Here is a 57,671-nt window from a genome sequence, read left to right as displayed (position 1 = left end):
TAGTAGCCCCGACAATAACGGTTGAGACTGCAGGCCTGCGGATCAGCCAGGCGATCGACAGCACTCCGGGGCTGTACCCATGGGCCTCCGCCAATCGTGCGACCTCCTGCCCCAAACGGATCTTGTCGCCGCCGAGATATCTTTTGAAATTGGGATCCTTATCCGCCCGCGAGCCTTCCGGCGCCGCTTCCGGTGAATTATATTTGCCTGTCAGAATGCCCCCCGCCAGCGGGAAATAAGGAATGATGCCCACGCCCTGATCGAGGCACATCGGGACAAGCTCATTCTCAGGAATGCGATCCGCCAGGGAATAACTGACCTGATTGGATACAAAACGGTTGAGTCCCGACTTCTCCGAGATGCCAATCGCCTTCATCAGCTCCCAGGCGGCATAATTGGAAGCCCCGATATAACGGACCTTCCCTGCACGCACCATATCGTCCAAAGCCCGCAGCGTTTCTTCAAGCGGCGTATTGGGATCAAATGTGTGGATTTGGTAAAGATCAATATAATCGGTCTTTAGCCGTTTCAGGCTTGCTTCCAGCTCCATCATCAAATGATGACGGGATGAGCCTCTTTCATTGGGGCCTTCACCCTTTACAAGCCCGGCTTTGGTTGCCAGTACGACCTGGTGCCGATGCCCCTCCAGCGCCTCACCGATTATTTTCTCGGATTCGGATTTGGTGTAGATATTCGCGGTATCGATAAAATTGATTCCATTGTCCAGGGCGTGATGAATAATTCCCATGGATGCCTCTTTGTCCGCTCTTGTACCAAATGAATTCGTGCCCAGCCCCAGAACGGAGACCTTCACTCCGCTTGCCCCAAGATAACGATATTCCATACCATCCACACTCCTGTCCAGATATGTAAAAAGCTCCAGAGCTTTATCATACCCTATTTGGTCAGAACGAGTGAAGACGTCCATAGAGAAATGAAAACCTTCAATTGGATCGGATCTATTATTATACGCGGCTGATCAAATAATACCTAAATAGCAAGCTACTGCTTTTAAAAAGGCTTGCTGATCATAAAGAACAAAATTACAACGGGGGCAAGCGTCGCCAATGTCCCAAATACCGCCCAATACGCGGACATTCTCCGGTATGCTGGCGAAACCCCGCCGCCGCTGACCGCTTCGGCGCTTAGCCTGATCATTCCCCTCTGAAGCGGCAGCAGCACCGCTGCCCACAGAATGCCCGTGATAACGAACAAAATCAACGAGGCTGTCAGCCAGCTCATCCCCCACATTGCGTAACCTGACTTCACTGCCATCATGATGCCGGATACCACGATCAGCACAAGTCCCGGCAGCGTAAATGCATAATCGGCCAGCATCACATTCTTTGCCGTCTGGTGAATCATGGCCGCATCGCCCTTCACATCGGCCCGAACCTTCCAAAATGCCGCTGTTATAATATTGCCCAGAAACAGCACGCAGCCGATAAGATGAATGAATAAGAGAAGCTTCATGGCTTGTCAGTCCTCCTTTTTGCGTCCGGGCTGCAGAATCCCGGATATAAACCCGGCATATTCTTTCGTGCCAAAAGCGGAATCCGCGGCCCCAAAGAAGCTCCGCACCCGCAGTCCAAAAGTAATCAGCTCAAACAACTCGGCCGTTTGATCCGGATCAAGGCCAGCAGGAATAACTCCGGCGTTCTGGCCTGTTACTATCCAGCTTTTGGAGGTTGCCACCGCCTGGTTATAAAATTTGCCGACGATTTGGGCAACCTCCGGCCGGTCGCTTTTGCCGATTAAATACATCAGAATGAGATTGGCCGCGTCATTGCGGTTCTCCAATTGTGCAAATCCGCTTGAAATGGTATTCATCGGTCCATCGAATTCCTTCGTCCCTGCAGCTTTCATGAAATTCTCGTTCTTCTGTTCGAGCTTTGCTTCGAGTACTTGGGCAAACAATTCGTCTTTTCCCGATACATAATGAAATATGGCCCCTTTGGACAGCCCGGAGCGCTGCATAATATCGTTCAGGGTCGTTTTGCTGCAGCCTTGTTCCAGAATCAGCTCCTCCGTTGTCTCCAGCAGCAGCCGCCTGGTCTGTTCACGCCGGTCTTCCTGTTTCATCCTTAAATCCGTCCTTTCTATTGTCAGGTTGTCACAGCCTGCAGCGGAAGCCACCCGGCCAGTATGACGGCAGCCAGGAAAATAATTTGCAGTCCCGTTCGCGGAACCAGCGAAAATACCGGCTTGCCGCCAAGCGTGAGCTTGCGATTGGCTGCGTATACGTTTGCCGGAAACATAGCCAGCAGCATGAGCGCAAGAGCGGCCGCAGCAATGGCTGCCGTCGCGGGTATGACCATCCCTACGGCTCCGGCAATTTCCAGCCATCCGGTCAGCGTAACTATGAATGCAGGGCGGGGCAGCCTTGGAGGAACCATGGCAATCAGTTCCCTGCGAAGCTTCCCCCAGTGCCCCGAGGCAGTCAGCAGAAACATCACTGCCACCGCAAAGCGGAGCGCAATCCCCCAATCATTCACATATTCCCATCCTGACCACCCGATTATCCGAAAAACAAGAAAAGAACCCATAAGACCAATAAGCGGCGCCATGCTTCCATTCACCATCCTTAATCGAATCATATTATACCGTTATTATATATACCGACCATCGGTTTGTAAATAAGAAATCACATATTTTTCTTCCGTTTTATCGTTTATGGTATCCAAGTACAGCTCCTTCAAAGCTGGAAGGAGAAAGCCCTCAGGATCCAATGATCCTGAGGGCTTTCTCTCTTGTGAACCGGCACCGCCTCGCGATGGCCGCTTAATTCTGTGCGTGGAGTTCGATCCGCTCGCCTGGTGCCAGCACCTGGCCTCTCAAGCCTTGTTCCTCCAGAGCCTTGACGAACGCGCTCCCGTCCTGGCGGATAGGCGGGAAAGTATCGTAATGAACAGGTATGGTCAGCTTGGCGCCGTACCACTTTGCTGCCTGTAGAGCATCCTCCGGGTCCATTGTGAAATGGCCGCCGATTGGAACAAAAGCGACATCGATCTTATAACGCTCGCCGATCATCTTCATATCGCCAAATAATGATGTATCGCCAGCATGAAGAATCGTCAGTCCTTCGGCACGGATGATATAACCCGCCGGCATCCCTGCGTACATGATCCGCTGCTCGTCCTCCAGCACGATACCCGAGCTGTGGAAGGCCTGTATCATTTTGGCCTGCGCGAAGCCAAGATCGAACGTCCCGCCCATGTTCATGCCAACGGTTTTGACGCCTTTCCAGGACATGTAGGTCGCAAGCTCTACAATGGCAACGACCGGAGCGTCGTTATTGCGGGCAATCGGCTCCGCATCCAGAATATGATCCCCATGCGCATGCGTGAGCAGAATCGCGTCGGTCTTGATCTCCTCCGGCTTGATAGCTGTGAGCGGGTTGCCGCTCAGGAAAGGATCAATCAGCAGAGACTTGCCTTCCGTTACAAGCTGTACACAAGAGTGTCCATGAAATATAATTTCCATTGTTTTATATCCCTCCATCCTGCTTATGGTTCAACGTAATCATACCTATAAAAAGCCCCCGAGATCAAGTTGATCCCGGGGGCTTCACGATTTCTACATGAATGATGAATCAGGCCTGCTCCGGCAGCGAGATTTGACCCAGTGCTTCTCCGGCCTCGTGGGCCAGGATTTTACGCGAGGCAATATCCCCCAGCGCTACGATGCCGAGCAGCCGTCCATTGTCCACTACGGGAAGTCGGCGGACCTGCTCTTTTGCCATAATCCTGGCCGCTTCCTCTATCGTCGTGCTTGGCAATATTGTTGTGATGTCCTTGCTGACGATCTCGCCGACCGTCACCGACTCGTCCTGATGATCCGCATAGCCGCGGATAACCAGATCGCGGTCCGTAATGACGCCTGCCAGTTCCTTGCCCTCGCCAATGACCGGAAGAAAGCCGATATTGCGTTCTTTCATAAGCAGGGCGGCATCATGCAGACTGGCATGGACCGGCACCGTGACGCAGTCTCTGGTCATAATTTCCTTCACGCCTTCAGAGTGGCTCAGCAGACTTTGCAGCTCCGACAATTTGCGCCGGGACACCCTCAGGACGGTCTCCGGAATCGGCGATTCATAATCCAGGCCATGCGGGAAAGTGGCTCTGCCAATATAGGCGTCTCCCAGCTGCAGCACCGCATAAGGAGATTCCAGCTTGCCCTCAATGGCTCTGGCATTGAAGCGGAGAAAATAATCCTCGCCATCGGATTTTTCTTCTATTTTCAAATCATACGTAGCCCGTGTATATTCCCACTGCCAACGAACGAAACCAAGCTTCGTCGTTACTTCGTCCAGATAAGCAAGATCATTGACAATTCCTTTAATGCCCGCATTTTCAATAATCATACGAAAAACCTCCTAAAGCATTTTTTGCTGCTTACGCGCCAATACTTCCTTCTACTCCTACATTACTTTAGAATCATCCCTCTGTATGCGGCCAATTAGGGCTAAACTGTGCCCTTTTCATGGCTATTGTTTGAATTTTTCGATAAGAGGAGAAGGAAACGCCAATAAGCTGCCTTATATGCTGAAGACAAGGCTGTCCAGCCTCAGAATTTTATCGCTTTCCAGCAGGCATCAACGGTTTGCTGGAGCTGAAGCTCGTTGAGCGGATACTTCTGAATGTGGAACCCGCGGACGATGGAAGAAATAATGCCATGCACAATCTGAATCGACATATACGGCTCCATATCCTGGAGAATGCCAAGCCTTTGCCCTTCATGGATGACGGATAGCAGCTCCCTGATTCCCCCGTCCTCATTCAGATTTCGCACTTCAGGAGGTATCGATGAGGAGAAAGAATAACTGTCGACGAAAATGAATTCACGTGAAAAATCCCGCGCATACTTCAGGTAATTCTGCACCAGACATTTGAATCGCGCATACAAGCCTGAGTCGGGATCGTAATCAATCAGCAGTCTGCTGCTCATATTCAATCTTGAATTCTTATACAGCTCGTTGATTAATTGCTCTTTATTTTCAAAATAATTATATACTGTCCCGGCGCCGACCGAAGCCCTCTTGAATATTTTGGCGAACGTTACAGAGTCCAGCCCTTCCTCGACAATCAAATCAAGCGTAGCCTCCATAATATCTTCCAGCTTGCTCATCAAACTTCCCCTTCCAGGCAAATGGCTTTGGAAAAAAGATTCCAACGATAACCCGTAACGACCCGAGATCTATACATTATTGTATTGGAATTTAAATTCCGATTTATTTCTGAGTTCATTATACCCATACTGATTCCAGAAGTCAAAAAGAGACAAACAAATCGAATTTATAGCTTATTTAAGAAAATCCTTGACATTCACACTTAGAAGTTATACATTTCTTGTGGAATTTAAATTCCAAAATGAATGGAGTGATCATCATGCAAAAACAAGTTGTGCTGATTACAGGGGCTTCTTCTGGGATCGGCGAAGCGGCCGCTATCCGGCTTCATAACAAAGGGTTCACAGTGTATGCGGGTGCAAGAAGGGTTGAGAAGATGCGTCATCTGGAGCAGGCGGGAATTCATTTGCTGGCGCTTGACGTATCGGATGACGGATCCATGCAGGATGCGGTAGCGCATATTATTGCGCAGGAGGGCCGCATCGATATATTGATCAATAATGCCGGATACGGCTCATATGGCGCTTTGGAGGATGTGCCCCTCTCGGAGGGAAAATACCAGTTTGAGGTGAATGTTTTCGGCTTGGCCAGATTGACGCAGCTGGTGCTGCCCTATATGCGGAATAATCAATCGGGGAAAATTGTGAATATTTCCTCTATCGGCGGCAGAACGCATGAACCGCTGGGCAGCTGGTACCATGCTACCAAATATGCGGTTGAAGGGATGAGCGATTGCCTTCGTCTCGAGCTTAAGGATATGGGAATCGATGTCATTATTATTGAGCCCGGAGGCGTCAAATCGGAATGGAGCGGGATCGCGAGCGATTCACTGCTGAAGGTATCCGGACATACCGCGTACCGGAAGCTTGCGGTCATGAACGCCAAGCTGATGGCTTCGTCAGGCGGCAGCACCTCCGACCCGGATGTCGTGGCCCGGACCATTGAGAAATCGCTCCTGGCGAAAAAGCCCAAAACACGTTATTTGACAGGTTCCTTCGCGAGATTTTTTATTTTTATGCGATTCATATTGACGGATCGCGGCTATGACCGTTTTCATATGTTCTTTACGACCAGAATGGCAAAATAGAGCTGCGGCACGCAGCGGTAATTATCTTTTATATAGCGTTTACCGTACAGATAAACTAAACGTCACCGGAAAATCGGCCGAATCATGCCCGGTACCACTTATGATGGTGGGTTTACCCGGCCCGTTCAGCCCCAAGCCGCATTAAAGTGCAACCGTTGGATTACGTGATTCGGGGCGCATATGCGCGGAGAAACGCACGTACCCCTTCGTCGATCGTCCGTTTGACCGCCGCAGCTTCCGTCTTGCGGGATGGCCCCATATTGTTGAACACCAGGAGAAAAGTCAGAGCGGCAAAGTGTCTGGCGGCAAGCTGAGGGTCAGGAATTTCCAGCTGTCCCCTGCGTCCGAATTCTGCAAGCCGCTCCGCGATGGCTATCTCCGGAGCGCTGTCCAACCAGTCGTAGGTCGACTCCGGCAAATGTGCAGCCTCCATCGTTACCAGCCGAATGAGCGCTGCGTAGTCCGAGGACCCGAATGTGGAAGCGACAATTTGTTCACAAAACGCAATGAGCGCCTGTTCAAGGAACGTCCGTATGGTCGACCGCTACCAACGCGGCAATGTCTTTCTCGCAGGCGACGCGGCACACGTGCACTCCCCGGCAGGCGGCCAGGGCATGAACACAGGGATGCAGGACGCCTACAATCTGGGATGGAAGCTTGCTGCTGTACTGCGGGGAGCTGATGCCGCTTTGCTTGAGACTTATGACGAAGAGCGCCGGCCCATCGCCCGAACCGTGCTCGAGGATAGTACGAAGAAGCTCGGTGCCATCATGAAAACCGTCACAGAAAGCGGCAAACTGTCAACATCGCTCGCCACGATCAGTGACGATCTCACGAGCGGTCTCCTCGTCGCCTACCCAGCCAGTTCCCTCACTCGGCCAATGGCTAAAGCAAGTACACAAGGTCCCCGGCCCGGAGAACGTGCGCCTGACGCCTCAAGCCTGTACGGCGAGGATTTTGCAGGAAGCATCTTCGATCTTCTCCGGGGTCCGCACTGGACGCTGCTCGCATTCACGGATAACAGCGAATCCCCTCTGCCGGGCATCGAAGGTGAAGAACTGCACGTCCACCGGATTGTCGTAACGGATATGAAAGCCGCAAATGTATTCGTTGACCGGAGGGGAGATGCTTACCGAGCGTATGCCCCGGAAGGGAACGAGCTTGTGCTGATCCGTCCCGATGGTTATATTGCTGTGAGATGCAAGAGTGAAGATGCAGCGTTGATCACCAACTACCTCGCCCTGGTCATTCCCGTGGCTTAGAAATCCAGCCGGCACTGTTATGAATAACAGTACGGGCATACAAAACCAGAGTTGTAAAATCGCCGGAAGGCATTTTATAGCTCTGTTGATGTTGGTGTGGTGCGGTCGGGAAGACTCGAAACGTCAGCACCCCGGTGCAAAAGTTCTATAAACTCGCGTGCCGCAAACCCGGTATACCTGTCCCGGTGATGAATGACGCCAATTTTTCTGTGTAAGGCGGGGGCATTCAATTTCAAAATTTTGATTTTATCATTATGGGCCAGATTCAGAAGCGTCCTGGAAAGAATCGAGATTCCCGCCTGCTCCTCTACCAGATTGATAATGGACACGGCTGAATCCGTCTCGATAACCGGCGTAATATGGATCCCCTCGGCGCGGCAAGCCAGATCCATCTGCTCCCGGCAGCGGTAATTTTGCGGAAACAAGATAAAGGGCAAATCCCTGATTTCGTCCATGTCAGCCTCATCCCGTGCAGCCAGCGGATGGCCGCTGGAAACAACCAGACATAACTCTTCGTCGTACAAAGGAATCTCGGTAATCCGTTCATCTTCGACAGGAAGGATCGTAATCGCCAGATCAAGCTCGCTTCGAAGAATACGCTCCGCCACATCATCCGAGCTGACAACCTTGACCAGAATATGGGGATGGCTCCGATGATAATCCAGCAGCAGCGATGAGACAAGCTGGCTCAGCTCGCCCGGAAGCGCGCCTACAGCAAGGCTGCCCCGTTTGATCTTCTGCAGCTCGCTGATCTCTTCGCGTGCGCTGCTTAGACTGTTGAAGACTTGTCCGCAGTGCTTCAGCAGCAGCTGTCCCGCTTCCGTAATGGCAATCTTCTTGCCGATCCGGTCGAACAAAGGAACTCCCAGTTCATCCTCCAGCGCTTTGATTTGATGGCTGAGCGTAGGCTGGGTCACATTTAATTTCTCCGCAGCCCGCGTAAAATGCTTTTCACGGCATATCGCCGCAAAATACTCCAGCTGTCTGATTTCCATATCTTCGCTCCTCAATCCGGATTGCCATGCAAAAAACAACTATCCCCACTATACAGGAAAACAACCCCCGATACCGGGGATTGTCTGATTTTTGTCCTGCTGATTCTTTTCAGGGCTATTCCTTCCAGGGCGAATGAAGCACGCAATCGCAGAAGTTTGTCCGCTTGTAACCGGGAAGCAGGAGCTCGCATACATCGGCTTTGATATTGCCGAATGTGGTTTCCGGCTTATGCCTGAAGCCCTCCAGAAATGCATGCAGGATCTTGTTCTTGAAATCGCCGCGAGGGAATGCGGATACCACCTGCTCGCGCACCTCTTCAGAGATGCCCTCATAGTTTTCTCCCATGACATCGTATCCTACACCGGAATAAATCAGGGCAACCTCTGGCTCCTTGTACTGGGCAACCCCGATTGTCGTGTGCAGGGCAATGGCATCCCATACCAGACGAACGGATTCATCCGGAACGCCATGCTGCTGCAAAAAGCTGCGTGCGGCGTTCGCTCCATCCACTTCAAATCGTTTATCCGGGCTGCTGTAGGTTTTCGTCAGTCCCAAATCATGAAATAACGCGCTGATATAAAGCAGTTCTGCATCGTACTTCCATTGTGCTTGCTCGCCTTGTAGAGCACCGAACAGATAGACGCGATGCGAGTGATTCCACAGCAGAGAATCACCATGTTCTCTCAGAAGCTCAGCCGCCTCCAAAGCCAGCTTGCTGTCGGGTATGATTATATCCGCTATCCTTGTCGTCATTTGGTTGTCCCCCTCATTATCATGTTGCTGCTTCTAAAGCATACTGGAAGCGATAATGATTCATCAATATTATTGTTTCTATGATTATGATAGATAATACACATGATAGCATACAAAAAAAGAAGCTCACCTTTAGCCGGCAGCTCCATCTCCCTGCAATATAATACATCTAAATAACCGGATCAGACCTGAATTTCCGTAAGCTCATGCGTCTGGTTCTTGATTCGGGCATTCTCTGCAGCGAGGCCCAACGTATCCATTACCTTGATGCTGTCTTTAATATTCCGCAGCGTATACGTAGGAGAGCTTGTGTCCGTGGAAAGAATGGTAATGTCGCCTAATTTCATCATTCGCTCAAACAAATTCCGCTTCAAGGAAACATCGCGAATCCGGTACAGCTGAATTTCCTCGCGTTTCTTGGTGAGCATTCCTCTCTCCACGATAATTCTGCGGTCTGTGATCGTATACTTCGTAAAGCTCGGAATCCCGAAATTAAATGGCTTCCCTTCCCAAAGGACGTTCTCGCTAGGCATCTCAACAACTCCCTGAATAGGATGATTATGCTTCTTATTGTACAATGGATGCCGGTATAGCTCAACGAGTATCTCTGCCAGTATCCTTCCAGAAGCCGGGAGTTGTTGTAAACGCAGGGCGGGAGTTACTAATTAATCAAACGCACCATCTGCAGCACCGGCCGGTTATCGCCGGGCAGCACCGCTTCGGCTGCCTGCAGCTGGGAGGATCCATCCCCGTCGACGAAAATGCCGTCCACCAGTTGCCCGTCGCCGACGGTTTCCAGAATCGCGTCCCGGAAATCCGATAATGTTCCTTCGATCCCGCTGACCACGAGATAGATCATGCCTTTGCTGTCATACACCATAGCCGACCTCAGCCGCTTATCATCGGGGAAGGGCGCATTCTCTTGATCGGCCTGCCGCCGCCAGATGTCATCGTGACCAATGCTCATGCTGATTCCGCCTTGTGCCCAGAAGCGGTTGGGGTCGGTTACCTTCAGCTCCGACGCTTTGGCCACGATCTGCACGCTCAGCTCGTCCTTCGCCCCGTCCCAGGCAAGCGTGCCGCGGGGGTATTTGACATTTTCATAACCTGATCCATACTCTTCCTCTGCGCCTGCTACCGGGAATCCATCGACCATCGCAATACTCAGCAAATCGCCTTCGAAGAAAAATCCGCCGTTAATGCCATAATAGTCGGACAGGGTAACATTCTGGTCTATACGTTCCAGGGTTACGTTCGAGGGACGGCTTTTCAGGATATCAAGCTCGATGCCGTTGGACGCTTTTGTTGTCAAATACTCATAATTTGCGGCCGGATGGGATACGGTCGAGCGTGAACCGTCGGATTGCAGCCGATGCAGGAGCAGCATGAAAATAACCGCAAACAGCAGGATCAACCCGCCGATTACGGCTGCCGCGATCCAGATGCGCTGCCTTGAAGATCGTGGATGTGTTGAATTCATTTTGAGCCAATGCCTCGTTTCCCTCTACATTGACTCTAGTATAACGTATTTTCCACTCCTTAAGAATCCTGCTTTTTGACAGGTTGATGCCATATTGTGCGTTTTATGGTCTTTCGTATCATTTCGCAGGATTGCTTACTCGATGCCCGTAATTTTGTTCATATACGCTCTTCTCGCGAGCAGAAAATAAATGAACTGCATGAGGAAGACGATCCCGATGACGACCATTCCATACTGCCAGACGCTGACTGCCATTACATTCCCCAATATTACATAGGCAAAGGAAGCATGAATGACACCTACCGTGAACGGTACGAAGAAAATGATGCCGATTTGCAAGGAGGTCATTTTCCGCAATTCCTTGATGGTCATCCCGATCCGCCTTAGCGATTTGTACTGCGCCTGATCCTCCTGCAGCTCAGTGAACAGCTTGAAATAAATCATGCTTCCCGAAGCGATAAAGAACAGGAAGCTGATAAAAATACCGATAAACAGAGTCAGAGCGCTAAGCTGTTTGCCATCCAGATATTGCGATACTCTTTCATGAAAGCCCCCGCGCAGCTCCTGCGGGATTTGGTCATGGATTTTTTGCACTGTCGAATTAGAGGACTCCCATTTGTTCAATTCATACCCATAGTATACGGACTTGTCATGGTCCGGGAGCTCGGCGGCAAACCGGTCAAATTGGGCGTCATTAAGGACAAACAGCTCCACACCGATCAGATTCACGATTGTTTTGTTTCGTTGACCTTCCAGCTCCAGGGAAAGGGACAGATTACCGGCAGAGGCCGAAATCACATCACCCTCCTGGACGTATTCATTGAAGTCACCGCTGTAGGGATAGATATACCTGGCGTGACCTTCGTTAACGTTGATCGGTTCAATGCCTTTCATCCTTGCAGCCTGGCTGTTGTAATCGCGCTGAGCGATCAGAACGGCTTCGGAATCCTCGTTCAACTGCACGTTGTGATACGTTATGGGGATGTTCACCATTTCCGGCCGGTAGTTTACGGATATCCCGTCATTCTTCAAGATTTTCATTGTCTTTGTCAGGCCGGATGAGAACATGCTTGTTCACGCCCGCCTCTTCAATAGAGAAGGTTTGGGGAAAATAGCCCAGTAATTGCTGCTGCCCGCTCTGATAATAAATGTAAAAGGTGCCGGATGCCGTAAGGATTACCGCGCTCAGTATCGAAACCATGAACAGCACCCTGGCATTGTCCTTCAATTTGAATACCATCTGGGACACCGTAAGCATATTCGTGCGTTTGTAATACAAGGCATGCGTCTTTTGAAGCTTGCGAAAAAGCGCAATGCTGCTTTGTGTAAACAGGAAATAGGTTCCGGCAACAACCAGAAAATAAAATCGGGAGAGTCAGCAGAATAAGGGTTAGCCTTGTTGTAATGAGGGCCAAACCGTAACCGCCAACCAGACAAACGATCGATAGCGCGATCAGCCATGGGGAGAAAACAGGTACTTTCTTCGGCTTCCTGGCTGCCTTCAGCAGATCGATAATCTGGCTTCTGCCCACCCTTGACAACGTGAAAAGCGTTATGACCTGGAAGAGCACGAAGAAACCGGCTGCCGTAATGATAATCGCCTTCGTTACAATCGCGAACGGAATCGGATTGGTCACATCCAGCAGCTCCGACAATGCCATGAAGAATAATTTGGAGAACAGCGTGCCAAATCCGATGCCCGCAATAATCGCAGCCAACGCGATTACCGTATTCTCATAGAAAACCAGGCGGCGGATCTGCCTGTGCGTCATGCCGAATAAGGAAAGCAAGCCAAACTCCTTCTTGCGCGACTTCAGGAAAGCCGAATTGGAGTACAGGACAAAGAAGAAGGAGAAAATAATGATGAGATATTCGAAATCGACCAATCCGCTGCGGATTTTGCTCGCTGCATCGATATGCCCGTTCACCACGCCGGGATGATAAATAAAAGCCGCTTCAATATTGTCCCATAAAGCTTCCAGAAGCTCCTCCCGCGCAACGATGCTCTCCGCCTGCCGCGCCAGACATTCCAGCAAACGGAATTCGATCGGGCTTAATTCCACCTTGCTGTCCTTCCATCCCGCCGTCTGTTTTCCCCGGTCCAGATAAAGCCCCCCGAAATGAAACAAATCCCTGTTCGTCTGGGGCTTTGCGGCGTATTTACGGCTTGATAACCGTATTTTTCAAGATGACCACCCAAAATATTCGCGATCTTGCGGTCATCCTCCACCATAAAAATTCGATACATGGCCTGTTCACCTTTTTGACTTTTCTTTTACTATATATGACGGAGAAATTCTGTAAAAAGATTCAAGGAATGGCACAGCAAAAAGGAACCCGCCATACCAGCGGATTCCTTCTTGATGATGATGGCTGACCATCTATAATGACGAATTAAATTGCAGCATCTTGCCAGCTCACAATTTCTTCCAGCCGTTCTTGTATACGGTTTGTAACAATCCCGCCATGATACGTAATCACGGTATCGATATCCAGAGCCTGAAACTTGGCAATCGATTTCATCGCTGTATCCCACTCAGGCGTATGTGTCCGAGACGGCGGCATAAGGACTCCGTCATGCGAGGTCAGGGCATCCCCTGTGATGAGCGTTTTGCTGGGTTCATGGTACAAGCTGATATGATCAGGCGAATGGCCGGGGGTATAAATAACCCGGATACCTCCTGCATAAGGGAGTACTTCCCCATCTTGAAGAATGCGGTCGACCTTCGTAGGCGTGAACAATGCTCCGCCTTTAATCAAAGGTGTTTCTCCTGATAAATAAGGAATAATAGCTTCATGAGCCAAAACCTGCACCCGGCCCTCGCAAGCCTGCAGCAGCTCCCGCAGACTTCCGATGTGGTCGAGGTCCTGGTGCGTGATGATGATCTTGGTCAATCTCCCGAGCGGCACGGATTCGCTCTCAAGCGCCCGGCGGAACACGTCGAGCTTGCCCGGTGTTCCTGTGTCCACAAGAATCGCTTCCTCGTCGTCCCGCAAAAGGGCCGCATGAACAACGAATCCGGCATTCAGCTCCAGCCTTAAGGGTTTAATTACTGAGCTTGTCTCCATTCTTATCCCTCCAATGTCAATAGTTATCGAATCTCGCAATTTCTATTATAGTCCAAAGTCATTGTGCGGGCGAAACTGCCGAGTGACAGACGGCATGTTAAGTTTTTATTAATTTACCTCTGTTATTCGCTCTGCAGCCGCTTCATGAATTCTTCAGCGGCGCTGTAGCCCTGCTGCTTCAGGTACCAGTTGTTGGCCGCCGCCTCAATCAGACTGGCCACATCCCGGCCGGGCTGAAGCTGAATTTCAATATATGGAATGCGCACATCGAGATATTCGGAGAATTTGGGCGTAAGCTCGAGCTCATTATTCAGAGCCTGATCCTTCCATTGGGTCAGCTCAATATCAAGCACGATCCGGGACTGTTCCTGGAATGCCTTGCGCCCATACAGGCGTACAACGTTAACCAGGCCGATACTGCGCAGCGCGAGAAATTCCTTGGTGGATTCATTATGGGTGCCCAGCAGTGTATGGGGACTTAGTTTTTTGAGCATGACTACATCATCGGCAACCAGCCGATGGCCGCGGTGGATCAGCGTATGCGCTGTCTCGCTTTTGCCAATGCCCGATTTGCCCCTCAGCAGAATGCCGATACCCGATACGTTGACGCACACGCCATGAATGGCAATTTCCGGCGCCAGGGACTGAATCAGATACGCATCCAGCTTGGTAATGAATTCGGTTGTCGGCTCAGCGGTGCGCAGCAGCGGAATGCCTTCCTGCTGGCAGTATTTCATCAAATATTTCAGGCCCTCCTGGCCTGAGGTCACAATAAAACAAGGCGGATGGTATTTCACGATATTGCCGACATGCAGGTTCCGTTCCTCTTCTGTCAGCTTATGCAAATAATTGATTTCCTTCCTGCCCAGCACCTGCACATGCTCCATCGGAAAGAAGTCAAAATAGCCGACGAATTCCAGGCCCGGGCGATGCGCTCTTGAGCGTGTAATGAGCCTCCCCAGCCGCTCCTCCCCAGTGAGCACCTCCAGCTTGAATAAATCTATTAAACACTTCACAGCAACAGACTTCATCAGCTTTCCCCCCAGCATTGAATTCTATTATTTCTATTATAAGGATGAAAAATATTAAAATCCAATTTGTACTTATGATTTATCCTAACTTTAGACTAGACAACGCACAATTATGTGTTACTATATAAATGTGAGTTGATTACATTACACCACTGGAGGCGTTTAAATGTCACATGTATTATTCATTAAAGCTAACAACCGTCCGTCTGATCAAGCCGTTTCAGTTAAACTTTATGAGAGTTTTCTGAAAACATACAAAGAAAACAATCCGGACGATCTGGTTACCGAATTGAATCTGTTCGAAGCCGATCTGCCTTACTACGATAACGATATGCTTACCGGTCTTTTCAAGCTTTCCAAAGGCTTCGAAACGACACCTGAGGAGCAAAAAGCAGCTGATCTGGCCAACACTTATCTGGATCAATTTATTGGCGCGGACAAAGTCGTATTTGCATTCCCGCTTTGGAACTTTACCATTCCGGCTCAGCTGTTGACTTACCTCTTCTACTTGAATCAAGCCGGCAAAGCGTTCAAATACACCGAACAAGGACCTGTCGGTCTGCTCGGCGGCAAAAAAATCGCGCTGCTTCAAGCCCGCGGCGGCGTTTATACGGACAGCCCGATGGCCAGCTTTGAAATGTCCTTGAACTATGTGAAAAACACGCTGTCTTTCTGGGGCATCACAGATCCTGAAGTGGTTGTGGTTGAAGGCCATAATCAATTCCCTGACCGCGCCGAAACGATCGTTTCGGAAGGCGTCGCCAAAGCAGCCGAGCTTGCTGCAGCCTTTTAATTAAAATCTCTTCCAGCAGAAACCGTATCATCCATTCAGGGATGATGCGGTTTTTTCTTTGAACTATTAGAAACGTATAAAGTTCCACCATACTTGGCTTATATTTTTAAGGAAGAAGCTGATTACATGCAAAAATCCCCGCCGGATTTCCGCAGAGGATTTTGAACGATATGATCGATAATGGGATCACTCCTGGAATCGTCAAGGAGCGGCAGTTTATCCGCTTTGAATAATTGAATCTTCTTGAAAAAATGCCACGATCTGCTGCTCACGCGACTGCAAGGCGTCTTTCAAACGGCTGTATGAATCCGGATAGATATTCTGAAGCTCCTTCAGAAATCCACTCCCGATATGCCTGGTGAGCAGGACGGATTGCTCGAACAGGAATTGAAAGCGTGTGCCGTATGAAATCTCCGTATCCTCCTCATCTGTTTGAATGACCAGCGAATTTATATAATCCACATAGACGTCCACAACACCTTCAAGCACTTCCTCTTTGGATGAAAAGTGCTGATACATCGTTGCACGGCTGACGTCCATCCGTTTGGCAAAGTTTTTTCAATAATTTTTCTCTTATTTTACTATGTTGATTATCGATGTTTTCCGTCACTTTCATTCAACCTCCCTGATGCTGTTCTTCATTATACACAAATTCGCCGGCCGGTTTGCTTTTGTTCCGGGCAATCAGCCAAAGCGTCTTTGGCACAGGCACTAGCCCTTGCAGCCCTATCCCATTGCTTGGAGCGTGTTATATAATACCTATGTCCCTGCTTATGCTTTATCAGCGGGCGGCTGAATTCAAGGATAGGAGAACTCTCATGGACATTATCGAAATTCCCACACATTTGATAGACGAAGATACCGATCAGCCCCGGTACCAGTTTGATGAAGAAGCGCTGCAGGAGCTGATGAGGAGCATTGAGGAGCTTGGGCTGCTCTCCCCGATTAAAGTCAGAACGACGAATGACGGACGATATAAAATCATTTACGGAAATCGCAGGTACAAGGCCTGCCAGACGCTGAATCTGGCTGCTATTCCCTGTATTGTCTCCACTGTTACGGACGAGATGGAGATTTACCTGGAACAGATTGCGGAAAATTTGACAAGGGAAGGCTTCTCGCCGATTGAAGAAGCCGAAGCCTTCAACAAGCTGCTCCACGATCCCAAGTTCAGCAGCTCGGCCAAATTTCTCTCCAGCAAGCTGGGGAAGCCGGAATCCTATATCAAAAATAAAGTGGAGCTTCTTAAATTCGGCAAAGCCGTCAAGAAACTGGTTGTAGGCGGTACCCAGATCCGGAAGGACAAGCTGACGGAGGATCAACTCCTTCCCCTCAAAGACCTGCCGATCGAGCACCGCGATCCGCTCGCCTTAATTGCCGCAAGAGACGAGCTTCCTGTCAGCGATGTGAAGAAGATCGCCCGCCTGTTCAAGGATAAGGATATTTCCGCACCAACGAAGGACAAGCTGCTGTATAAAACCGGTCATGAGCTGCTGGAAACCTGGTCCGTGCGGGAGCTGAACAAAGCCGAGCGGACCAAGCCCGCAGAGCCCAAACCGGCTGCGGAGAAGAAAGTGAAACCGGATAAGCAGGCCGTGCAGCAGCAGCAGGAAGTCCAACTGGATGTGCAAGCTCATGCCGAAAGCCCGGTCTCGCCATTGGAAGTCCGGCTGCAGCATCTGCTTGCCACGCTTCCCGCTGCGGATACTCTTGCGGTTGAGTCTCTGCCCTCCCTCGAAGAAATAGCGGCTGCCGGCCAAGACAAACTGCTGGGTGACGTGAACCTGCTTATTGCTCATATCGAGCAGCATTTGCAGGAATGGACGAGGATCAAAGCGCTTTTGGAACAGGCAAAACCTTGAACTTTCCCCCACGAGCAAGCCATTTCGGCGAGCCGAACAAGATTTCAAAGAAAACAAACAAAATCATAACTTTACGGCATCGCCACCCGTTGGTCCGTTCACTAAGATTAAATGGCAAAGGTTAATTGTCATCTCATGGGGTGGCGTTCGGAGGGGATCTATGAAACTGTACAACAAAGTAATTTTCATTACGGATGCGGACAGTCCATCAGGCAAGGCGGTTGTTGACCGGTTGTCAGGGGAAGGCACTCATTTTATTCTGAACAGCATGTCGGAGGGCGCACTCATCGGGGCGGAGCTTGCGAAGGTACAAGCAGCCGGCTCCAAAGCCTATGTCACCAATACCGATCTCTGCCGAGCTGCCGACGTGACTGCCATGCTCGATCAGGCTGAGGAGATACTCGGACCGGTGGATGTTCTTGTTCATAATAACGATCTGCTGAAGCCTGCGCTTGCGGAAACTTGTGAAGAAGACGCATTTCTGGAGATTATGGACACCAACGCAAAATCCGCTTTCATCTGCACCCAGGCGGTCGGGAAACCAATGGCCGCCAGGCAATCCGGAAGAATTATTTATGTCTCCTCTATTCATGCCGAGAAGCCGACCGGCTCTTCCTTTGCCTACAGCGCTTCCAAGGGAGCCGTCAAGATGCTCTCCAAGGAAGCTGCGCTGGTGCTGGGCCGTCATGGCATTCAGGTCAACACCATTGAGCTTGGTCCTGTGAAGGGCGACAATGAACGGTTCTCAAGCGGATTCTCGGCTCTCTATGATGATTATGAGCGCAAAGTCCCGAATGAGCTGCCAAGCGGCTATGAGGATCTGGGCCACCTTGTTTTATACCTCTGCTCCGATGAAACCCGCTATATGAATGGTTCGGATATTCGGCTCGACGGCGGTTTTCTGCTGCATTATATGGATCACAAGAAAAAGCCGGCACCGTCCATTGGCGGCTGAGTATAGGGATAGAGGAAACAACGACTGGCGGGGTGATGTAGGATGTCCATATCGGATAAAGTTGCGCTGGTCACCGGCGCAGGAACAGGAATTGGCAAGGGCGTCGCCATAGAGCTGGCACGGCGCGGAGTCAAAGTCGCCGTCCACTACAATCAAAGCAGCGCCGGCGCCGTCCATACCAGGCAGCAAATCGAAGAATTCGGCGGTCAGGCATTCATCGTTCAGGGCAATGTCGCCCACAAGCGGGAGATTGAGTCTATGGTGCAGCAAGTCGCCGACCAATATGGCGGAATCGATATTCTCGTCAACAACGCCGCCCTCCAGCTGAATCACGGGTTCTTCGAACATACGGAAGAGACCTACGATACGATGATGCATATTAATCTCAAAGGATATTGGCAGTGCATCCAGGCAGTCGTGCCTTATATGAAAATCAAAAACTCCGGTCGCATTATCAATATTTCCTCCGTGCATGCCAAACGTCCGACCGACTTCGATGCCGTGTATGCCATGACTAAGGGCGGCATCCGGATGCTTGGGCGGGAAACCGCCATTGAATTGGGTAAATATGGAATTACTGTAAATACGATTGAGCCCGGCGCTGTCGATGTCGGGAAGTATACCACCTCCAGAGCACCGGAAATACGCAGGCGATTTCCGCTGGGCCGTGTAGGAACGCCTCACGATGTGGCGCAGCTGGTCTGCTTTATCGCCTCGGATGAAAGCGAATTCATGTCCGGTGCGGCCATCCGTCTGGACGGCGCCAGCATGCTGTTGTGAGAAACCAAATCCACTACTCAAGGAGCGAATGACATGGTTAATAAACAAGCCTTTGAAGAAACGCTTGCCCACGTGCGGACGGGCTCGAGCCCATCTGAGCTTCGCATCACCGATGTCCGTTTCACCGACATTGTCGGCGGCCCTTTCCACAGCAGTCTGATCAAAGTCTACACCAACCAGGGCCTGGTCGGATTTGGCGAGGTGCGCGACGGCGCAGAAAAGGTCTATGCGCAAATGCTCAAAAGCCGCATCCTGGGCGAAAATCCCTGCAACATCGACAAGCTGTTCCGCCGGATCAAGCAGTTTGGCGGCCATTCCCGCCAAGGCGGCGGCGTAAGCGGGCTGGAAATCGCCCTGTGGGATCTGGCAGGCAAAGCCTATGGCGTGCCGATCTATCAAATGCTGGGCGGCAAATTCCGCGACAGCATACGGATGTACTGCGATACGGAAATCGTAGGCAAGGATACGGGTACGGCGATGGGAAATGCGCTTAAGAAACGGATGGAAGCCGGCTTCACCTTCCTCAAGATGGATCTCGGCATTGGGCAAATCATCAATGAACCCGGCGCTCTCAGCGCACCGCTTGGCTTCCTGGAGGAGATGAGAGCAAAGTCCAGAAACCGCTATAATCAAAACTTTAACGAAATGTCGGATGAGCAGATTCGAGACATCACAAACCGCCACTACGACATTTACAACATCCCGCACCCCTTCACAGGCATTCACGTAACCGAGAAAGGCCTCGACCTGCTGGAGCAGTATGTTGCCGACGTCCGTGCGGTTATCGGTTATCAGGTTCCGCTTGCCGTTGACCACTTTGGCCATATCGGTCTTGAGGATTGCATCAAGCTGGGCCGCCGTGTCGAAAAATTCAATCTCGCCTGGATGGAGGATATGATCCCCTGGCAGTATACCGAGCAGTATGCAAAATTGTCGCGTGCGGTAACCACTCCGATATGTACCGGCGAGGATATCTACCTGAAGGAAAACTTCCTTCCGCTTCTCCAGGCCGGCGGCGTGTCCGTCATCCACCCCGATGTCCTGACAACGGGCGGTATTCTGGAAACGAAGAAAATCGGCGATATGGCGCAGGATTATGGCGTTGCCATGGCGATTCATATGGCTGAGAGCCCGATTGCTTGCCTGGCGGCCGCTCACGTCGCCGCAGCGACAGAGAACTTCCTCGCTCTCGAGTATCATTCCTGCGAGGTGGAGTGGTGGGATGATATTATCATCAGCAGCAAGCTGCCGAAGAAGCTGGTGCAGAACGGTTTCATCACGATGACGGATGCGCCGGGACTCGGTATTGACGATCTTAATGATGACGTGCTCGCAGAGCATCTCCATCCCGATATCAAAGGCCTATGGGAGCCGACGGACAACTGGAACAAATTTTATTCCAATGACCGTCTTTGGAGCTAAGGGCCGGTCAGTTCCCGACTAATAACGATTGCGGGAAGAGATCATTGCTGTCACTTTGGCAGCGGAGTCGGCTTCTTCCCTCAAACCGTATAGACATTTACAGGCATGAACCTTTATGAAACCTCCAACATCAATTCCATAAGGGCAAAAGAACCTGCAGCCTCTCCAGTTGGAGAGAATCCGCAGGTTCTTTGCTGATCATTCCCGGACAAGCCGGTTAATTTAGTCCAGCAAGACGAAACAGGCTTCGCCGTCTGAATTCTATGAGAACAAAGGAAAAAGAAGAGGAATATTTATCCCTCCCCTCCTTCATCGTCCCGGTAAATCAGCCTGCCGAAGCAGCCTCCATCAAGCCTCTGATATAACCGACCCCATAGAGCCTGCCCAGCAGCTCATAGCCGGGATTATCGTTATTCTCGCCTTCCATGGTCGGCACATGATCCGGTCTTGCCGGTCCGCTGTAGCCAACCTCGTAATAGGTCCGCATCGCTTTCAGCATATCTGTTTTGCCATCGTCGTGAAAGGTTTCCTCGAATTTCTCCGGGGTTCCCTTCACATCGCGGAAATGCACGAAAAATAATTTGTCCTGCCCGGCAAAATCGCGAATGACCTGGGGAATATCGTCCCCCGCCGTTGCCAAGGTTCCCTGGCATAACGTAATGCCGTTATACGGACTGGGCACCAAATCGATTGCCCGCTGCAGGGCGGATGCGCTGCGCAGAATACGCGAGACTCCGCGGATCGGCGTGATCGGCGGGTCATCCGGATGAAGCGCCAGCTTCACCTTGGCTTCCTGCGCGACCGGAACGATCCGCTCCATGAAATAGTGCAGATTCTCCCACAGCTGTTCCTCCGTCACAATCCCCGCCTCTGTAAGAGGAGCATCCTGCATCAAGCTGTGATCATAGCTGGATACCAGCGCTCCGCCCCGTGTACGGGTCGTTGTGGAGGTGCGGAACCAGTTGAACTGGGCCATGAAATTATAGCACAGCACCGGAATTCCGGCCGCACCCATGTTGATCAGGAACTTCTGGAAGACTTCGATCTCAGCGTCTCGCTCGGGTGTGCCAAGCTTGATATTGTTGCTCGGAGGCATCGATTCAATGACAGACAGCGTAAGGCCATGATCCGCATACCGCTGCTTCATCCGGATAAGGGGCATCAAATCCCACGGCTTATCTGTCTTCTCCTCCCACGGAAGGCCGCCAACCGCGTAATTCACGTTCATCTGCTTCGCAAGCTGCCACAAGCGGGTAGGCTGGGAAGAGAAAAATTCTGCCAACTGCATAGTTTAAGCTCCTCTCTGTATTTCAAAATCGTTCATTGCTGCGCAGCGCGGGCAGTTTCCCGCACACGCTGCGCGTTGCATAAAGGCGTCAGAGGTTATTAAGCCCCCGCTGCTTTTTCAGCCAGTTCCTTGCCCATTTTATCGATTTTGTTATAAGCTTCCTCGATCGATTGCTGCCCGAACGTTACAGCATCCATCTCTTTCTTGTAGGTGTCCACCCACTCCGAGAAGCCCGCAGCCGGCGAATAGAACGGCAGTGCTTTTTCGACCGAAAGATCATAGATTTCTTTGCCCAGCTTATCCTTCTCCCCGAGCGTCGGTTCAAGGGCTTTGTAGATTTCCGGATTAATCGGAATACCGCGGGTCAATCCCAGCGCTTTTCCGGCTTCAGGATCCGTGATGAACCATTTGACGAAATTTTTGGCCTCATCCTTATTCTTGGAGTTGGCGCTGACGCTCAGGAAGATGGTCGATTGCGCCCAGCCCCCTCCTGCCGGCCCTGTCGGCATATTAACAACCCCGACTTTGCCAGGCATCAGCTGCTCCAATGCGCTGACCGAGCCTGTTGTTGCCCCGCGCGTCATCACAACACCTGACGCCATCGGATCGGCCTGCGGGTCATTCTCCAGGAACGAGGCGGCTTTCTCCGCCGGAGGTACGATTTTATTTTTGCGGAAATCCTCATAGGTCTGATAGAAGGTCATGAATAAATCCTTGTCGAGCGTAAATTTCTTGCCGCCATCGGACATGATCGGATCTTTGCCCATGGAGGTCTGGTAATAGTTGAAGCCGTCCCAGGCCGTCGTGTCGCCGATCGGATATTTACCTTCCGGCAGCTTGGCGCGGGCGTCCTTCGCCCATTGGAAATATTCGTCATAGGTCCAGTTCTGCTGGGGAAGCGGGATGCCGTACTGTTCCAGCTCCGTCTTGTTGAACGCCATTCCCTGCGCGTTTTGGGTGAGCGGAATGCCGTACAGTTTGCCGTCGATTTTCAGGTTCTCCACGACATTGGGATCCACAATCCCGCTCAGATCAATGTCCGACAGGTCTTCAAGCTGCCCCCTGGACACATATTCCTGAATGTAAGCGGCATCCATTTGCAGCACATCCGTAATCGACTTGGATGCCGCAAGGGTCGGCAGCTTCTGCCAGAATGCATCCCAGGCCATGAATTCGGGCTTGAAGGTCACGCCCGCATGCTGCTGGGAATAGAGATCCAGCGCTTTTTGGGTCGCTTCGTGACGTTCGTCGGTACCCCACCACATAATGCTCAGCGTCTTGGCGCCTCCGGTCTCTTTGACCGTTTCGCCGCCTGAAGCGTTCCCGTTTTCGCTCGCAGCTTCGCCATTCCCGCCGCCGTTTCCTCCGCTGCAAGCCGTTACCAGCAGCAGCAGCGCCAGACTCATAAATGCCAGGACTGCAGATCTTTTTCTTCTCATTCCCTTTGAACCCCTCTCAATTTTTATTATGATGCGCTTATCCCTTCAACCCGGTTGTGGCTATGCCCTCCACGAAATGCTTCTGGGCAAAAAGAAAGATAATCGCGGAAGGCAAAATGGACAGCAAGGACATGGCAAGCAGCTGGCCCCATTGAATATCGAATTGATCGATAAACATACGCAGCGCGAGACCGACAGTAAACTTCTCGACAGAGCTTAGATAAAGCACCTGTGCGAAGAAATCATCCCAGCTCCAGATAAAGGTAAAGATCGCAACCGTAACAAGCGCCGGCTTGATCAGAGGGAATATAATCCGCAGGAATATACCGTAAACAGAGGCGCCGTCTATCTTGGCCGCTTCGTCCAGATCACGCGGAATACCGCGGATAAATTGCACCAGCAGGAAGATAAAGAACGCCCCGCCGCCGAAGAAATGCGGAAGCACCAGCGGTACATAGCTATCCACCCAGCCCAGCTTGTTGAAAAGAATATACTGCGGGACGACTGTGACCTGGCCTGGCAGCATCATAGTCAGCAGCAGAATCGAGAACCAGAAGCCGCGAAACTTGAAATTAAGCCGGCCGAAGCCGTAAGCCACAATGGCAGCAGTCAGCACGCCGCCGGTCACATTGCCAAGCTCCATCAGGAGCGTATTGCCGAAGAAATGAGCGAAGGTATAGTCGTTTGAGAAATTCCATCCATTGCTGTAATTTTCCCACATCGGCGTTGACGGCCACAGCGTGGGCAGGCTCAGCTCGGCCGTCTTCTTCAAGGAAGCTCCGATCCACCAGATGACCGGATACAGCATCAGGAGAGAGAAGGCCGTAAGAAACAAGTGATTGGAGAGCTTCCCCCGAACGGTCGTATTCATTTGGCCTTCCCTCCATCCGACTCGTAGAATACCCAATAACGCGACGCCAGGAAATTAAGGACGGTCAGAACAGCGACAATCGCAAGCAATATCCAGGCCAATGCGGAAGCGTAACCCATCTGATAATGCTTAAAGGCCTTCTCATATAGAAACAACGCGTACATATAAGTGGAATTGACCGGTCCGCCCTTGGTAATGATGAAGGCCGAGGTGAAGGTCTGGAAGGATCCGATGATTCCGAGTACCAGATTGAAGAACATAACCGGCGAGAGCATGGGAAGCGTAATGCTGATAAACTTGCGGAAGCGTCCGGCGCCATCAACGGATGCGGATTCATACAGCTCTTGAGGAACCTGCTTGAGGCCAGCCAGAAAAATCACCATCGTTGAGCCGAACTGCCAGGTGTTCAGAAGGATCAGCGTACCAAGCGAGGTGTCGGGATTTGATATCCAGCCAACGCCTTCAATGCCGAACCAGGCCAGCACCTGATTGATATAGCCGTCCAGACCGAACATATTCCGCCACAGGGCAGCTACGGCGATGCTTCCGCCAATCAGCGAAGGAAAATAAATCGCCGTGCGGTAAATATTCATTCCCCGGATGCTTTTGCTCAGCGCCATCGCAACCATCAGCGAGAAGAAGAGCTTCAGAGGAACCGAGATCAGTACGAACAAGAATGTCACGCTGAGAGATTTGGTGAAGGTCGAATCGTCGGTGAATATGTTGACGTAATTGTCCGTCCCTATCCAGACGGGATCTTCAAGCAGCGAATACTCCGTAAAGGATAAATAAAACGATTGGCCGATTGGCCATAAGGTCAGCAGCAAAAATCCGATCAGCCATGGGGAAATGAATATATAACCGGCTAAATTGGTTTCTCCCTTGTTTTTGCGCTTTCTTCCGGGAACTTTTACCGTCTCTTCGTACGGTGTCTGAGATAACGGTTCAGCAGTCACCCATGGATCTCCTCCTCTTATCTAAATCTGTTTGTCTTGCCGGATAATACTTCTTTACTGTATACGAAAGCGGTTTCATTGCGAAAGGTGACGAAATTATGAATTTGTTTGATTTATTTCACGATCTCATTTCATCCATTTTTCATCTGGTCATGTCCCCGAAAAAGGGTGGAAAAATTATATACTTATCGAAAATGCCTTAAAAAACTCGCATCGACAAAATCGGGAATGTCCCTAACAATAGATGCTAGAGCCATCAGATTCAAGGTTTTGCACGGCATACACACTATACTTGTTGGAAGAGGTGCTCCACATGAAATTTGACAATCCGGAAGATATTATCCAGCTTACACCGCTTTGGGAAGGAGAACGATTCTCTAACGGGCGTCCGAAGGTTTCCGAGGATGTGCTGAAGCGCATGCGTAAAATAACTCTGGAGGAAGCCTGGGGCCCGCTCTGGAACAGAGGCTATACGTTTCAGTTCGAGGGAGATTTCAAAATCATCCACCCCGATAAAATTATGGTGGGCCGGGCGGTTACCGCCGTTATGGTACCCAAGCGTCCCGATCTGCACGAAACCCTGCTGAATTACGGGCATGAGCAGGAAGGCCGGAAAGGCTTTTTCAATCAATGGGTCATCGATTCGCTGGTTGAGGATGATGTCGTTGTCGTGGATATGTTCGATAAAGTCCATCTGGGCACTTATGTAGGAGGCAATCTGTCCACCGCTATTTCCACCCGCACCAAACGCGGAGGCGCGGTCGTCTGGGGAGGCATTCGCGACAATCAGCAGGTCGTTGAAATTGAAGATATCAATATCTACTACCGGGGAAGCGATCCTACTGCGATTACGGATGTGACGATGGTCGGCATGAACGTGCCTACACGCATCGGCAAGGCCATCTGTCTTCCCGGCGATATTGTGCTTGGCACGCCTTCAGGCGTTATCTTTATCCCTCCCCATCTTGCGGAGCTGACTGTCGTACAGGCGGAGAAATCCCAGGTGCGCGACATCTTCGGCTTCATTCGCCTCAAGGGAGGCGTTTATTCTACAGCCCAGATCGATACCGCATGGACATTGGGTATGTGGCAGGATTTCATGAATTGGTTCGATAACGATCCGACTGCTGCGGAGTATCGTCATTTGTCCTGGGAGAAGGAGCTTGCGGAAGCGCAGAAATCGGACAGCAGCGGCTCCAATCATGATGTGCGGCTCTAATCGGTAAGCAAGCCTCACGCAAGAAGGACTCTGGAAAGAGCGGATCAGCCGCTTCCAGAGTCCTTCTTTTTTTGTTTTATTTGCCGACCGATTCCCGGTATTCCGTCGGGGACAGACCGACTTTTTTCTTGAAAATCTGGCTGAAATAACGGGGGTCCTGATATCCCACCTGCTCCGCCACCTCGTAATTTTTGTAATGAGTGGTTTTGAGCAACTCCTTGGCCTTGCCGATCCGGATGTCCGTCAGATGCTCGATGAACGTTCTGCCCGTGTTCAGCTTGAAGAGCAGGCTCAGATAGGTCGGTGTCATATATACCTTCTGTGCCACGCTCTGCAGGGATACCGCCTGGCATTCCTGCTCCATGTGATGGATCGTTTTCTTGATGATGCTGCGGTGGCTCTCCTTCTGATCGGGCGACATCACTTCTCTGACACCCGAGAAGAAATGGCTGACGTACGTCTTAATTTCCTGCAGCGTCTGCATCTTCACGATGGACATGATTTCAAACTTGTTGTAAGCGTTAACATAATTGGTATTGGCAAGCAATCTTTTCTCGGTTTCAATAAGCAGGCGGACGGTCAGCTCATACATATTCTTAATATCGATCGGACCGTTCTCAAGCAGCCTGTCGTAAAACTCGTTGACGGCCTCTTCGATTTCCGCGGTGGAATCGGCCGCTTTCAAGGAATCCAGCAGATCCTTCTCCCTGTCAGCCGGATAATCGCTCATGGACACATACCGGCGAAGCTCGCTGTAGTAGATAATCTGCCCTGTTCCACGATAAAATTTGTTTTTCAGCGCGCGGGAAGCCTGCCTGTAGGATTGATTGATGTCGTAAAGATGGCTGCATGGCTTGCCTACGCCGATATTCACGGGAAGGTTGAACTGCTGGCTTAGCATATTTTGAATCGCTTCCAGGAACTCCTTGGATACCCAGGAGAACAGCAGTCCGATCCGGTTTTGTTCATCCATAAATACGACGCTTCCGCCGGCAACCTGCTGCTGCAAATAATCCCTCATCCTTTCGACCAGGAGCACCATTTCGTGCTCGTCACCATCCGGAGATACCGGCTCCAGCAGCGCCAGCGCCGGATAGGTATAATACGGATTCAAATTCAGGCGGGACAGGCTCTCCTTCAAATTCGCGCCAGCGCTTTTCCGCCCCAGCACAAGATCCTGAAGAAAACGGTCTCTCATCCAGGTCAAGATTACATCGTCCTTGAACAATAGCCCTTCGCTTAGCATGCTCCATTTCCCCTTTTATGAAAGGATGGTAATGCAAGATGCATGAGATTCATGAAGCTAATCCAGATCAATCAGCTTGTAGGCGTGCATATGCTCGATAAAAGCGGCCTCCGCCGCATCCGCATCTCCCGACCTCAGAGCGTCCATGAGAAGCTGATGCCACTCGGCCAGCACATTGGTTGTATAATGCCTGTTCGAAATTGCCATAAACCGCATGACTTTGGTGCGCATATTATTCCACAGCTCCAGAACCGCGTGATTGTCGCATCGCTTATAGAAGAATCCGTGAAAATCCATGTCAAGCTCCAATATGGCCAGCAGTTCATTTTGTTTGGTAGCTTTATCCATCTCGCAGATGATCGTATTCAAGTGGCTGTAATCCTCTTCCGTCATGAGCGGCATCGATTGTCTGACCGCGAAGCCCTCGATGATCTCGCGAAGGACGAAGATATCCTTGATTTCCTTGGCCGTTATCGTGGATACTACCGAGCCTTTGTTTGGAATGCCCGTAATGAGGCCCTCCTGCTTCAATCTCTCCAGCGCCTCCCGCACCGGAGCCTGGCTGATCTGGAATTTGCCGGCAATCTCCGTAACGATCAGCCGGGTGCCCGGCTGAAGGTCGCCTGCGAGAATTTCCCTCTTCAAATCCGCATAAACATGTTCACTAATCGAGTTGATTGGATAATCTACCTGACTGCCCCGTATGGCTTTCACTGCTCCTCTCAAGATTATCGATTATCGATAATCTTTCGCTTAGGTTTATTATAGAGGTTGTTGCTGGTGGAAACAACAGTTGTTTTTTGGTGTTTTTTGTCGTTTTACGTCTAACAGTGACGATTGTTATTGCACAGCTGTTTAAATTGCGATAGATGATTATAAGGTTCTAACCCGGAAACCGACGAATAACGCTGATGAGCAAAGTGAAAACATCTCCCGATATTCATGCGAGAGTATGAAGCAACTAACCTTATAGACATTAACAGGCGTGAAACTTGACTATGAGGTCAAGAAAAAAACGGCTGCACCGTCAATGAACGGATACAGCCGCTTCTTCCTTGGTTTCTGACCTTGTCAGCCCGTTGACGGACTGTTTGGCACATGGCCCTTCTGGTTGCGATTCTCCGAGGTGGAGGCAGCCAGATGATCTTCCGCTTGCTTGGATCTGGTCTCCAGGGCCAAGTTTTTGGCGTCAATAGACTGCTTTTTACGAGCCATGCTGCTTACCTCCCGATACTGCGGCTTGCCTTGATCTCGCAAGGCAGTAATAGGTTAACCAAGATTAGAGAAGATTAACAATTCTGGGCGGGCAAACAAGCTGACACAGCCCGGAAAGCGACAATCCGGCTGGAACAGCGGTCGCAAGCCCAAATTGTCCCGCCGCATTTCCTTCAATCGGCCCCCCTTCTACCATTCGAGCAAATCTGTCTCGACAATCACCGCTTCCGGATCAAGGGGAATGCGGAAAGTCTTGATCTCGGATGGACGGAACGACGCGCGGATGGTTCTTCCCCACTTGGGAAGGCTGACCTCGGCCGTTACGGCCCGTTTATCCGTCTCATAGCAGCGGACGATGAGATCGTCGTTATCCTCCGCTTTCTTGATGGCGCTGACGATAATATTGCTGCTGTCGACCGTGACAAAAGAATCCGTTTGCGGCAGCTTGCCCTCATGATAGGTTTCAATCACCGCAACCGGCTTGCAGTTAAGCTCGGCTGCGCGTTGGACGACACCCGATTGCTCCCAGGACCCTTCATGCGGCAGCAGCGAATACGAGAACCGTTGAACGCCCTGGTCGATGAACGTATATTCGCCGTCCGGATCGGGAACAAAGGGAACATGATGCGCATAGATGGGACTGCGCAGTACGGTTAAAGCCAGCTCCTTGTTATGAATGCTGTAGCTGTACTTGGCATCATTGATGAGGCTCACGCCATAAACCTGGTTGGTGCCCTGAACAAGTCCGGTATAATCCACCCAGCTCTGCCCCGGCTCTTCTTCCCCGTTATGCTCGCGCTCGATCGTACCGTAAGGAATCTCATACGTATGCTTGCTGAACACGACATTCATCGGGAATACCAGCTTCAGCATCTTGAACTGCTCACGCCAATCAACGGTAATATGGACATCGATCCCGTCACGTCCCGCATACATGGAGAAATCCTGAATCAGCCTGGAGCTGCCGTATTCACTGACAACCCGGATGACCGACTTGACCGGTCCATGCTCTACCCGGAACACTCTCGTCGCCTTGAAGGCGCCGATGACCTGATTGAAATGCAGGATATCATGGCTCCAGGTGTCCGACTTATCCTCAATAACTACGGGTTTGGCCGCCTCGCCCCCAAATACCTCATGACCTGCCTTCTTGTCCCTCAGGCTGGCGATATATCCGGTATCCCGGTCGAATTCAAGCCGGTACCGGTCATTTTCCAGCACCAGGTCGCTTGCTTGAATGGGTACTCCCACAGGCTTAAGCGACTCGGATTGCAGAACCAGCCGGTACGTCCTGTAGCCGAGCGAAGGCAGATCGGCCAGGAAGCTGAGCCGGTAACGCCCCCTCGCGGATGCCTGTGACTGCACGGTCTGGAAGGGGATAACCTGACCGTTGTCATCCAGCAGCACTGTCTTGTCTGTAACCCCGCCTGTTTCCAACTCAACATTCACGAGGCTTGACCATGCATGCGGATTAAACACAACAATCGGCTTCATGCTTTCATCCTGTTCAATGCCGATGTTCCAGGATAAGGACTGTACGGCATAATTGAGCGAACGGTCGGCTATCGCCATGGCTTCCCCATACAAATACATGGCATCCTGGTAGGCAGGCTCCAGACTGGTTCCCGCCATGATATCATGGAACTGGTTGAACAAGACGTTTTTCCAGGCACGGTCGAACTCCTTGGGGTACGGCTGGCCGGTAATCCATGAGGCAAGAGCGGAATATTTCTCGGCGGCAATGAGCCGGTTCTCGGCCTGCCGGTTCCACTGCTTGATGCCTGAATGGGCCGCATAGCAGCCGCTGGCATGATGCTGGAGATCGTCATGGACGACAGGAAATTCCAGTCCCTTCTCCTCCATGTCGCGGAAATAACGGTCCGGCGTGGAGAATTCCAGTTTCGGCAGGTCTGCTTCCCCGTTCAGCTTGCGGATGCTGGCGATGTTTTCCTTCGTTGGACCGCCGCCATGATTGCCGACACCGTAGAACAGCATGAGGTCGCTAACGGGCTCCTTGAATTCAGCCAATGTACGGCGGACGTGCTTGTCCAGCTCCTTGCCCCAGGACAAGTATTCAAACATAATGCGGAAGGTCAGCACCTTGGAGCCGTCGTCGGACTGCCACCAGAATAAACGGCCGGGAAGCCCTTTCTCATTGGGCATGGGACGCATCATCACATAATAGTCCATGCCGCTCTTCTTCAAAATCTGCGGCAGCATGGCGTTATGGCCGAAGCTGTCCACATTGTAGCCTACCTTGGCGGTTACGCCGAACTTCTCGTGGAAATACCGCTGCCCATACAGCCCTTGGCGGACAAAGGACTCGCCGCCTGGAATATTGCAGTCAGGCTGAATCCACCACCCGCCAACGATATTCCAGCGCTTTTCCTGCACACGCTCTTTAATTTCCTGAAACATCGCCGGATCGTTATTTTCGACCCATTCATACATGGCCGCAGAGCTTGAGGTGAAGATGAAATCCTCTGATTCCTTCATCCGGTCGAGCGCGGAACGGAAGGTCGCCTTGGCTTCCTGAAACCCTTCCTGCCACTGCCACAGCCATACGGGATCCAGGTGCGCATTGCCGATCATATACAGTTTCTTGTCTTTCATTCTCTCATCAGCTCCCAATCATTATGAGTCCGCATCGTCTGCCTTCAATCTCATCAATCCATTAGCCGCATGAACAGCGGCTCCGCAGGCGGCTTCCTCCTCCACCCCGGACAACAGCAGAGGACGGCCCAGCTTCACCTGAAGCAGCCGCTGCAGAGCCGGATTCCTGCGGATGCCGTTGCCTGAACCAACCAGGCAGCTTACCGCTTCCAGCCGGGAAGCAGGCAGCAGCCGTGCAAAAGCAAGCAGTTCCTCCGTCATGCCCTGCAGAAACCCGGCAATAATCGCTCCCGGCCGCATATTCAGGGCATTCAGGCCTGTAATTGTTCCCGCCGCATCCGGCTTATCCCTTGTACCATAAAATTGCGTTCCAACCAGAGGCAAAGCCTCGTCTGCCTCCAATGAAGCGACCGCAAGCCGGTTCATGGTGTCGAACAATGCGGACTCACTCATCTCTTGGCCCGTGAAGGCATGGCAGATCTCCCTGAAGAAGCGCTCCAGCAGCTCATAGGATTTGCCGCCGCTGAGCGATGCTCCCACGAGCAGATAACCCCCGCCCGGGAAAGGGCGTGTGTCCAAACCTGCTATATTCTCATAAGTATTGCTGTACACCGAAATCTGCGAGCCCGTACCGACATTAACCAACAAGGAATCCTCTGCCCTGGCAACAGCTCCGATAAAGCTGGCCTGATTGTCTCCAATTGCGCAAAATACCGGCTTGCCGTCCCCCGTTCGTCCAACAAGGGGATTATCGTTATCCGCAAGCATCGGCAATATGGATGGATCAATGCCGGTCTTGTTGACCGCGTCCCTGTCAAATTCTCTGTTCCTGAGATTAAAGAGACCCAGAGATGCGGCATTCGACGCATCCATAACCGGTGCAGAGACGCCGCACAGCCGCATCGCCAGATAATCTCCGATGGTGCACAGGCGCCTGGCCTGCGCGGGAACCATTTTGCTGTGCACATTGTAGAAATGCGTCACCAAACCATAACCGGTTGAGACCGGATAGCCTGTTCGTTCCCTCAGCCTGCCCGCGTAAGAAAGGCCGGGCTCAAGCTGCTGGTCCCCCCGGCCATCCTGCCAAGTATATAAGGGGCTTGCATGCTTCCCCCTCTCATCCACATACAGGATCCCATGCATCTGGCAGGAGATGCCGATACCCTCCACCTGCGGCCAATAGGCTGTACAGGCCGCAATCAATTCCTCCACGGACGCGATAATACGCTCCGGGTCCTGCAGCTGCTCCCAGCTGTGCGCTGCCTGTGTGGCGGCATCATTCGGGCAGGAGACCACCTTGACCGCATCACCGCTGATTTTCTCCCGGACCAGGATGCATATGGATGTTGTACCCACATCAATGCCCGCCGTATACATAACGGATCCCCCTTGTTTAAGCTTTCATATCACCCAGCTTGTACAGATCGATCAGGTTATTGCGGAATATCCGGTCGGCGAAGGCCATGGTCTGCTTTTCTCCCATTGCGCCTTCCTCCATTTTCTCCGTCAGCACCTCCGCAACAAGATTTCTGGCCAGCTTCTGATGCGCATAGGTACCCTCGATATAATTATAATCGCCGCCAAAGCCCTGAATTTTGTTTTGCGGCACCATTTCAATCATCTGATGCATGATTTGTTTGGCCGCCGTCGGTGAAATGATATACATCCAGGTAAAATCAGCATAAACATTGGGGAAATTTTTGGCAATGCTCAAATAGCTCATCGCATACGGATAGCCGCAGTGGAGCAGCACAAATTTGGCTTCGCTGTATTCAAGCAGCAGGGGGATCAATCCCTCCACATTGGAATTCGAAATAAGATTGCCATTGCCCGAAACACTGGTTTCATGATGCCCGGTATGGATTTGAATGGGCAGTCCGTAAGCGATGGAACGCTGGATAATAAAATGAATCAAATAATCCTGAAGCGGCTGTGTTTCCTCCTGGGACAAGCTTTGCGCAAGCGAAGAGGCACGCAGCCGGTTGAAGACCTGCTCCGCCTCGAACATCGTCGGCTTCGAGCTTGCCAATGTCCGCCAATACGCATGACCCAGCTTGGTTGCCACCATTCCCTCCTGCACATATCTATGCAGCAAGGCATCCACGGCTTCCAGGTACTGCCGCAAATCATGCGCATTTATTCCGGCGTTCTTCTCCACATCCTGAAGGTCCTGCAGCGATCGCAGCTTGAAGGTGAAATCCATAAACATGATGGGGCGGAAGCGATCGTAATCCAGCTCTGTCGTCTGGATCAGCGTGAAGGCCAGATCGATTCCCGAGCGTTCCACCATTACTTTATGATACCAATCCGGATCGTGGGTCGCCTGCTTCACCTTGTCATTGGCCTGCATAATCCCGTCCACGGACCAGTCACGCAGGTCATACAAATCCTCCATCGCTGTGCGGAACATCCGCGCATAGGTCGTGTTGCTTGTTTGCTGCCAGTATGATAAGAAAATACCCGCTTTCTCTTCATCGCCGAGCTGGCTCCGCCTGCTCAGGATGCCGCGCTCCATGCCGGCCGTAACCAAATCGGAGTCCAGATAATGCATCAATGAGAAGAAATCATGGTTTTCTTTTTTTCTGATTTGGGGTGTTGCCAGATGCTCATGACCGTCTATCATACGGATTTGTTGTATATATTCATGAATGCTGCTCATGGTTGTCTCTCCTTCCAAGCCTATAGACCTGTGGTTAACCGGCGGAGCATGCGGAAACTGTCCGGAAGCGTTAGGAACAATTTCCGCAAGCGCAGTCCGCTTAACCACCGGCCTTGAAAAACGGATTATTTGAGTGCGCGAGGCATGTTAGTCGACGCTAAGCTCAGGGAACGTATTTTTGACTTCTTTCTTGAATGCCGCGACGACATCGTCATAGCTGGATTTATTCGTGACCCCTTCGCCTGCGACCTTTCTCCATTTGCTCAAAATATCCTCGCCGTATTTGTCCGCCTGCACGGCAGGCATCTGCTTGATTGTTTCATAATAAGGCTTCAGAATGTTCTGATCCCCGAAAAAGCCCGATTTGAAGGAATCCAGATTTTTCTCATAAACGGTTGCGTTCCCCGGCATGTTCCCGGTTTTGCCGAGATTGTACTCCTGCCATTCCGGACTTGCGATATATTTGATGAATTCGTAAGCAAGATCTTTATTCTCTGATTTCTCATAGATACCGCGGTACGTACCGCCCATATAGAAGCCTTCCGGCGTTTTGGCAACGCCGAATTTGCCAACTGCCTTGTCATCTTTGTTATCGATCATGAAACTGGCCCATGCAGGCATGGAAGTCAGAATGACGCTGCCGTCATTCAAGGCATTGCCCCAGCCGGCCGACATGAACGGAAGCTTCGCATCCACATTTCCCGCATCGACCTGCTTTTGTATTTCATAGGTGTCTTTCCACCGGGTGTCGATATTGAGCTTGCCGTCCTTGACCCAAGGCTCGGTGTTGTACGCTGCAAGGTCGAACAGGTCGCCGGAGCTCTCGATCAGATGGACTTTGCCGCCGCTGTCCTGGGCAACCTTCTTGCCCAGCTCAATGATCTTGTCCCAGCTGCTGACCATTTCGCTGATTTTATCGGGATCATCCGTTCCAAGATATTTCTTGGCATTGTCGCGGAGATACCAGAAGCCGCCCGGCGAGGAATGATCGGAAATCGCACGCACCTTGCCGTCAGCGGAACGTCCCAGAGCCTGAACATAAGGAATGTAGTCCTTGAGCAGATCCTCCGCACCCATTGCAGAGAGGTCGGTGAGAAATTTGGAATCAATAAACTTGCCGATATAGCCCCGCTCCAGATCGAAGATATCCGGAACGCCCTTGCCTGACTGAAGAACAGAGAGCAGCTTGGTCTGATACTGGTCGCCGGGGAATAATTGAACGTCTATCGTGACGCCCGGATTCTTCTCCTCAAACTTGGCCGCCATATCCTTTACCTGATCGAAGAACGTCCATATGACCAGCTTGCCTTCAAGCTTGGCCGGCGCGTTCCCGTTATCGCCCGTCGTTCCCGCGTTCGTTCCTTCACCGGCTGCTGCGCCGGGATCATTGGCCGCAGGCGCGTTCCCGTTGTTCGCATTATTGCTCTTGCCGCAGCCCGCCAGCAATCCCGTCACCAATACAACTGCAAACAGCAATGACAACCATTTTTTCGTGTTCAAAACGATCTCCCCTTTAAGAGTTATTGAACTTGCTGTCCAGACCCATGTACACGTACGCGCTTACACTCTTGCCAATCCGAGCTCTTGCCAAACCCTGGCACCACCTCTTTCAATGGAATCGGCTGCCCGCTTATGGTCAGCCCTTCACCGCTCCTGCTGCGACGCCGCTTATAATCTTCTTGGACATGATGGAGAAGAATATCAGCAGCGGTACGACAGAAATGACAATGCCGACATATTGGGCGCCGAAATCGGATGAAAACTGCGATTTCACACTGGCGATCATGACCGGCAGCGTCTGAAGATCACCGTCGAAGAGAACAATCATCGGCGTGAGAAAATCATTCCATTTGCCGATAAAAGAGAATATCGCCAGCGTTGCCAGCGCCGGACCCATCAAACTCAGAATAATCCGGTGAAAAATCTGCAGCTCTCCGTATCCGTCAACCCTGGCGGATTCAATAATTTCAGTCGGCACCGAATTGTCCGCAAATTGGCGCATCAGGAAGATTCCGAAGGCATTGTAGAGGGACTGCAGCAGCAGCGGCCAGTACGTATTGAGCATATGAAGCGTATCCATCAGCTTGTAGAAGCCGATAATGCCAAGCTGGCCCGGTATCATCATCGTGCCCAGAACGAACAGAAACAGCGCATTTTTGAAGCGGAAATTATATTTGGAGAAGCCGTAGCCGGCCAGTGCCGCGAAATACACATTAATAATCGTTGAAGTGACGGTAATAAATACAGTATTGGCGAATCCCCGCCAAATATTGACGGAGGCTACGAGCCGGTTGTAGTTATCCGCAAGCTGATCGCCCGGCAGAAGCAGCAGCTCCCTTGCTATTTCCGAATTGGAATGCGTGGACGTAATGATCATGCTGTAGAACGGGACCAGGCAGACCAGCGCCACAACGACCAGCAGAATGTAGAGAAACCAGCTGGAAATTTTTGTTTTTGCAACCATGTTGATTCCCCCTTATTCCCTTAGCCTTGCAGCGAATGTAGTGATTGCGGTAAAGAACATGACGACGGCAAAGATCCCGAAGGCAATTGCCGAACCATAGCTGTAATCGAAGGTTTTGAAAGCCGTTTCATACAAATACATAATCATCGTCCTCGTCGCATTGCCGGGACCGTCTCCCAGCATCAACGGCGCATCGAACAGCTGCAGTCCGCCGATGACCGAGGTAATCATCGTGAAGAGGAACACGGGCCGCAGCATCGGCAGCGTGATTTTCATCGCAGTCTGGCGTTTGGTCGCGCCGTCCATGGCAGCCGCCTCGTACACTTCATCAGGAATGGCCTGCAGTCCGGCGATGAAGACGATCATATTAAAACCAAAATACTGCCAGCAAATGACGCCCGCCACGATAATCCGCGACCACCAGGGGCTGTTGAACCAGTTGACGGGATCGTCGATCAATCCAATCTGAAGCAGCAGCTTATTGATGCTCCCGGTCTGCCAGTCGAACATCAGGCTGAACATGACACCCAATGTAACCGGTGTCACAATATGCGGAAAATAATACACGGCCCGGAAGAAATGCTTTCCTCTGATGAATTTCTCATTCAGAACCAGGGCCAGAATCAAGGCCAGAATCAGCTGCGGAACAATGGATAATATCCATATAATCAGCGTGTTGCCTATCGTCTGGTAGAAAAAGCTGTCATGCAGCAGCCTCGTGTAATTCGCCACCCCGACGTAAATGGGATCGGAGAATCCGTCCCATTTGGTAAAGCTCAGGTACAAGGTGTACAGAATCGGCACAAGGCCGATAACCGCAAAACCGATAAAGAATGGCGAAATAAACAAGTAGCCGTACATGGATTTATTGATTTTATTGTTCATAGGCCTCCACCCCCTATTGTGAATGATGGTTCAAGTTGTCGCAGGAATCACGGATGACCAGCTGCGGCTTTAATAAATGACTGCTCTGGTTCATCTCTTCATAGCCATCGATTTTGCCGAATAATCCTTCAGCCGCATGAATGCCGATGGCTTCGAAGGGCTGGCGCACCGTTGTCAGGGACGGGTATACCCATTCTGATATCGTAATATCGTCGAAGCCGACAATCGACATCTGGCCCGGTACGTTCAAGCCGTGCTCCTGGATGGCCCTGAGCGCTCCGATTGCAGTTTCGTCATTGGAGGCAATAACAGCGGTGAAGCCCTGCTGCTGAAGCAGTTTTTTCATAGCCTGGTATCCGCCCTGATTGCTCCAGTTCGACTCCACCACCCATTCCGGATGATAGTCCAGCTTCAAGGCTTCCATTGCCTGCTTATAGCCCTTCAACCGGTATTTGTTGGCGCCGGCGTTCTCCGGACCGGCAATGTAGGCGATGCTTCTATGCCCCTTCCGATGCAGATAAGCCACAATATCCGAGGTGCCGGCCGCATTATCCACATCCACCGAGAACAGTCCCTCCAGCTCGCCATGATCGCCGATCAGAGCAATGGGGTATTCCGTATCCCTGATCTTGATCAAGTCCTTCGCTTCCCGTTTCAGGAAGCTGACCAGTATAATGCCGTCCACCTGACCTTCGTACAGCAAATTAAGGAAGGATATCTCATTCTCATAATTTGACGTCCAGCTGTAAAATATACAGTTGTAGCCTTTTTTCTTGGCGACCCGCTCAATGCCGCTAATGATTCCGGAGTAGAAAATATTCGAGATATTGTCTACAACGACACCGATCGTATTGGTCTTGTTCATTACTAATTTGCGGGCATTGGCATTGCGGTGGAAGTTCAGCTCCTCTATCGCTTTCTCCAATGCGTCCTGTGTCGCTTTTTTCACCTTTTGCCCATTCAGATAGCGGGATACGGTGCTTTTCGAAGTATTGGCCAGCCTGGCGACATCATGAATTGTAGATCCCATTGGTCTTACCTGCTTTCCGGCGAGATGTTTCCCAAATTGAATGCGCTTTTTTGGGAACGTTCCCATTTTATCATGAAAATGGTCCAATGCCACGCATTAATTGCCTTCATGGATAAATGCGGATGCGCAGCCTGTGGCGGCCAGGTTCGTTCCTTTCTTTAAAAAACGATTGAAATCTAAAGGCGCGGTATTATACTTTTGCGCTGCCGGCAACCTTCCTGCTCTCGAAAATATACAAGCAAAGAGATGAAAATTTACTTCTATTTTCGAGATTTTGGGAACGTTCCCAAATTCGATGAAATAAAAAGTCCCAGCTTCATCAAACGCCCGGTCTGTGAAATGAATGCTGCGGCTTTCTTTTTGGGAACGTTCCCAAATTACAATGAAAGAAAATTTATAAGTTGATAATAATAGCTAGTCGATGAGATGTCAATGCTTTTTATAAAAATAAAAGCGGTTCCTCCCTGACCGTCATGGAAGCGGTCAATCCTCGCCACAGCCATTTGGACACCGATTAAAGACAATGAGCAGTGGCCTCTTCAAAATTGCATCAGATACCGCAGTTGGAGCTGCGGCACTCAGCTTCTGCAAAGCTGCATGGATGCGAGTTTGGTAAGCTGTACTCCAAGCTGTTTCTCTCACTGTTCTGCCAATTGCTCGCCCTCACTGCGGGAACGGATATACTGCACGGGCGAGAGTCCAAACAGCCTCTTGTACTCACGGCTAAACTGAGTCGAGCTATGGTAGCCCGTGCTAAGCGCCGTTTCTGTTACATTTGCGCCGCCAAGCAAAAGCCTGCGAGCCTCCTGAAGACGAAGTTGTTTCTGGTATTGCAAAGGAGTCATACCCGTCACTTCTTTGAATTTGTAATGTAGGCTGGACACACTCATATTCCCCAGTTCAGCCAGTTTTTCAATGTTAAAGCCGTGATCAAAATTACGGGTTATCCAGTCAATCACTCTGCTGATACCAGACGCCTCTTGATGCCATAACATGTTGTGGTAAAAGCGTGTGCCATCTTCGTGATCCAGCAGCCAGTAGATGATTTCCCGTTTTACAGCTGGAGCGAGGTATCTGGCGGCCGTGGGGTTTTGCGCAAGCCGGAGCAGTTTCTCGAAGCCCTCCAATACCTCATGTCTTGGTCTTCCAACAAAAATGCCCGGGTAATGTTCATCCTTCGGCTTGAGTTTCAGGGCGGCCTCGGTTGCGACAGCGGCCACCTCACCTGATTGTAATTCAATCTGCAGTGCTAAAAATGGCGCATCTGCGGTAGCCTCCAGTACCTGCCCCATAACCGGCATACTAACGCTTGTGGCGAGATAATTCCCTGGCTTGTATTCAATTATGTCTTCTCCAAACTGTAAGTGCGTCTTCCCCTGCAAAATAATGCATAGAGAAGGCTTCAGCGGGCCCTTTGCCAGGACCGTTGCACTGTTTTTCTTCAATAAACGGAGAAAAGGGATGGCAGTCTGAAGCTTATTTGTACGTATTTGTAAACTCAGGTTCAAAAGCCGTTCCATGACCTGGATGTTCGCCTGATTCATTTCCATGCAATTATTCCTTTGTCTTGAGAATGTATTCTTAGCTAATATTAGAACACTTTACAGCTGAAAAAACAATTTGCTTTGGATGATTAGGCATACATTCTGTATGATTTAACTATCAAGCAAAGAGAAAAAAGAACATAATTGCGAATGTACCGGTACAAAACGCATGTACGGCCTTTACTAAGTGATCATTATCGTCAAGGTATAGAATGTTAAATATCTAAGGAGGTTATACCTAATGAAGTATAAACAACTTGGGAATACAGGGCTTTTGGTTTCGCAGCTTGCGTTAGGGACAATGACGTTCACCGGCGGAAAGGATAACTTTAAGGTTCTCGGTTCTATAAGTCAAGAAGAAGCTGACAAGATGATTCAGAAAAGTGTGGATATTGGAATCAATTTCTTTGATACGGCCGATATTTATACTGATGGTGAAAGTGAAATTATGCTTGGGCAATCTATCCGCAATCTTGGTATTGCGCGAAAAAATGTTGTGATCGCTACTAAAGTAGCTGGACGAGTTGGCATGGGACGTAACGATATTGGAGCTTCAAGAGGACACATTACGAATGCAGTTGAAGCGAGCCTGAAGAGGCTACAAACCGATTACATCGATTTGTATCAGATCCATACCGATGATTTCTTGACACCGATTGAAGAAACCTTAGGTGCTCTAGATGATCTGGTATCACAAGGAAAAGTGCGATATATTGGAGTATCAAACTGGCAAGCTTGGAAGATTGCCGATGCGCTTGGCGTTTCGGAGCGTAAAAATCTAGCCCGCTTTGAAACGATGCAGGGATATTATTCGCTTGCCAGCCGAGACTTGGAGCGGGAATTGGAACCTATGATGAAAGCGAAGAAGATGGGACTCTTGGTGTGGGGTCCACTTGCCGGTGGACTGCTGTCAGGAAGATATGATCGGCACAATCAGATCGCAGAGGATTCGCGCCGCTCGGTAGCTGATTTCCCGATTGTGGACAAGGAACGTGCCTGGAATATTATTGATACGTTAAAGCCGATTGCGAAAGCGCATGGAACAAGTATTGCCAGTGTCGCCCTCGCTTGGTTGCTGACTAGACCAGTCGTAACCTCTGTTCTTATTGGAGCGAAGCGACTTGATCAGTTGGAAGAAAATCTGGCAGCAGCAAAATTGGAGTTGACGGATGAAGAAATTCATTGTCTTGACGAATTGAGCGCACTGCCGCCGGAATATCCAGGCTGGATGATTGAACATCAAAAGAAAGACCGCCTGGAGCCTTAAGAGCATTCAATAAATTCACGATTGTAATGCCCGTGCCAAGCTTTTATATATAGCTATTCCTTCAAGAAAGCCGGTTGCCTGATATTCAGCGTAACCGGCTTTTTTGCATTAAAGGTTTAAAACATATCTAAGATGATCGCCCTCGTAAATCAGAAAGGAGGCGTGGGCAAAACGACAACAGCGGTCAACCTTGGCATTGGATCAGTCGGGAAACATGCAGGATCCGCCAAATAAAGTGAAGGAAGAAGTTCATCTCTTATCCTGCTGTATCCGTGCCGCCAAATATGACGTGATAGGTCCCGGTTCCTTCTTTCGTCTTGAGGCCGTTCCAGCCTGCCGCATCCGTGATGCCGCTGACAAAGCCCATCCGGTACGTTTTACTGCCCTCAAGGGTCTTGCCCAGATTCAAGGTAACCTGCGTCACGACCTTCGACTTATCCTGCAATTGATCGGAGGCAATCGCAATCGGGTTTCCGTCAGAGTCGCTGATGCGGATAAAGGATGCACTTACATTTTTCACCGGCTCGCTGAAATATACCGTTACCGTCCTGTTGTTGATTGCGACCGCGGTTGCCGCGTACGGCTGGGGATTGAGCACTTCGGTCCCGGCAAATAATTTCTTGTTGGCGTTATTGGAAGTATTCAGCCCCGTAATGCCGCTGACAGCTGCTGTGTAAACATGACCGGGCCGGAACAATGAAGGATTGCCGTCATCCGAAGTGCGAATCTGGAACGTTATGACATGATCGGCTCCCGGTTTGCGCTGCAGATAATATCTCCAGCCGGAAGTGGAGATGTTCGCTCCGTCCCGGGTCAGTACAGTCAGCTTGAGTCCGGACAGGTTAACGCCTGTCAGGGGCTGACTGAAATAGACATCGACCGTATTTTCGTTGACTGGCAGAATATTATTCACGAGCAGCGTCGCTGCCGGGTTGCGGCCGTTGCCGTAGAAGGAACGCTGGGTATTCTCGGCAATGACATTGCCGGATAAATCCCTGATCGCGTTCACGGTCAGTTTATAGCTCTGGCCCGAAATCTGGCCGCCTGTGGTCAGGGTTACCGTCAAATCCGCTGCCTTGTATACAGCCTGTATCGGCAGGCCAAGGCCGCCGTCAAAGTTATAAAAGACAGGATTGCCGGCATATAAAGGATCCAGCTTCTCGTTAAATGTCAGCACGACTTTATTCGTGCCTGCGGCAATTTTGGTGATGACCGGCGGTGAATTGTCCACAACAGCGCCAAAATGCAGCCCGCTGGCAGCGTCCATCACGTTGCCGGCCAGATCTTTGACATTGTTCACCGAAAGCGTGTATAGCGTTCCCGATGCCTGCTTCACGGTCAGAATTGTTACCTTCTTCTTGTCGGAAGAAAGGCTGATGCTTCGGATGACCAAGCCATTGTTGAATTGGTAATTCGCGGTGCTCGTAGCTGAGGCGGCATCAACCGGCTCGCTGAAAACCACGTCGATCGAGGCATCGGCATTGATTTTGGATGAAGTTATCTTCGGTTTGGTGAGATCGCCGCTCAGTGCTGTGAAAGACCATGTCCTTCCTTCAACCGACAGCCGGTACACGGTGCCCGCGATATGTTTATTCGTTGTAAGCGTGATGACATTGCCGGTGCTGTTCAATGCGGCGCCTTGAATCATCAATGTATTTCCACTGGCGTTCACGATGCTGAACTGCCCTTTCGACACGCTGCTGACCGGAACCTTCAGTTTGACCTGAACCGTGGTGCTGGACGCCGGAACCACCGATTCCACCTGAAGGACCTCGCGCTCCGGATTTTGACCCGGATTCATCTCCAGATAAACGGCATAAGACGCGTTAACGAGCATCGAACGCCGCGCTACCACTGTATAATCCGATTGCTCGGGAATCCAGTTTTTGTACAAAGCGGTGCCCACATCAGCCTTTGCCCAGGCAGATACCTTACCGTAAACGGCGGTGGAGCCTGCGCTGGAATTCCCATAAGCCCGCACAAGCACAGCTGCCAGCTGCTCCACAGTCACATTGGTCAAAGGCGCGAATTTGCCGTTCCCCATCCCTTTCATCAAGCCGGATTTGGTGACGGCCTGGATTTCGCCAAAGGACCATCTGGTTTTCAGCACATCGCTGTAGACCGGTGATGCCGGTTCCTCTCTAAGCTCCCATAAACGGAATAAAACCGCAGCGAACTGTTCGCGGGACATCGGGTCTCCCAGACGGGACGTCCCGTCGGCAAAGCCTGTGAAAATCCCCTTATCGCGCAGAAACTGGAATTTCTGCTCCGTATTGAGCTCCGCCGCTCCCGCTTGCAATGGAGGCAGGCATGCCAGAAGAATCAGTGCTGCCAGGACAATCATTCGTAATCTTCTCACTTTCAAACCCTCCCAAAGAATATAATATTATACGCTTCCACCCCGAAGCATGCAGTGAAATTTCGATCATCCTTTTTACGCAAAAATGATACATAATGTTTCATGATATCAGCGGAGAAAATAAAATAATTATTAGCATCTTCAGCCGGCCAAAAAAAAAGCCGGCCCCCGGTACGACGATCCGGATTGGCCAGCTTTTTTGTGGACTACTTATATCAAATTCTGATGTGTGGAATAGCTGGGGGGTACAACAGCTATTCCACTCAAGTGACAAGCGGATATCTTGCTTATAACACTTGCGAGTTTCGAAAAGACGTTCTTCGCATGCGCAGCCGGCATGATCACCGGATTACTAAATCAGCCTCTATAATTGTATTTCTTTGTTCTGCTTCGCCGACTCATAGATTGCCGACAGAATCTTGATCATATCCACGCCATGCTCCGGCAGAATAATAGGCTCCGCGCGGCCTTTCAGGACATCGACAAAGTGGAACAGATGGCTGGCGTGATCATCCATTCCTTTGCCGGTCAGACTTGGGCTTACGTCGGATACGGTACCTGCAATTTCCGTAAACAGCTTCAGCTTGCCGTTCTTGAAGGCAGCCCCTGATTTTGTTCCCCTCAGCTCATAGAAATTGCATTCCTCCTCCACATTGGAGGCCCAGCTGAACTCGATCTGCAGGGTGGCGCCGTTATCGAAGCGGATAAATCCGGTTGCCAAATCCTCCACATCGAATGTCCCATCATCCCGCTTCTCGCCAAATTGGCTGTGAACCGAATCGCTGAGGGTGTTGTCGGCAAATTTCGTATAAACGGCTCCCGATACCGCGGTCGGCTTGGGATTGCCCATCAACCACACCGCGACATCGATAAAATGCACGCCAAGATCGATCAGCGATCCGCCGCCAGACAGCTCCTTGGTTGTGAACCATCCGCCTTTGCCGGGAATACCGCGCCGGCGCAGCCAGCCGCAGCGGCCTGTATAGATTTCGCCCATATTCCCTTCTTCTATGTACTTCTTCATAAATTGGGTCGCTGCGCTGAAACGGTTGTTGCGCATGGTCATCAGTGTGCGCCCGCTTCGCGCTGCCGCATCCGCCATTTTCTGAGCTTCTTGCGGGCTGATCGCATCCGGCTTCTCGCAGAAGACATGCTTGCCGGCATTAAGCGCTGCAACCGCAATCTCGGAATGATACAGATTGGGCGTGCAAATATCAACGATGTCGATGTCCGCCTTCTCCAGCAGCTCCCGGTAATCGGTATAAACCTCCGCTATCCCGTATTTCGCCGCGAACCGCTCCGCCTTCTCGCGGTTGATATCGCATACGGCCGTTATGACCGCTTCCCGGTTCGCCGTCCATGCGGGCGCATGCGCGACAGTCGCGATGCCGCCAGCTCCGATAATGGCTGCTTTGATTTGATTGTCCATATTGTTTACCTCTCCCTATGACTCCAAATTAACCGGAAGCCGCCTCCGAATCAAAGCAGGAGGCAGCTCCCGGATCCAATAGCTGAGCCAGATGAATTCACTCATCCATCTATATGCAGTTCCTGTGCAAATTATTTAAGGTGTAACCGCACCCAGCGTGAGCGGTGAGCTCGGGCTAGACTCATAAAGCAGGAAGTAGCCTTCATCCAGAATCGGATTGCTGGAATCCGTCAATCTGAACACTTCGGTTCTGTCCACATTCAAGGTCAGTTCGACCGGATTTCGTTGTTGGGGACGAACCTTCGCCCGTTGCAGCTTGGCGAATGTTCGTCCAATGAACCCGGAGGATATTATTACTTGCCGTTCTTGGCAACCCAATCAGCCAGCTGCTGATTAATGGCAGCCTGGATTTTGTCGTAACCGGCTTTCTTCAACGCTTCGAGATATTTGGGCAGCATTTCTGCCGGATCGACCGTTCCCGTCTCAAGCGGAACCTTATACTCCGCATTGACCGCGCTTACGGCTGCTGATTCTGTTTTCAGGTCGGAATCGTTAAAATGAAATCCACTGAGCGGTGGAACCGCGGCTTCCTCATTCAGCTTCTTCGTCTGCTCGAACACATCGGCCGGCTGATTCTCGCGCACCAGACCGTTAAATTGATTGCCGAATACCCAGTCGATATTGGGAGCATAACCCGAGTTTTCAAGCGGTTTGTATACACCGTCGACCTCTTCGTAATGCTTGCCTTTAATGCCGTAGGAGAGCAGCTTATACAATTCCTTGTCATTGTTGACCAGCTCCAGAAGCATCAATGCTCTTTCCGGATTTTTCGATGTGTTGCTGATTGCATTCATCGTGGCCGTTACCCCTGTGAACTGCGGCTCGGTAATGCGCTGCATCACCACTTCATTGCCGCCGTTCTTGGACGGATAGGACACATCTCCGCCCGGCTTGAAGGTAACATCCGTAATGACAGCCACATTGCCTTTGGCGAGCAGCTGGTTCCAGTCCTTCACCGTAGCCAGATCCTGATAGATATAACCTTTCTCATACCAGCTGTGCATCAGTTCCAAATAGGATTTGTACTGCGGCGTGGCCAATTTGTCGATATTTTTGTACGGATCATCGGGATTGTAGGTGATGCCTCCACTGTAATCCTTCAGAGCGGAATCCTGCGGACCGTTATTGCCGGCCTGGAAAGCAAACGGGATGACATCCGGCTCATTTTTCTTCAACGTCTCGAGGAATGGTTCCAGATCCTCCAGCGACTTCACCTGCGTTGTATCAAAGTTGTATTTGTCTGTAAACCGCTTCTGGAAGACGAAGCCGAACGCCGTGGCTGCGACCTGATAGCTCGGAACTGCATAAATTTTGCCGTCCGTATCCGCTTTCACATCTTCCCAGAACCGGGCAGGCATCATATCGTTGAATGTTTTTGGCGCGTATTTGGGGAGCAGGTCGTCAAGGGCCAGAAAAGCGCCTTTCTTGACATTCTCGTTGTACTTCAGCAGCCAGGAGGCCGTTGTCCAGACGATATCGATCGGCTCGCCGGATGAAATCGAAACATTAAGCTTCTGATCATAGCTGCCGAAGTCAACCGGCTTCAGCTTCACTGTTGCATTCAAATCCGTATTATTCTTCAAATACTGGTTAACCGCATCCTCGACTGCCTGCTGATCCGGCTGCTGCTGGCTTGTTCCGTAATACCAGCTCAGCTCTACTTGAGGAAGCTCCTCGGGTGCGTCTGGTGCGTTGCTCCCTGCAGGTTCAGCGGCGTCTTGTCCATTGGCTGGATTATTTGCGGCAGCGGGTTCATTCCGGTTATTGCCGTTCTTCGTGCTGCTGCAGCCTGCCAGGATCATCATCAAGGCCAATACCAGCAGCCCCAGCTTATACGTGTTGTTCTGTCTCATGTGTTAACCTCCCATTAATCGCTCATAATCGTTAAATCATCTATAAATATAATAATATGGAGATCATGCCCTGTCTTCCTTATTCTCCTCCCTCTGGCGCGATCTCTTCATGTATTATCCTGACACTGCGTATTCAGTAAGGCAGGCAGCTAGCCTTTCAGTGAGCCTACCGTAAGCCCCTGGACAAAATAACGCTGAAAGAATGGAAAGACCAGCATCATCGGACCGGCAGCCATTACCACCATTGCCATCCGCGCAGACATTGTAGGAAACTGGTTCATATCCAAGCCGATGCCGAATTTGTCCAGATTTTGCGTAATGACCTCCATACTGTTGAGCATCCGCACCAGCAGCAGCTGCAGAGGAACCAGATCGGGATTATCAATGAACAACAGCGCCTGAAACCATTCATTCCAGTAGTTGAACGCAATCAGGAGGCCCATGGTCGTCAGCGCCGGAGTGGACAGCGGCATGATGATGGTGAAGAAAATACGCCATTCCCGCGCCCCGTCCATCTTCGCCGACTCAATGATTTCCATCGGGATTTTGGACAGGAACCCTTTCAGCACCATTACATTCCAGGCATTCAGCAGCCCCGGCAGCACCATCGCCCACAGCGTATCCTTCGTATGCAGATACTGCGTCATCAGAATATAGAACGGTACAAGTCCCCCGCTGAACAGCATCGTAAAAAACACATAAAAGCTCGTGGCGTTCTTGTATTTGTAATCCGGCCGGGAAATCGAATAAGCAATCATCGATGTGATCAGCAGCCCCGCAGCCGTGCCAATCAAGGTGACCAGCACCGTAATGCCGTAGGCTCCGATGATGATATCCGGCACTTTGAAAATATACCGGTAAGCCGATAAGGTGAAGGAATCCGGAATGAAGTGGTAACCGGATTTGGTCAGAAATGCTTCGCTCGACAAGGAGACTGAGATAACCAGAATGAACGGGATAATCATCAATAGGCTTAAAATGATAAAAAACAGATTGATGAAGGGTGCGGATTTATTGGCCTGCTGCATGTCTCTTCCCCTTCCTAAAACAACGCGTTGTCGTCATTTATTTTTTTCACGATATAGTTGGCTGTAATCACCAGGAAGAATCCTACGACCGATTGGTAAAGCCCGGTAGCCGATGACATTCCGATATCCCCCAGCTCCCTCAAGGCGCGGAACACATAGGTGTCGATAATATCCGTCGAAGCGAACGTAAACGGCGAATTGTTCGGCACAAAATAATGCAGGCCAAAGTCGCCCCGGAATATGCCGCCAATGGACAGGATCAGCATGATGGATATAAGCGGAGTCAGCAGCGGCAGGGTGATTTTCATGGCCATCTGCAGCCTGGTGGCGCCGTCTATCCGGGCCGCTTCATAATACTCCCCGCTGATCCCCATTATCCCGGCAAAATAAATGAGGGTTCCAAAGCCGATCGCCTTCCACTCATGCACCAGAATGAGAATATACGGCCAGGGGCCGGATTCGAAGTACCATTTGTGCGCCGTCATCCCCAGGGATAACAGGGTTTGATTGAGGAATCCCGATGCATGGTCCAGAAAAGCCAGCGTAATGTAGCCGACGACAACCCAGGATACAAAATAAGGGAGGAACAATACCGTCTGATGGACCTTAATCCACCGTTTGTTTACCTGGCTGAGCAGAATGGCCAGGATCAATGCGGCTATCGTCCCGATAATAATATAAGATAAGGAGTACAACACCGTGTTTCTCGTGATTCTCCATGCATTCTCCGAAGCGAACAGAAATTCAAAATTTTTGAGCTCTACCCACTCGCTCCCCAAAATCCCCTTGTCATACCGGTAATTTTTAAACGCGACGATGACGCCGAACATCGGCAGGTAAGAAAAGATGAATAAATAGACGATGCCCGGCAGCGACAAACCGAACAATTCTATGTTCTGTTTGAACCCTGATCCCTTCTTCTCTCTCTTGGCAAGCTTTCCCGCCGCAGCTGTCTGAACCAAAGCTGTTTCTTTGTCCGCCATTCTTTTGCTCACTCCTCTTTAACTTGTGCTGCGCTTTGCTCTACCTGTATCTTCGCTGATTGCGGTCGTCATAAGAAGTCCAAAATCCCGATATTATTCCCAAATTCCAATCCAAAATGCCGCAAAAAGTCCAAAACGGCCCTGATCAGCCCCTTTAGACAAAAAGAAGACAGCTTCTCCGACTTGCGAGGAGCTGTCTTCAGCTAAAATGCTGCACCTGGCGGTTCGTTACTTGTCCACGCTCAGGCTGTTCTTGATCCGGTAATCCTTCGGCGTGGTGCCGTACTTGTTCTTGAACAGACGAAAGAAATTGCTGCGCGTGCCGAAGCCGATCTTATCGATCAGCTCGTTGATGGTGTAGTTGTCCTCTTCCAGATAGAGGACGGCCTGCCGGAGCCTGACCTCATTGATATACTCGGAGACCGCGATACCGAGCTGCTTCTTGAACAGCTTGCCGATATAATCGGGCGAGAGCTTCATCACGTCCCCGATTTTCTGCAGGCTGAGACTGATGTCGGAATAATTTTGCTCAATGATATCCTTCACCGTTTCTACCAATATCTCATTCCGCTCCTGCTCCGGATTCTTCTTGTTCTCATTGATTTCCCGGTAAACATCCAGAAGAATATTTTTCATGCTCTCAAGCGAATCACTGTCCATGATTTTGCGGTCAATATCGGACATCTGGATAGTCACAGGGACAATCCGGTTATCATTCATCTCCTTGATCCCATTCTTCATCAGAATGAAGACATGCAGGGCCATATAAACCATATAATCATAGTTCAATGTGGAGATATATTCGAAAATCCTGTCCAGCGTCTTTCGGAACGCTTCCGGCTGCAGCGACTTCATGCTCTCCATCAGCTTCTTCTCAAGCTCCGGGGGAAGGCTCGCCTCCGTCTGTGCCGCATTCTCCTTGATCATGGAAGGAACAAGGATGGACTGGCCTCCATAAACCAGCTTGTAGCGGAGCAGCTGCAGGCAGCCGAGATATTGATCATGCAAGGGAGCATAGTCGGCAATCACTTCCCCGAGAGCTGCAGAGAATTTCACCCGGTACATCCTGGCGATCGCGTCCTGGATTTGACTCATCACCCCGCGCACCCCCGTCTCAGTCAGCTCCGCTTCGTCTCTTGTGCTGATAACCGCGACAAGATGCTCGCTTTTCATCTCGATAGCCTCGCAAAGATAGGTCCGGGACAACATCTCCTGAGCAATATTCGCAATGGCAAAATGCAGCAGGCTCCGTTCCTTCTCATCCCCGGAGTTGGCCGAATCAGTCGATCCATCCAATTTCATGACGCTTAGCATGCAGGGACCCGCAGGGTTCATCGCAAGCTTATGCTGTTGAATCCATCCCAGAAGCTGCTCCCTCGATAAAGCCTGGCTGTCGGTCACAATCTTCCGGATATAATAGGAGCGCACAATGCTGCGCGTGGTATGCTGCTCACTGCGGGCGGCCTTCAGACGCTGGATCGTTTGTTCGTACACACTGGACATATAAGTCAGCTCGTCTCCGCCGGGCGGTTCCGTCTCGGCTTCTCCCCCTGCGTCTCCCCGGATAAAGCTGACCAGCTTGCCGAGCGGCCGGTACAGCCGATGGGATACACCAAGAATGGTCAACAGCGACAGCAGGACGAAAATCAAGGTCAGGACAATGGATGTATTTTTAAGCGATTCCGCTTTCTTTACCAAAGTCTCATAGGGCTGGATACTGACGAGAGTCCAGCCGTTGATGCCGGTATTCAAGTAGTTGACGATTTTCTTCTTATCCGAAATCGAATAATTGAAGGCTCCGCTGCCATCGTCTGCCCTTGTCGCTGCATCAATCCGGTCCATAATCGCTTGCCTGAAATCACCGGTTAATTCGGGCGTGTCGGTGTCGGGCGTTATGACGCTGCCATCATCGCTCATAATAAATACATTTTCATTTTCCTCCCAGGCAAGCTGGTTGATCAGTTTGATATTATCGAACAGCCACTGCGGCTTGATATTCAGAATAAAAGCGCTTTGACCCGGCTGATAGACAATGGAATCATAATTGAAGATAGAGAAGAAATCGGCCTTTCCCCCCTCTTGGCCGTCAAGACTCATGGGGAGCATTTTCAGCTTGGGGATGGGCTTGCCGGCTTTGAACATCGTCCTTAACGCTGCATAAATCGGCGCATCGCGGTCCTGCAGCACAGGGTCGCCGCCCCATACGAACTGGTCCGTATTGGCGTTGTAAATAATAATGGAGTGAATAAAAGGCGTGTAGTCGGCAAATTTATCAATTCTCAACCGTTTTCGGAGCATCTCGAAGACATCGGAGTTATCCGTTGCGGTCATCAGCGGAATCACATCATTATCGTAATAAAGCGAGGTCACCAGCTTCTGGATCACGTCATTCAAATATGTGACATTGAATTTGATCTGGGAGAGCACCTTCTTGTTGGCTTCCCGCTGCATGTCCAGCACGATCTTCTCGGAGTTGTAATACAGCGCGCTTGAGAACAGGGCAAGCAGCAGCAGAACCAGAATGGAGAAGCTCACAATGATCCGCCCAAGATATTTCTTGGACTTGTACAAATGAAAAATATTCATTAATCGGTCCTCTCCCAGCTATCCAGGTTCTCAGTTCTCGGAATTAAAACGCTTACATTGGATAATATATGGCTTGTTAATGTAGCTATTATAAAGAAATCCCGGATTGATATCAATTGATTTTCTAGGACGGCATTGAAAAAGCAAGCGGGCGAAGTCCCGGTTCAGAATGGCTTCTGTCGTATTCAGAAGCAAGGTATACGGCAGGCGTAATAAGATCGGGAACCGGACCGCCTTTTTACTTGTCAGATCCGCTCATAATCCCCGACATCCCGGTCATTTTCCTGGCTGCAGCCGTTTTTAATGCTGATGCAGCGCAGAGTCTATACTGCAGCAAGGTTTGTCCTGCTTACAGCGCCGTGATTCATGGCTATCGCATGTGTAATAAGGTTTTTCCTCGCTGGAGTCGTTTCCTGTTACTGATGAGCTCCGGATCCATACTCCAGCAAGGTTTTTTCTGCTTATAGCACCGTGATCCACATTTACCGCACGTGTAATAAGGTTTTTCCTCGCTGCAGCGGACTAATAGCTGTCCTGGTCTGCCCGCTGCTTTTCTTTCTTGCTGCTATAAAAAAAATAGCCTCCGTTCCCTTATCGGGCGGAGGCTTCCTTGTAATCCTGGCAGCTTGCTCAAGCTTGCTGCTTTAATATCTCCATGGCAGGCACAGGATCGTTACAGGTCATTAAAGTGGCCCCGCATGCCAGTCCATGGCGGACCTGGGCTTCATTGTCCGGGCAGTAACACCAGACCAGCAGTCCTTTAAGCTTGTATTCTTCCACGATTTCGGGCGTGAGCTGTCCCATTTCAATGCCGATGGCCCACAGCTTCGAATAAGTTCCCTCATCGCCCGGGACAAAATTGGACATTTTCGTCCCCGGGAAGCCCTGCGTCCTCAGCTTGTAAACGTCGTGCAGGTACGCGATAACCGCAGCATCAAAACACGCAAACACGCAGCGCTCCAGATAACCGTACTCCTTCAGAATGGCAACGGTCAGATCAACGGCTTCCATCGCATCATGGTTGGATTTGATCTCCACATTCAGCAGCACATCCGGATAAGAACGCAGCAGCTCGCACAGCTCTGCGAGAGTCGGGATGTCAAGCCCGGCAAATTCGGGATCGAACCAGCTGCCCGCATCCAGCTGCTTGAGCTCGGCCAGGCTGAACCCGCCGACTTTTCCCGAACCATTCGTCGTGCGGTCAACGGTCGCATCATGCAGCACCATGACTGCCTTGTCGCTGGACAGCCGCAGATCAAACTCCAGCATATCCACGCCCAGCTCCAGGGACTTGCGGAATGCGAGCAGCGTATTTTCGGGATAATCCGATTTAAAGCCTCTATGGGCCGCTACAATAATGCCGGGTTGATTCGCAATACGTTCGATCATACGGTTCATTCCCTCCTACTCAGCGAGAATACGCTCTGCTTCTTTCTTGAATGTATCAAGCGTAGACGGAATATCCTTGCTGTCATACATAATCGCCTCGATCGCCGAGAAGAATTCATGCATAACCTCCGGCCAAGCTACATCCTTATTCGTATCTGTCGCATATTGCAGCTGATCGTAAGCCACCTTGCGGTTCGGCTCCTTTGCCCACAGATCCTGGATTTCCTTCGATTCTACCATTTTCTTGGTGAAAGGCAGATAACCGGATGACATAATGAACGGCAGGGCGCCTTGCGGATCCGTCTCCATCCAATTGATGAACTCCCATGCCGCTTCCTTGTTTTTGGAACCCGACAGCATAGCGACATTGGCGCCTCCGGTAGGGTTGGCGAATACTTTATCCTGCGGCAGGAATGCCGTCACATAATCAAAGTCCACCGCATCCGCGAGCGAGCCGATGCTTCCGGTCGATCCGAACATCATCGCGACCTTGCCGTCTACAAACATTTGCGTCACGATATTGCCCGAATCCTGGGCCGGCGGATAATACAGGGCGCCAGAGCTTTGAAGATCCTTCAGGTAACTGAATACTTTGACGCCTACTCCATTATCGCCAAACCCGATCGAGGTATTGTCGTCATTGAAGAAGGTACCTTCGGCTTGTGAAATCATCGCAATCGGATACCAGGTATCATAAGGCATCGTAAAGCCATAACGCGTTACCTGGTCTTTATCTTTGACAACCAGTGCATTCGCAACCTTCTTCAGCTCATCCCAGGTCGTTGGTATGGCAAGTCCCTTCTCGTCCAGCAGCGTTTTATTCACATGCAGGATTGGCGTGGAACGGTTAAGCGGCAGTGAAACCAGCTTGTCGTTGAAGATGGAATGGCCCATGAGTCCTTCCGTAAAGTCGTCCTTGCTCACACCCGAGGTTTCCATGTATGGGTTCAGGTCTTCCAGAACATCCGAATCCGCGAACATTTGAACATAAGCGCGCTCGAGCATGCTCACATCAGGTGCGGTACCTGACGCAATCGCCTGCTGAAGCTTGGTCACCTCGTCATCATAGCTGCCCTGGAATGTTCCGACAACTTCAATGTCCTCATGGGAATCGTTAAAACGTTTGATGAGCGCATCCATATATTCGGCGTTTTTGCCGGTCAGGGAGTGCCAGAATTGAACAGTTGCTTTCTCGCCCGATGCCGGAGTCTCTGCTGCCGGTGCCGGATCTGCTGCGTTGGTTGTGGATGAATCATTCGTCGTATTGGCGGCTGCCCCGTTGTTTGTGTTGTTCGCCGAGCTGCCGCAGCCTGCCAGAATGCTGATAAGCATCGTTACCATCAAAATAAGAATAAATTTGTTCTTCATGCTGGATTTCCCTCCATTATTGTTTTATCTTTTTTATTTAAAAGGGATCAAATGCGCTATTTAATCCCTGAATAAACGAAAGCTCTCACAATCTGTCTGGAACAAACGATATACATAATCAGAATCGGTACAACCAATACCACATTGCCCGCCATAATAATATGCCAGTGGCTGATCCCTTCGGTTTCACGGAGCATCGCAATACCGATCGTCAGCGGCCGTATTGCCGTCGTATCCGTCATGATCAAGGGCCAGAAATATTCGTTCCAATGGCTGACAAAGCTGAACAGCGCAATCGTAGCCAACGCTGATTTGGACATCGGAATCATGATTTTCCAAATCAATTTGAATTCGCTGGCATTATCCAGCCTGGCCGCTTCGATAATTTCCTCCGGAACCTGCATGAAATACTGGCGCAGCAGGAAGATGCCGAAGGCATTGGACATGAACGGAATGATTTGCGGCAGCAGCGTCTTGATCAGCCCCCAGTCGCCCATCATCATATAAACCGGAATGAAGGTGACCTGACCGGGAATCATAAAGGCCAGCAGGACCATACCGAAGAACAGCTTGTTTCCGGCAAATTTATATTTGGCAAAGGCATAAGCTGCCGGAACCATAATAATCAGCTGGAGCAGGATGACAGAGACCGTGACAATGACCGAGTTTCTGGCGTACATCAGAAACGGGCCCGCCTGCATCGCTTCGGCGAAATTCACCCACTGCGGCCAGGCCGGAATCAACGTGGGCGGAAAGGTCAGCGTCTCTTTGTATGTCTGCAGAGAGGTGGAAACCATCCACAGAAACGGAAAAACAAAAATCATCAGAAGAACGGCTTTCAATATAAATCCCAGTGAGTATCTCACGGCTTTGAAATCAAATGTCTTCAAGTGGGAATCCCCTTTGCGTTTCAGGTTTATAAGCCGCCGGTTTATTGAAAATGAACCCTTTTGGACAATAAACGGAAGTAAATGAAGGTGAGCAGGGCAATAATCGCCATCAGAACCACGCCGGTTGCCGAGGAATAACCGATATTCGTGGTCCGGAAGCTGTAAATATAATAGACGATCGTATTGGTTGCGTCGTTGGGACCGCCTCCGGTCATCACCTGCACCGTATCAAATACTTTAAAGGAGCCAATTGTCATGATTACCAGAATAAAAAACAGCTGCGGTGAAATAAGCGGCAGGGTGATTTTGTAGAACACCTTGAATTTGCCGGCATTATCGAGCGCAGCCGCCTCATAGATGCTGGGCGTGATGCTTTGCAGGGCAGCTACGATAATCAAGGTGTAATAACCGATTCCCTGCCACACCGATACGATAATGACCGAGATAAGCGCCGTCTTCGAGCTTTGCAGCCACTGCGACGTCGGCAGTCCAACCGCCTTCAGCAAATAATTGAGCATGCCCAGGTTAGGCTCCATAATCCACAGCCAGATCAGCGATACCGACACGATAGAGACGATATGCGGGGTGAAGATGCCGGCCTGGACAATTGCGTTAAACTTGCTTTTCTTGCTCAGCCACACGGCGATGAGCAGGGCAATGAGCAATGTCAGCACTACAACGCCAAGGGTATATAGAGCGGTATTGCCCAAGGCTTTGTAGAAGTCCCCCCGGCTGAAAATCTCGCTGTAGTTGTCAAGACCGATAAATTTGCTCTTGGCCTTGTTCATCAGATTGTATTTGAAGAAGCTCAGATATATCAGATAGAGCATCGGATAAATAACGAACAAGGCAATACCGAGCATCGCTGGCGCAATCATGGCATAGGGACGCAGCCTCTGCCCTATCGTTTTATGCTCCATGCGGAATACCTCGCAGCGCCTCCAGATGATCCTTGAACAAGGCGTGCTCCGTGCCGATGCGGCTTCCGTCCGCTTCGAAGAATACCAATTTATCTGCTGCTACGCCCAGATGCACGTCTTGATCAACAGTGAATCGGTCTTCCACGCATTTGATCATAAAAGCATGCTGGCCGCATCTCACCTGATAAATCGTCTCCGAGCCCAGCATCTCTCTGGTGATGATTCTGCCTCTTGCGGCGTAATGAAGCCCGGAGTGCTCAAGGGTCAGCTCCGCGCTCTCCGGGCGGAAGCCGAATTTCACTCCGCCCCTGCCAAGCTCTCCCACATTCATCGGCGGAACGCCGATAAATTGAGCGGTAAACAGATTGTTCGGCTGGCGGTACATCACATCCGGCGGAGCCTCCTGCTGAATGGTCCCTTTGTTCATGAGCACAATTGTATCGGCCATCGACATCGCCTCGACCTGGTCATGCGTCACATAAACAAAGGTGGTGCCGAGCTTCTTGTGCAGCTCGATCAGCTCAATGCGCATCTGCACCCTGAGCTTCGCATCCAGGTTGGAAAGGGGCTCGTCCATCAGGAAAACCGACGGCTTCTTCACCATCGCCCGGGCCAGGGCAACCCGCTGGCGCTGCCCGCCTGACAAGGTGGACGGCTTGCGGTCCAGATATTCGGCAAGGCCTACCGTTGCGCTGATGGTCTCCACCAGCTCTGTTCTTTCCGTTTTGGGCACCTTGTTGTTCCTCAGCCCAAACTCGATATTCTCTCTCACCGACATAGTGGGATAAATGGCATAATTCTGGAAAACCATCGCCACTCCCCGCTGGCCGGGGGCAATTCGCGTTACATCCTTGCCGTTAATCAGCACCGAGCCGGAGGACTGGGGGTCAATGCCCGCAATCATGCGCAGCAGGGTTGTCTTCCCGCAGCCGGAAGGACCGACCAGCACGGTGAATTTGCCATCCTCAATTTTCAGGTCCAGATCTTTAATGACGACGTTCTTCTCGAACTGCTTGCTCACGCGGACAAATTCTATGGACGCCAAGGGCTGATGCCTCCTTGCAAAATATATTTCAGGTAATGGCTCGACCGAATCAGACGGTATACACGGTTATGCCCGCATCGCGAAAGAGCTTAAGATCCTGCTCCAGCGCTTCCTTACCGGTAATCAGCGTATGAATGGCGCTGTTGGGCGCTACGGTATGAAGCGCGGGCTTGCCTATTTTGCTGTCGTCCGTAACGACGAAGATTTCCCGCGCTGCCCGGATCATCGCCTGCTTGGCGGGAACCAGCTGCGCCTCCGGATGCATCAGACCGTGCTGCGGATGCAGAGCCGGCGTACCGATAAATGCCTTGAGGGCATGCAGCGAACGCAGCACATGCTCCGTGAACATGCCGTTCAGCATATAGCTGGAGGGATACAGCTCTCCGCCTGTCAGAATCACTTTGATCCGGGGCGCATCCCGCAGCTCTGCGGCCACATTCATATCGT

Annotated in this window: 52 protein-coding genes and 3 pseudogenes (2 of these 55 only partly in view); 10 read left to right on the top strand and 45 right to left on the bottom strand. The window is 50.8% G+C overall.

Annotated features, from left to right (window positions below; genetic code table 11):
• From AC0YOB_RS01795 to AC0YOB_RS01760, 8 genes and pseudogenes are all read right to left on the bottom strand, one after another.
• Positions 1-844, bottom strand: partial view of an aldo/keto reductase gene (locus tag AC0YOB_RS01795; RefSeq protein WP_475791285.1) — the 5' portion only. 134 nt of this gene lie to the left of the window's left edge; the window shows 844 of its 978 coding nt (coding positions 1-844); its start codon is at positions 842-844; the stop codon falls past the left edge of the window.
• 167 nt (positions 845-1,011) lie between these two features.
• Entirely contained in the window at positions 1,012-1,473 is a 462-nt protein-coding gene (locus tag AC0YOB_RS01790) for a DUF2269 family protein (protein WP_475791284.1), read from the bottom strand.
• 6 nt (positions 1,474-1,479) lie between these two features.
• Positions 1,480-2,082 carry a TetR/AcrR family transcriptional regulator gene (locus AC0YOB_RS01785; protein WP_475791283.1) on the bottom strand — a complete coding sequence of 201 codons (603 nt, stop codon included), beginning with the start codon at positions 2,080-2,082 and terminating at the stop codon, positions 1,480-1,482.
• A 23-nt stretch (positions 2,083-2,105) separates the two neighbouring features.
• Positions 2,106-2,567 carry a DoxX family protein gene (locus AC0YOB_RS01780; RefSeq protein ID WP_475791282.1) on the bottom strand — a complete coding sequence of 154 codons (462 nt, stop codon included), beginning with the start codon at positions 2,565-2,567 and terminating at the stop codon, positions 2,106-2,108.
• A 214-nt stretch (positions 2,568-2,781) separates the two neighbouring features.
• Positions 2,782-3,483 carry a metal-dependent hydrolase gene (locus AC0YOB_RS01775; protein ID WP_475791281.1) on the bottom strand — a complete coding sequence of 234 codons (702 nt, stop codon included), beginning with the start codon at positions 3,481-3,483 and terminating at the stop codon, positions 2,782-2,784.
• Positions 3,484-3,592: 109 nt separating this feature from the next.
• A complete protein-coding gene (locus tag AC0YOB_RS01770; RefSeq protein ID WP_475792280.1) occupies positions 3,593-3,997 on the bottom strand; it encodes a CBS domain-containing protein in 405 nt (134 codons plus the stop codon).
• Between the two features lie 24 nt (positions 3,998-4,021).
• Positions 4,022-4,363: pseudogene (locus tag AC0YOB_RS01765) on the bottom strand (YugN family protein); the annotation flags it as partial.
• 203 nt (positions 4,364-4,566) lie between these two features.
• Positions 4,567-5,127 (bottom strand): TetR/AcrR family transcriptional regulator, encoded by a 561-nt coding sequence (locus tag AC0YOB_RS01760; RefSeq protein ID WP_475791280.1) that lies wholly within the window; start codon positions 5,125-5,127, stop codon positions 4,567-4,569.
• A gap of 260 nt (positions 5,128-5,387) precedes the next feature.
• Between AC0YOB_RS01760 and AC0YOB_RS01755 the strand changes: the two genes are divergently transcribed.
• A complete protein-coding gene (locus tag AC0YOB_RS01755) occupies positions 5,388-6,215 on the top strand; it encodes an oxidoreductase (RefSeq protein WP_475791279.1) in 828 nt (275 codons plus the stop codon).
• A 160-nt stretch (positions 6,216-6,375) separates the two neighbouring features.
• Here AC0YOB_RS01755 and AC0YOB_RS01750 read toward each other — a convergent pair whose 3' ends face one another.
• The gene (locus AC0YOB_RS01750) at positions 6,376-6,723 is read right to left on the bottom strand and encodes a TetR/AcrR family transcriptional regulator C-terminal domain-containing protein (RefSeq protein ID WP_475792279.1); all 348 of its coding nucleotides are present in this window, start codon (positions 6,721-6,723) and stop codon (positions 6,376-6,378) included.
• Here AC0YOB_RS01750 and AC0YOB_RS01745 point away from each other — a divergent pair.
• Positions 6,722-7,477, top strand: coding sequence for an FAD-dependent monooxygenase (locus AC0YOB_RS01745; protein WP_475791278.1), 756 nt, complete (start codon positions 6,722-6,724; stop codon positions 7,475-7,477). The two genes, AC0YOB_RS01750 and AC0YOB_RS01745, sit on opposite strands and share 2 nt — an antisense overlap.
• A 74-nt stretch (positions 7,478-7,551) precedes the next feature.
• Here the strand turns inward: AC0YOB_RS01745 and AC0YOB_RS01740 are convergent, their stop codons facing one another.
• From AC0YOB_RS01740 to hprK, 8 genes are all read right to left on the bottom strand, one after another.
• Positions 7,552-8,472: a LysR family transcriptional regulator gene (locus AC0YOB_RS01740; protein WP_475791277.1), complete on the bottom strand. Its 921-nt coding sequence runs from the start codon at positions 8,470-8,472 to the stop codon at positions 7,552-7,554.
• A 115-nt stretch (positions 8,473-8,587) separates the two neighbouring features.
• Positions 8,588-9,226 (bottom strand): HD domain-containing protein, encoded by a 639-nt coding sequence (locus AC0YOB_RS01735; RefSeq protein ID WP_475791276.1) that lies wholly within the window; start codon positions 9,224-9,226, stop codon positions 8,588-8,590.
• 182 nt (positions 9,227-9,408) lie between these two features.
• The gene (locus AC0YOB_RS01730; protein WP_210039369.1) at positions 9,409-9,759 is read right to left on the bottom strand and encodes a PH domain-containing protein; all 351 of its coding nucleotides are present in this window, start codon (positions 9,757-9,759) and stop codon (positions 9,409-9,411) included.
• A 128-nt stretch (positions 9,760-9,887) separates the two neighbouring features.
• Complete coding sequence (locus tag AC0YOB_RS01725; protein WP_475791275.1) at positions 9,888-10,706, bottom strand: hypothetical protein; 819 nt, start codon at positions 10,704-10,706, stop codon at positions 9,888-9,890.
• Between the two features lie 135 nt (positions 10,707-10,841).
• On the bottom strand, positions 10,842-11,774 hold the full coding sequence (locus tag AC0YOB_RS01720) for an ABC transporter permease (RefSeq protein ID WP_475791274.1): 933 nt from the start codon (positions 11,772-11,774) through the stop codon (positions 10,842-10,844).
• Between the two features lie 20 nt (positions 11,775-11,794).
• The gene (locus AC0YOB_RS01715) at positions 11,795-12,835 is read right to left on the bottom strand and encodes an FtsX-like permease family protein (protein ID WP_475791273.1); all 1,041 of its coding nucleotides are present in this window, start codon (positions 12,833-12,835) and stop codon (positions 11,795-11,797) included.
• A gap of 265 nt (positions 12,836-13,100) precedes the next feature.
• Positions 13,101-13,775 (bottom strand): MBL fold metallo-hydrolase, encoded by a 675-nt coding sequence (locus tag AC0YOB_RS01710; protein ID WP_475791272.1) that lies wholly within the window; start codon positions 13,773-13,775, stop codon positions 13,101-13,103.
• Between the two features lie 122 nt (positions 13,776-13,897).
• Positions 13,898-14,806, bottom strand: coding sequence for an HPr(Ser) kinase/phosphatase (hprK, locus tag AC0YOB_RS01705; RefSeq protein ID WP_475791271.1), 909 nt, complete (start codon positions 14,804-14,806; stop codon positions 13,898-13,900).
• A 166-nt stretch (positions 14,807-14,972) separates the two neighbouring features.
• Between hprK and AC0YOB_RS01700 the strand changes: the two genes are divergently transcribed.
• Positions 14,973-15,599 (top strand): FMN-dependent NADH-azoreductase, encoded by a 627-nt coding sequence (locus AC0YOB_RS01700; protein ID WP_475765795.1) that lies wholly within the window; start codon positions 14,973-14,975, stop codon positions 15,597-15,599.
• Between the two features lie 216 nt (positions 15,600-15,815).
• Here AC0YOB_RS01700 and AC0YOB_RS01695 read toward each other — a convergent pair.
• Positions 15,816-16,142: pseudogene (locus tag AC0YOB_RS01695) on the bottom strand (TetR/AcrR family transcriptional regulator); the annotation flags it as partial.
• Positions 16,143-16,417: 275 nt separating this feature from the next.
• Here AC0YOB_RS01695 and AC0YOB_RS01690 point away from each other — a divergent pair.
• The 4 genes from AC0YOB_RS01690 to AC0YOB_RS01675 all read left to right on the top strand — a co-directional run bounded on the left by AC0YOB_RS01690 (position 16,418) and on the right by AC0YOB_RS01675 (position 20,618).
• The gene (locus tag AC0YOB_RS01690) at positions 16,418-17,461 is read left to right on the top strand and encodes a ParB/RepB/Spo0J family partition protein (protein WP_475791270.1); all 1,044 of its coding nucleotides are present in this window, start codon (positions 16,418-16,420) and stop codon (positions 17,459-17,461) included.
• 160 nt (positions 17,462-17,621) lie between these two features.
• Positions 17,622-18,416 carry an SDR family NAD(P)-dependent oxidoreductase gene (locus tag AC0YOB_RS01685; RefSeq protein ID WP_475791269.1) on the top strand — a complete coding sequence of 265 codons (795 nt, stop codon included), beginning with the start codon at positions 17,622-17,624 and terminating at the stop codon, positions 18,414-18,416.
• Positions 18,417-18,458: 42 nt separating this feature from the next.
• The gene (locus AC0YOB_RS01680; RefSeq protein ID WP_475791268.1) at positions 18,459-19,196 is read left to right on the top strand and encodes an SDR family NAD(P)-dependent oxidoreductase; all 738 of its coding nucleotides are present in this window, start codon (positions 18,459-18,461) and stop codon (positions 19,194-19,196) included.
• A 33-nt stretch (positions 19,197-19,229) separates the two neighbouring features.
• The gene (locus AC0YOB_RS01675; protein ID WP_475791267.1) at positions 19,230-20,618 is read left to right on the top strand and encodes a mandelate racemase/muconate lactonizing enzyme family protein; all 1,389 of its coding nucleotides are present in this window, start codon (positions 19,230-19,232) and stop codon (positions 20,616-20,618) included.
• Between the two features lie 325 nt (positions 20,619-20,943).
• Here the strand turns inward: AC0YOB_RS01675 and AC0YOB_RS01670 are convergent, their stop codons facing one another.
• The 4 genes from AC0YOB_RS01670 to AC0YOB_RS01655 form a co-directional block, all read right to left on the bottom strand.
• Positions 20,944-21,906 carry a mannonate dehydratase gene (locus AC0YOB_RS01670; protein ID WP_475791266.1) on the bottom strand — a complete coding sequence of 321 codons (963 nt, stop codon included), beginning with the start codon at positions 21,904-21,906 and terminating at the stop codon, positions 20,944-20,946.
• A gap of 98 nt (positions 21,907-22,004) precedes the next feature.
• Positions 22,005-23,345, bottom strand: a complete 1,341-nt coding sequence (locus AC0YOB_RS01665) for an ABC transporter substrate-binding protein (protein ID WP_475791265.1) — start codon at positions 23,343-23,345, stop codon at positions 22,005-22,007.
• A gap of 37 nt (positions 23,346-23,382) precedes the next feature.
• Positions 23,383-24,216: a carbohydrate ABC transporter permease gene (locus AC0YOB_RS01660; protein ID WP_210039384.1), complete on the bottom strand. Its 834-nt coding sequence runs from the start codon at positions 24,214-24,216 to the stop codon at positions 23,383-23,385.
• Entirely contained in the window at positions 24,213-25,172 is a 960-nt protein-coding gene (locus AC0YOB_RS01655; protein WP_210039385.1) for a carbohydrate ABC transporter permease, read from the bottom strand. Before AC0YOB_RS01655 ends, AC0YOB_RS01660 begins: the two co-directional genes overlap by 4 nt.
• A gap of 313 nt (positions 25,173-25,485) precedes the next feature.
• Between AC0YOB_RS01655 and AC0YOB_RS01650 the strand changes: the two genes are divergently transcribed.
• Positions 25,486-26,391, top strand: coding sequence for an RraA family protein (locus AC0YOB_RS01650; protein ID WP_475791264.1), 906 nt, complete (start codon positions 25,486-25,488; stop codon positions 26,389-26,391).
• Between the two features lie 76 nt (positions 26,392-26,467).
• Here AC0YOB_RS01650 and AC0YOB_RS01645 read toward each other — a convergent pair whose 3' ends face one another.
• The 11 genes from AC0YOB_RS01645 to AC0YOB_RS01595 all read right to left on the bottom strand — a co-directional run bounded on the left by AC0YOB_RS01645 (position 26,468) and on the right by AC0YOB_RS01595 (position 40,053).
• Entirely contained in the window at positions 26,468-27,637 is a 1,170-nt protein-coding gene (locus tag AC0YOB_RS01645; protein WP_475791263.1) for a helix-turn-helix domain-containing protein, read from the bottom strand.
• Positions 27,638-27,694: 57 nt separating this feature from the next.
• The gene (locus AC0YOB_RS01640; protein ID WP_475791262.1) at positions 27,695-28,351 is read right to left on the bottom strand and encodes a GntR family transcriptional regulator; all 657 of its coding nucleotides are present in this window, start codon (positions 28,349-28,351) and stop codon (positions 27,695-27,697) included.
• A 357-nt stretch (positions 28,352-28,708) separates the two neighbouring features.
• Positions 28,709-28,852, bottom strand: coding sequence for a hypothetical protein (locus AC0YOB_RS01635; protein ID WP_210039389.1), 144 nt, complete (start codon positions 28,850-28,852; stop codon positions 28,709-28,711).
• Positions 28,853-29,041: 189 nt separating this feature from the next.
• On the bottom strand, positions 29,042-31,465 hold the full coding sequence (locus tag AC0YOB_RS01630; protein WP_475791261.1) for an alpha-mannosidase: 2,424 nt from the start codon (positions 31,463-31,465) through the stop codon (positions 29,042-29,044).
• Between the two features lie 21 nt (positions 31,466-31,486).
• Positions 31,487-32,842 carry a sedoheptulokinase gene (locus tag AC0YOB_RS01625; RefSeq protein WP_475791260.1) on the bottom strand — a complete coding sequence of 452 codons (1,356 nt, stop codon included), beginning with the start codon at positions 32,840-32,842 and terminating at the stop codon, positions 31,487-31,489.
• Positions 32,843-32,858: 16 nt separating this feature from the next.
• Positions 32,859-34,124, bottom strand: a complete 1,266-nt coding sequence (locus tag AC0YOB_RS01620; protein ID WP_475791259.1) for an amidohydrolase family protein — start codon at positions 34,122-34,124, stop codon at positions 32,859-32,861.
• 147 nt (positions 34,125-34,271) lie between these two features.
• On the bottom strand, positions 34,272-35,624 hold the full coding sequence (locus AC0YOB_RS01615; protein WP_475791258.1) for an ABC transporter substrate-binding protein: 1,353 nt from the start codon (positions 35,622-35,624) through the stop codon (positions 34,272-34,274).
• Between the two features lie 136 nt (positions 35,625-35,760).
• Complete coding sequence (locus AC0YOB_RS01610; RefSeq protein ID WP_210039394.1) at positions 35,761-36,588, bottom strand: carbohydrate ABC transporter permease; 828 nt, start codon at positions 36,586-36,588, stop codon at positions 35,761-35,763.
• A 12-nt stretch (positions 36,589-36,600) separates the two neighbouring features.
• Complete coding sequence (locus tag AC0YOB_RS01605) at positions 36,601-37,473, bottom strand: carbohydrate ABC transporter permease (RefSeq protein WP_210039395.1); 873 nt, start codon at positions 37,471-37,473, stop codon at positions 36,601-36,603.
• Positions 37,474-37,486: 13 nt separating this feature from the next.
• Entirely contained in the window at positions 37,487-38,503 is a 1,017-nt protein-coding gene (locus AC0YOB_RS01600) for a LacI family DNA-binding transcriptional regulator (protein ID WP_210039396.1), read from the bottom strand.
• Positions 38,504-39,141: 638 nt separating this feature from the next.
• The gene (locus AC0YOB_RS01595; RefSeq protein WP_475791257.1) at positions 39,142-40,053 is read right to left on the bottom strand and encodes an AraC family transcriptional regulator; all 912 of its coding nucleotides are present in this window, start codon (positions 40,051-40,053) and stop codon (positions 39,142-39,144) included.
• A 235-nt stretch (positions 40,054-40,288) separates the two neighbouring features.
• Here AC0YOB_RS01595 and AC0YOB_RS01590 point away from each other — a divergent pair, with 235 nt between their 5' ends.
• Together AC0YOB_RS01590 and AC0YOB_RS01585 are read left to right on the top strand one after the other, a co-directional pair.
• A complete protein-coding gene (locus AC0YOB_RS01590; protein ID WP_475791256.1) occupies positions 40,289-41,314 on the top strand; it encodes an aldo/keto reductase in 1,026 nt (341 codons plus the stop codon).
• A gap of 123 nt (positions 41,315-41,437) precedes the next feature.
• Positions 41,438-41,527, top strand: a pseudogene (locus AC0YOB_RS01585) (ParA family protein); the annotation flags it as partial.
• Between the two features lie 43 nt (positions 41,528-41,570).
• Here AC0YOB_RS01585 and AC0YOB_RS01580 read toward each other — a convergent pair.
• The 12 genes from AC0YOB_RS01580 to AC0YOB_RS01525 all read right to left on the bottom strand — a co-directional run.
• The gene (locus tag AC0YOB_RS01580; protein WP_475791255.1) at positions 41,571-43,673 is read right to left on the bottom strand and encodes an Ig-like domain-containing protein; all 2,103 of its coding nucleotides are present in this window, start codon (positions 43,671-43,673) and stop codon (positions 41,571-41,573) included.
• 364 nt (positions 43,674-44,037) lie between these two features.
• On the bottom strand, positions 44,038-45,102 hold the full coding sequence (locus AC0YOB_RS01575; protein WP_475791254.1) for a Gfo/Idh/MocA family protein: 1,065 nt from the start codon (positions 45,100-45,102) through the stop codon (positions 44,038-44,040).
• A 353-nt stretch (positions 45,103-45,455) separates the two neighbouring features.
• The gene (locus tag AC0YOB_RS01570; protein WP_475791253.1) at positions 45,456-47,015 is read right to left on the bottom strand and encodes an ABC transporter substrate-binding protein; all 1,560 of its coding nucleotides are present in this window, start codon (positions 47,013-47,015) and stop codon (positions 45,456-45,458) included.
• A 149-nt stretch (positions 47,016-47,164) separates the two neighbouring features.
• Positions 47,165-48,043: a carbohydrate ABC transporter permease gene (locus AC0YOB_RS01565; RefSeq protein ID WP_475791252.1), complete on the bottom strand. Its 879-nt coding sequence runs from the start codon at positions 48,041-48,043 to the stop codon at positions 47,165-47,167.
• A 14-nt stretch (positions 48,044-48,057) separates the two neighbouring features.
• Entirely contained in the window at positions 48,058-49,026 is a 969-nt protein-coding gene (locus AC0YOB_RS01560) for an ABC transporter permease (protein WP_475791251.1), read from the bottom strand.
• A gap of 228 nt (positions 49,027-49,254) precedes the next feature.
• Positions 49,255-51,612, bottom strand: a complete 2,358-nt coding sequence (locus AC0YOB_RS01555) for a helix-turn-helix domain-containing protein (RefSeq protein WP_475791250.1) — start codon at positions 51,610-51,612, stop codon at positions 49,255-49,257.
• 630 nt (positions 51,613-52,242) lie between these two features.
• Complete coding sequence (locus tag AC0YOB_RS01550) at positions 52,243-53,001, bottom strand: glycerophosphodiester phosphodiesterase family protein (RefSeq protein ID WP_475791249.1); 759 nt, start codon at positions 52,999-53,001, stop codon at positions 52,243-52,245.
• A 15-nt stretch (positions 53,002-53,016) separates the two neighbouring features.
• Entirely contained in the window at positions 53,017-54,369 is a 1,353-nt protein-coding gene (locus AC0YOB_RS01545) for an ABC transporter substrate-binding protein (RefSeq protein WP_475791248.1), read from the bottom strand.
• Positions 54,370-54,425: 56 nt separating this feature from the next.
• Entirely contained in the window at positions 54,426-55,259 is an 834-nt protein-coding gene (locus AC0YOB_RS01540) for a carbohydrate ABC transporter permease (RefSeq protein ID WP_475791247.1), read from the bottom strand.
• 41 nt (positions 55,260-55,300) lie between these two features.
• On the bottom strand, positions 55,301-56,179 hold the full coding sequence (locus tag AC0YOB_RS01535) for a carbohydrate ABC transporter permease (RefSeq protein ID WP_475791246.1): 879 nt from the start codon (positions 56,177-56,179) through the stop codon (positions 55,301-55,303).
• Positions 56,169-57,224 (bottom strand): ABC transporter ATP-binding protein, encoded by a 1,056-nt coding sequence (locus tag AC0YOB_RS01530; protein ID WP_475791245.1) that lies wholly within the window; start codon positions 57,222-57,224, stop codon positions 56,169-56,171. The genes AC0YOB_RS01535 and AC0YOB_RS01530 overlap by 11 nt, the downstream gene beginning before the upstream one ends.
• Positions 57,225-57,273: 49 nt before the next feature.
• Positions 57,274-57,671 carry the 3' portion of a DeoR/GlpR family DNA-binding transcription regulator gene (locus AC0YOB_RS01525; RefSeq protein WP_475791244.1) on the bottom strand. 364 nt of this gene lie beyond the right edge of the window, so 398 of the gene's 762 nt are visible here — the last part of the coding sequence; the start codon falls outside the window, past its right edge; its stop codon occupies positions 57,274-57,276.

Source organism: Paenibacillus sp. JT31N17, assembly GCF_056269255.1.
Note: the sequence above shows the minus strand (reverse complement) of the source record. Positions and strands in the feature narration are given on the sequence as shown.

What these genes read in the sequence shown, in the direction of transcription:
- AC0YOB_RS01790 (WP_475791284.1), bottom strand. Translation starts at nt 1,473, where the DNA reads ATGAAGCTTCTCTTATTCATTCATCTTATCGGCTGCGTGCTGTTTCTG.
- AC0YOB_RS01785 (WP_475791283.1), bottom strand. Translation starts at nt 2,082, where the DNA reads ATGAAACAGGAAGACCGGCGTGAACAGACCAGGCGGCTGCTGCTGGAG.
- AC0YOB_RS01780 (WP_475791282.1), bottom strand. Translation starts at nt 2,567, where the DNA reads ATGGCGCCGCTTATTGGTCTTATGGGTTCTTTTCTTGTTTTTCGGATA.
- AC0YOB_RS01775 (WP_475791281.1), bottom strand. Translation starts at nt 3,483, where the DNA reads ATGGAAATTATATTTCATGGACACTCTTGTGTACAGCTTGTAACGGAA.
- AC0YOB_RS01770 (WP_475792280.1), bottom strand. Translation starts at nt 3,997, where the DNA reads ATGACCAGAGACTGCGTCACGGTGCCGGTCCATGCCAGTCTGCATGAT.
- AC0YOB_RS01760 (WP_475791280.1), bottom strand. Translation starts at nt 5,127, where the DNA reads ATGAGCAAGCTGGAAGATATTATGGAGGCTACGCTTGATTTGATTGTC.
- AC0YOB_RS01755 (WP_475791279.1), top strand. Translation starts at nt 5,388, where the DNA reads ATGCAAAAACAAGTTGTGCTGATTACAGGGGCTTCTTCTGGGATCGGC.
- AC0YOB_RS01745 (WP_475791278.1), top strand. Translation starts at nt 6,722, where the DNA reads ATGAGCGCCTGTTCAAGGAACGTCCGTATGGTCGACCGCTACCAACGC.
- AC0YOB_RS01740 (WP_475791277.1), bottom strand. Translation starts at nt 8,472, where the DNA reads ATGGAAATCAGACAGCTGGAGTATTTTGCGGCGATATGCCGTGAAAAG.
- AC0YOB_RS01735 (WP_475791276.1), bottom strand. Translation starts at nt 9,226, where the DNA reads ATGACGACAAGGATAGCGGATATAATCATACCCGACAGCAAGCTGGCT.
- AC0YOB_RS01730 (WP_210039369.1), bottom strand. Translation starts at nt 9,759, where the DNA reads ATGCCTAGCGAGAACGTCCTTTGGGAAGGGAAGCCATTTAATTTCGGG.
- AC0YOB_RS01725 (WP_475791275.1), bottom strand. Translation starts at nt 10,706, where the DNA reads ATGAATTCAACACATCCACGATCTTCAAGGCAGCGCATCTGGATCGCG.
- AC0YOB_RS01720 (WP_475791274.1), bottom strand. Translation starts at nt 11,774, where the DNA reads ATGTTCTCATCCGGCCTGACAAAGACAATGAAAATCTTGAAGAATGAC.
- AC0YOB_RS01710 (WP_475791272.1), bottom strand. Translation starts at nt 13,775, where the DNA reads ATGGAGACAAGCTCAGTAATTAAACCCTTAAGGCTGGAGCTGAATGCC.
- hprK (WP_475791271.1), bottom strand. Translation starts at nt 14,806, where the DNA reads ATGAAGTCTGTTGCTGTGAAGTGTTTAATAGATTTATTCAAGCTGGAG.
- AC0YOB_RS01700 (WP_475765795.1), top strand. Translation starts at nt 14,973, where the DNA reads ATGTCACATGTATTATTCATTAAAGCTAACAACCGTCCGTCTGATCAA.
- AC0YOB_RS01690 (WP_475791270.1), top strand. Translation starts at nt 16,418, where the DNA reads ATGGACATTATCGAAATTCCCACACATTTGATAGACGAAGATACCGAT.
- AC0YOB_RS01685 (WP_475791269.1), top strand. Translation starts at nt 17,622, where the DNA reads ATGAAACTGTACAACAAAGTAATTTTCATTACGGATGCGGACAGTCCA.
- AC0YOB_RS01680 (WP_475791268.1), top strand. Translation starts at nt 18,459, where the DNA reads ATGTCCATATCGGATAAAGTTGCGCTGGTCACCGGCGCAGGAACAGGA.
- AC0YOB_RS01675 (WP_475791267.1), top strand. Translation starts at nt 19,230, where the DNA reads ATGGTTAATAAACAAGCCTTTGAAGAAACGCTTGCCCACGTGCGGACG.
- AC0YOB_RS01670 (WP_475791266.1), bottom strand. Translation starts at nt 21,906, where the DNA reads ATGCAGTTGGCAGAATTTTTCTCTTCCCAGCCTACCCGCTTGTGGCAG.
- AC0YOB_RS01665 (WP_475791265.1), bottom strand. Translation starts at nt 23,345, where the DNA reads ATGAGAAGAAAAAGATCTGCAGTCCTGGCATTTATGAGTCTGGCGCTG.
- AC0YOB_RS01660 (WP_210039384.1), bottom strand. Translation starts at nt 24,216, where the DNA reads ATGAATACGACCGTTCGGGGGAAGCTCTCCAATCACTTGTTTCTTACG.
- AC0YOB_RS01650 (WP_475791264.1), top strand. Translation starts at nt 25,486, where the DNA reads ATGAAATTTGACAATCCGGAAGATATTATCCAGCTTACACCGCTTTGG.
- AC0YOB_RS01645 (WP_475791263.1), bottom strand. Translation starts at nt 27,637, where the DNA reads ATGCTAAGCGAAGGGCTATTGTTCAAGGACGATGTAATCTTGACCTGG.
- AC0YOB_RS01635 (WP_210039389.1), bottom strand. Translation starts at nt 28,852, where the DNA reads ATGGCTCGTAAAAAGCAGTCTATTGACGCCAAAAACTTGGCCCTGGAG.
- AC0YOB_RS01630 (WP_475791261.1), bottom strand. Translation starts at nt 31,465, where the DNA reads ATGAAAGACAAGAAACTGTATATGATCGGCAATGCGCACCTGGATCCC.
- AC0YOB_RS01625 (WP_475791260.1), bottom strand. Translation starts at nt 32,842, where the DNA reads ATGTATACGGCGGGCATTGATGTGGGTACAACATCCATATGCATCCTG.
- AC0YOB_RS01620 (WP_475791259.1), bottom strand. Translation starts at nt 34,124, where the DNA reads ATGAGCAGCATTCATGAATATATACAACAAATCCGTATGATAGACGGT.
- AC0YOB_RS01610 (WP_210039394.1), bottom strand. Translation starts at nt 36,588, where the DNA reads ATGGTTGCAAAAACAAAAATTTCCAGCTGGTTTCTCTACATTCTGCTG.
- AC0YOB_RS01605 (WP_210039395.1), bottom strand. Translation starts at nt 37,473, where the DNA reads ATGAACAATAAAATCAATAAATCCATGTACGGCTACTTGTTTATTTCG.
- AC0YOB_RS01600 (WP_210039396.1), bottom strand. Translation starts at nt 38,503, where the DNA reads ATGGGATCTACAATTCATGATGTCGCCAGGCTGGCCAATACTTCGAAA.
- AC0YOB_RS01595 (WP_475791257.1), bottom strand. Translation starts at nt 40,053, where the DNA reads ATGGAAATGAATCAGGCGAACATCCAGGTCATGGAACGGCTTTTGAAC.
- AC0YOB_RS01590 (WP_475791256.1), top strand. Translation starts at nt 40,289, where the DNA reads ATGAAGTATAAACAACTTGGGAATACAGGGCTTTTGGTTTCGCAGCTT.
- AC0YOB_RS01575 (WP_475791254.1), bottom strand. Translation starts at nt 45,102, where the DNA reads ATGGACAATCAAATCAAAGCAGCCATTATCGGAGCTGGCGGCATCGCG.
- AC0YOB_RS01570 (WP_475791253.1), bottom strand. Translation starts at nt 47,015, where the DNA reads ATGAGACAGAACAACACGTATAAGCTGGGGCTGCTGGTATTGGCCTTG.
- AC0YOB_RS01565 (WP_475791252.1), bottom strand. Translation starts at nt 48,043, where the DNA reads ATGCAGCAGGCCAATAAATCCGCACCCTTCATCAATCTGTTTTTTATC.
- AC0YOB_RS01560 (WP_475791251.1), bottom strand. Translation starts at nt 49,026, where the DNA reads ATGGCGGACAAAGAAACAGCTTTGGTTCAGACAGCTGCGGCGGGAAAG.
- AC0YOB_RS01555 (WP_475791250.1), bottom strand. Translation starts at nt 51,612, where the DNA reads ATGAATATTTTTCATTTGTACAAGTCCAAGAAATATCTTGGGCGGATC.
- AC0YOB_RS01550 (WP_475791249.1), bottom strand. Translation starts at nt 53,001, where the DNA reads ATGATCGAACGTATTGCGAATCAACCCGGCATTATTGTAGCGGCCCAT.
- AC0YOB_RS01545 (WP_475791248.1), bottom strand. Translation starts at nt 54,369, where the DNA reads ATGAAGAACAAATTTATTCTTATTTTGATGGTAACGATGCTTATCAGC.
- AC0YOB_RS01535 (WP_475791246.1), bottom strand. Translation starts at nt 56,179, where the DNA reads ATGGAGCATAAAACGATAGGGCAGAGGCTGCGTCCCTATGCCATGATT.